This is a genomic window from Archangium sp., assembly GCF_045802675.1.
In the GTDB taxonomy this organism is placed as follows: Bacteria; Myxococcota; Myxococcia; order Myxococcales; family Myxococcaceae; genus Archangium.
In genome coordinates this window covers 1-56,090 of sequence record NZ_JBJMQO010000040.1, presented here as the reverse complement: position 1 = coordinate 56,090, position 56,090 = coordinate 1, and the positions used below count along the sequence as shown (strand labels likewise).

At 69.7% G+C, this 56,090-nt stretch carries 50 protein-coding genes and 2 pseudogenes (1 of these 52 running past the window's edge); 32 read left to right on the top strand and 20 right to left on the bottom strand.

What is annotated here, in order from left to right:
- Positions 1-644, top strand: partial view of a threonine aldolase family protein gene (locus tag ACJ8AN_RS11860; RefSeq protein WP_407755408.1) — the 3' portion only. Its footprint begins 391 nt before the window's first position; only the last 644 of its 1,035 coding nucleotides appear in the window; its start codon lies beyond the left edge, outside the window; it ends in the stop codon at positions 642-644.
- 70 nt (positions 645-714) lie between these two features.
- Here ACJ8AN_RS11860 and ACJ8AN_RS11855 read toward each other — a convergent pair whose 3' ends face one another.
- Positions 715-1,863: a class I SAM-dependent methyltransferase gene (locus ACJ8AN_RS11855; protein ID WP_407755407.1), complete on the bottom strand. Its 1,149-nt coding sequence runs from the start codon at positions 1,861-1,863 to the stop codon at positions 715-717.
- 265 nt (positions 1,864-2,128) lie between these two features.
- Between ACJ8AN_RS11855 and ACJ8AN_RS11850 the strand changes: the two genes are divergently transcribed.
- A complete protein-coding gene (locus tag ACJ8AN_RS11850) occupies positions 2,129-2,665 on the top strand; it encodes a hypothetical protein (protein WP_407755406.1) in 537 nt (178 codons plus the stop codon).
- Here ACJ8AN_RS11850 and ACJ8AN_RS11845 read toward each other — a convergent pair.
- The 5 genes from ACJ8AN_RS11845 to ACJ8AN_RS11825 all read right to left on the bottom strand — a co-directional run bounded on the left by ACJ8AN_RS11845 (position 2,652) and on the right by ACJ8AN_RS11825 (position 11,039).
- Entirely contained in the window at positions 2,652-3,431 is a 780-nt protein-coding gene (locus tag ACJ8AN_RS11845) for a lysophospholipid acyltransferase family protein (RefSeq protein ID WP_407755405.1), read from the bottom strand. The two genes, ACJ8AN_RS11850 and ACJ8AN_RS11845, sit on opposite strands and share 14 nt — an antisense overlap.
- Before the next feature lie 17 nt (positions 3,432-3,448).
- Entirely contained in the window at positions 3,449-4,237 is a 789-nt protein-coding gene (locus ACJ8AN_RS11840; protein WP_407755404.1) for an exodeoxyribonuclease III, read from the bottom strand.
- A 92-nt stretch (positions 4,238-4,329) separates the two neighbouring features.
- Positions 4,330-4,701: a DUSAM domain-containing protein gene (locus ACJ8AN_RS11835; RefSeq protein WP_407755403.1), complete on the bottom strand. Its 372-nt coding sequence runs from the start codon at positions 4,699-4,701 to the stop codon at positions 4,330-4,332.
- Between the two features lie 573 nt (positions 4,702-5,274).
- Entirely contained in the window at positions 5,275-9,846 is a 4,572-nt protein-coding gene (locus tag ACJ8AN_RS11830; protein ID WP_407755402.1) for a DUF4215 domain-containing protein, read from the bottom strand.
- A gap of 239 nt (positions 9,847-10,085) precedes the next feature.
- Entirely contained in the window at positions 10,086-11,039 is a 954-nt protein-coding gene (locus tag ACJ8AN_RS11825) for an alpha/beta fold hydrolase (protein WP_407755401.1), read from the bottom strand.
- 115 nt (positions 11,040-11,154) lie between these two features.
- Between ACJ8AN_RS11825 and ACJ8AN_RS11820 the strand changes: the two genes are divergently transcribed.
- A complete protein-coding gene (locus ACJ8AN_RS11820) occupies positions 11,155-12,153 on the top strand; it encodes an aldo/keto reductase (protein WP_407755400.1) in 999 nt (332 codons plus the stop codon).
- Between the two features lie 2 nt (positions 12,154-12,155).
- Positions 12,156-12,947 carry a phytanoyl-CoA dioxygenase family protein gene (locus tag ACJ8AN_RS11815; RefSeq protein ID WP_407755471.1) on the top strand — a complete coding sequence of 264 codons (792 nt, stop codon included), beginning with the start codon at positions 12,156-12,158 and terminating at the stop codon, positions 12,945-12,947.
- 6 nt (positions 12,948-12,953) lie between these two features.
- Here the strand turns inward: ACJ8AN_RS11815 and ACJ8AN_RS11810 are convergent, their stop codons facing one another.
- Positions 12,954-15,368, bottom strand: coding sequence for an ATP-binding protein (locus ACJ8AN_RS11810; protein WP_407755399.1), 2,415 nt, complete (start codon positions 15,366-15,368; stop codon positions 12,954-12,956).
- Positions 15,369-15,748: 380 nt separating this feature from the next.
- Between ACJ8AN_RS11810 and ACJ8AN_RS11805 the strand changes: the two genes are divergently transcribed.
- Complete coding sequence (locus ACJ8AN_RS11805) at positions 15,749-16,891, top strand: hypothetical protein (protein WP_407755398.1); 1,143 nt, start codon at positions 15,749-15,751, stop codon at positions 16,889-16,891.
- A 10-nt stretch (positions 16,892-16,901) separates the two neighbouring features.
- Here the strand turns inward: ACJ8AN_RS11805 and ACJ8AN_RS11800 are convergent, their stop codons facing one another.
- Complete coding sequence (locus tag ACJ8AN_RS11800) at positions 16,902-17,234, bottom strand: hypothetical protein (protein WP_407755397.1); 333 nt, start codon at positions 17,232-17,234, stop codon at positions 16,902-16,904.
- A gap of 66 nt (positions 17,235-17,300) precedes the next feature.
- On the opposite strand from ACJ8AN_RS11800, the gene ACJ8AN_RS11795 reads away from it, so the two are divergent.
- The 9 genes and pseudogenes from ACJ8AN_RS11795 to ACJ8AN_RS11755 all read left to right on the top strand — a co-directional run bounded on the left by ACJ8AN_RS11795 (position 17,301) and on the right by ACJ8AN_RS11755 (position 22,168).
- Entirely contained in the window at positions 17,301-18,083 is a 783-nt protein-coding gene (locus ACJ8AN_RS11795; protein ID WP_407755396.1) for a WbqC family protein, read from the top strand.
- Between the two features lie 68 nt (positions 18,084-18,151).
- Positions 18,152-19,009: a GvpL/GvpF family gas vesicle protein gene (locus tag ACJ8AN_RS11790; protein WP_407755395.1), complete on the top strand. Its 858-nt coding sequence runs from the start codon at positions 18,152-18,154 to the stop codon at positions 19,007-19,009.
- Positions 19,002-19,733, top strand: coding sequence for a GvpL/GvpF family gas vesicle protein (locus ACJ8AN_RS11785; protein WP_407755394.1), 732 nt, complete (start codon positions 19,002-19,004; stop codon positions 19,731-19,733). The genes ACJ8AN_RS11790 and ACJ8AN_RS11785 overlap by 8 nt, the downstream gene beginning before the upstream one ends.
- A gap of 157 nt (positions 19,734-19,890) precedes the next feature.
- Positions 19,891-20,097: pseudogene (gene gvpJ / locus ACJ8AN_RS11780) on the top strand (gas vesicle protein GvpJ); the annotation flags it as partial.
- 112 nt (positions 20,098-20,209) lie between these two features.
- Positions 20,210-20,977, top strand: a complete 768-nt coding sequence (locus tag ACJ8AN_RS11775) for a GvpL/GvpF family gas vesicle protein (protein WP_407755393.1) — start codon at positions 20,210-20,212, stop codon at positions 20,975-20,977.
- A gap of 2 nt (positions 20,978-20,979) precedes the next feature.
- Entirely contained in the window at positions 20,980-21,249 is a 270-nt protein-coding gene (locus ACJ8AN_RS11770) for a gas vesicle protein GvpG (protein ID WP_407755392.1), read from the top strand.
- Positions 21,246-21,479, top strand: coding sequence for a gas vesicle protein (locus ACJ8AN_RS11765; RefSeq protein ID WP_407755391.1), 234 nt, complete (start codon positions 21,246-21,248; stop codon positions 21,477-21,479). The genes ACJ8AN_RS11770 and ACJ8AN_RS11765 overlap by 4 nt, the downstream gene beginning before the upstream one ends.
- Positions 21,476-21,796: a gas vesicle protein K gene (locus tag ACJ8AN_RS11760; RefSeq protein ID WP_407755390.1), complete on the top strand. Its 321-nt coding sequence runs from the start codon at positions 21,476-21,478 to the stop codon at positions 21,794-21,796. Before ACJ8AN_RS11765 ends, ACJ8AN_RS11760 begins: the two co-directional genes overlap by 4 nt.
- Before the next feature lie 9 nt (positions 21,797-21,805).
- Entirely contained in the window at positions 21,806-22,168 is a 363-nt protein-coding gene (locus ACJ8AN_RS11755) for a gas vesicle protein (protein WP_407755389.1), read from the top strand.
- A 14-nt stretch (positions 22,169-22,182) separates the two neighbouring features.
- Here the strand turns inward: ACJ8AN_RS11755 and ACJ8AN_RS11750 are convergent.
- Both ACJ8AN_RS11750 and ACJ8AN_RS11745 read right to left on the bottom strand, forming a co-directional pair.
- Positions 22,183-22,761, bottom strand: a pseudogene (locus ACJ8AN_RS11750) (peptide-methionine (S)-S-oxide reductase); the annotation flags it as partial.
- Positions 22,762-22,994: 233 nt separating this feature from the next.
- A complete protein-coding gene (locus ACJ8AN_RS11745; RefSeq protein WP_407755388.1) occupies positions 22,995-24,926 on the bottom strand; it encodes an ATPase in 1,932 nt (643 codons plus the stop codon).
- 124 nt (positions 24,927-25,050) lie between these two features.
- On the opposite strand from ACJ8AN_RS11745, the gene ACJ8AN_RS11740 reads away from it, so the two are divergent.
- On the top strand, positions 25,051-26,712 hold the full coding sequence (locus ACJ8AN_RS11740) for an acyl-CoA dehydrogenase family protein (RefSeq protein ID WP_407755387.1): 1,662 nt from the start codon (positions 25,051-25,053) through the stop codon (positions 26,710-26,712).
- A gap of 8 nt (positions 26,713-26,720) precedes the next feature.
- On the opposite strand, the gene ACJ8AN_RS11735 is transcribed toward ACJ8AN_RS11740, so the two are convergent.
- From ACJ8AN_RS11735 to ACJ8AN_RS11720, 4 genes are all read right to left on the bottom strand, one after another.
- Positions 26,721-27,578, bottom strand: coding sequence for an alpha/beta hydrolase (locus ACJ8AN_RS11735; protein ID WP_407755386.1), 858 nt, complete (start codon positions 27,576-27,578; stop codon positions 26,721-26,723).
- Positions 27,579-27,604: 26 nt separating this feature from the next.
- Positions 27,605-27,730: a hypothetical protein gene (locus ACJ8AN_RS11730; protein WP_407755470.1), complete on the bottom strand. Its 126-nt coding sequence runs from the start codon at positions 27,728-27,730 to the stop codon at positions 27,605-27,607.
- Positions 27,731-27,794: 64 nt separating this feature from the next.
- Positions 27,795-28,166 carry a DUF2019 domain-containing protein gene (locus ACJ8AN_RS11725; protein WP_407755385.1) on the bottom strand — a complete coding sequence of 124 codons (372 nt, stop codon included), beginning with the start codon at positions 28,164-28,166 and terminating at the stop codon, positions 27,795-27,797.
- A gap of 25 nt (positions 28,167-28,191) precedes the next feature.
- Positions 28,192-30,381 (bottom strand): ATP-binding protein, encoded by a 2,190-nt coding sequence (locus tag ACJ8AN_RS11720; protein WP_407755384.1) that lies wholly within the window; start codon positions 30,379-30,381, stop codon positions 28,192-28,194.
- A gap of 314 nt (positions 30,382-30,695) precedes the next feature.
- On the opposite strand from ACJ8AN_RS11720, the gene ACJ8AN_RS11715 reads away from it, so the two are divergent.
- Both ACJ8AN_RS11715 and ACJ8AN_RS11710 read left to right on the top strand, forming a co-directional pair.
- Positions 30,696-31,673, top strand: a complete 978-nt coding sequence (locus ACJ8AN_RS11715; protein ID WP_407755383.1) for an SPFH domain-containing protein — start codon at positions 30,696-30,698, stop codon at positions 31,671-31,673.
- Positions 31,666-32,592 (top strand): NAD+ kinase, encoded by a 927-nt coding sequence (locus tag ACJ8AN_RS11710; protein ID WP_407755382.1) that lies wholly within the window; start codon positions 31,666-31,668, stop codon positions 32,590-32,592. Before ACJ8AN_RS11715 ends, ACJ8AN_RS11710 begins: the two co-directional genes overlap by 8 nt.
- A gap of 72 nt (positions 32,593-32,664) precedes the next feature.
- On the opposite strand, the gene ACJ8AN_RS11705 is transcribed toward ACJ8AN_RS11710, so the two are convergent.
- Positions 32,665-35,694 (bottom strand): error-prone DNA polymerase, encoded by a 3,030-nt coding sequence (locus ACJ8AN_RS11705; protein ID WP_407755381.1) that lies wholly within the window; start codon positions 35,692-35,694, stop codon positions 32,665-32,667.
- 199 nt (positions 35,695-35,893) lie between these two features.
- Between ACJ8AN_RS11705 and ACJ8AN_RS11700 the strand changes: the two genes are divergently transcribed.
- Genes ACJ8AN_RS11700 through ACJ8AN_RS11690 form a run of 3 tightly spaced genes read left to right on the top strand, consistent with a single transcriptional unit; the run spans position 35,894 to position 40,426 of the window.
- Positions 35,894-37,231: an SMP-30/gluconolactonase/LRE family protein gene (locus tag ACJ8AN_RS11700; RefSeq protein WP_407755380.1), complete on the top strand. Its 1,338-nt coding sequence runs from the start codon at positions 35,894-35,896 to the stop codon at positions 37,229-37,231.
- Positions 37,232-37,245: 14 nt separating this feature from the next.
- A complete protein-coding gene (locus tag ACJ8AN_RS11695) occupies positions 37,246-38,367 on the top strand; it encodes a DUF3142 domain-containing protein (RefSeq protein WP_407755379.1) in 1,122 nt (373 codons plus the stop codon).
- A complete protein-coding gene (locus ACJ8AN_RS11690; RefSeq protein WP_407755378.1) occupies positions 38,354-40,426 on the top strand; it encodes a hypothetical protein in 2,073 nt (690 codons plus the stop codon). The genes ACJ8AN_RS11695 and ACJ8AN_RS11690 overlap by 14 nt, the downstream gene beginning before the upstream one ends.
- Before the next feature lie 18 nt (positions 40,427-40,444).
- Here the strand turns inward: ACJ8AN_RS11690 and ACJ8AN_RS11685 are convergent, their stop codons facing one another.
- From ACJ8AN_RS11685 to ACJ8AN_RS11670, 4 genes are read right to left on the bottom strand one after another with little or no spacing between them, the layout of a single operon-like run.
- Positions 40,445-41,527: a phosphotransferase family protein gene (locus ACJ8AN_RS11685; protein WP_407755377.1), complete on the bottom strand. Its 1,083-nt coding sequence runs from the start codon at positions 41,525-41,527 to the stop codon at positions 40,445-40,447.
- A gap of 27 nt (positions 41,528-41,554) precedes the next feature.
- Positions 41,555-42,364, bottom strand: a complete 810-nt coding sequence (locus tag ACJ8AN_RS11680) for an alpha/beta fold hydrolase (RefSeq protein ID WP_407755376.1) — start codon at positions 42,362-42,364, stop codon at positions 41,555-41,557.
- Positions 42,365-42,389: 25 nt separating this feature from the next.
- On the bottom strand, positions 42,390-43,157 hold the full coding sequence (locus ACJ8AN_RS11675; protein WP_407755375.1) for a glucose 1-dehydrogenase: 768 nt from the start codon (positions 43,155-43,157) through the stop codon (positions 42,390-42,392).
- Positions 43,157-44,152 (bottom strand): zinc-dependent alcohol dehydrogenase family protein, encoded by a 996-nt coding sequence (locus ACJ8AN_RS11670; protein WP_407755374.1) that lies wholly within the window; start codon positions 44,150-44,152, stop codon positions 43,157-43,159. The genes ACJ8AN_RS11675 and ACJ8AN_RS11670 overlap by 1 nt, the downstream gene beginning before the upstream one ends.
- A gap of 147 nt (positions 44,153-44,299) precedes the next feature.
- On the opposite strand from ACJ8AN_RS11670, the gene ACJ8AN_RS11665 reads away from it, so the two are divergent.
- The 4 genes from ACJ8AN_RS11665 to ACJ8AN_RS11650 all read left to right on the top strand — a co-directional run bounded on the left by ACJ8AN_RS11665 (position 44,300) and on the right by ACJ8AN_RS11650 (position 48,065).
- Positions 44,300-44,776, top strand: coding sequence for an NfeD family protein (locus ACJ8AN_RS11665; protein WP_407755373.1), 477 nt, complete (start codon positions 44,300-44,302; stop codon positions 44,774-44,776).
- Complete coding sequence (locus ACJ8AN_RS11660; protein ID WP_407755372.1) at positions 44,777-45,859, top strand: SPFH domain-containing protein; 1,083 nt, start codon at positions 44,777-44,779, stop codon at positions 45,857-45,859.
- 142 nt (positions 45,860-46,001) lie between these two features.
- Entirely contained in the window at positions 46,002-46,373 is a 372-nt protein-coding gene (locus ACJ8AN_RS11655) for a hypothetical protein (RefSeq protein ID WP_407755371.1), read from the top strand.
- 189 nt (positions 46,374-46,562) lie between these two features.
- On the top strand, positions 46,563-48,065 hold the full coding sequence (locus tag ACJ8AN_RS11650; protein ID WP_407755370.1) for an ATP-binding cassette domain-containing protein: 1,503 nt from the start codon (positions 46,563-46,565) through the stop codon (positions 48,063-48,065).
- Positions 48,066-48,074: 9 nt separating this feature from the next.
- Here the strand turns inward: ACJ8AN_RS11650 and ACJ8AN_RS11645 are convergent, their stop codons facing one another.
- A complete protein-coding gene (locus tag ACJ8AN_RS11645; RefSeq protein WP_407755369.1) occupies positions 48,075-48,482 on the bottom strand; it encodes an OsmC family protein in 408 nt (135 codons plus the stop codon).
- Positions 48,483-48,578: 96 nt separating this feature from the next.
- Here ACJ8AN_RS11645 and ACJ8AN_RS11640 point away from each other — a divergent pair, with 96 nt between their 5' ends.
- From ACJ8AN_RS11640 to grxC, 8 genes are all read left to right on the top strand, one after another.
- Positions 48,579-49,466 (top strand): LysR family transcriptional regulator, encoded by an 888-nt coding sequence (locus ACJ8AN_RS11640; RefSeq protein WP_407755368.1) that lies wholly within the window; start codon positions 48,579-48,581, stop codon positions 49,464-49,466.
- Positions 49,467-49,568: 102 nt separating this feature from the next.
- The gene (locus tag ACJ8AN_RS11635) at positions 49,569-50,264 is read left to right on the top strand and encodes a pirin family protein (RefSeq protein ID WP_407755367.1); all 696 of its coding nucleotides are present in this window, start codon (positions 49,569-49,571) and stop codon (positions 50,262-50,264) included.
- Between the two features lie 36 nt (positions 50,265-50,300).
- Positions 50,301-51,230 (top strand): pirin family protein, encoded by a 930-nt coding sequence (locus tag ACJ8AN_RS11630; protein ID WP_407755366.1) that lies wholly within the window; start codon positions 50,301-50,303, stop codon positions 51,228-51,230.
- A gap of 93 nt (positions 51,231-51,323) precedes the next feature.
- A complete protein-coding gene (locus tag ACJ8AN_RS11625) occupies positions 51,324-52,559 on the top strand; it encodes an acyl-CoA dehydrogenase family protein (RefSeq protein WP_407755365.1) in 1,236 nt (411 codons plus the stop codon).
- A gap of 15 nt (positions 52,560-52,574) precedes the next feature.
- Entirely contained in the window at positions 52,575-53,648 is a 1,074-nt protein-coding gene (locus ACJ8AN_RS11620; protein ID WP_407755364.1) for a phosphotransferase family protein, read from the top strand.
- Complete coding sequence (locus ACJ8AN_RS11615; RefSeq protein WP_407755363.1) at positions 53,648-54,340, top strand: histidine phosphatase family protein; 693 nt, start codon at positions 53,648-53,650, stop codon at positions 54,338-54,340. Before ACJ8AN_RS11620 ends, ACJ8AN_RS11615 begins: the two co-directional genes overlap by 1 nt.
- A gap of 145 nt (positions 54,341-54,485) precedes the next feature.
- Positions 54,486-55,517, top strand: coding sequence for a DUF481 domain-containing protein (locus tag ACJ8AN_RS11610; RefSeq protein ID WP_407755362.1), 1,032 nt, complete (start codon positions 54,486-54,488; stop codon positions 55,515-55,517).
- A 109-nt stretch (positions 55,518-55,626) separates the two neighbouring features.
- The gene (gene grxC / locus ACJ8AN_RS11605; RefSeq protein ID WP_407755361.1) at positions 55,627-55,905 is read left to right on the top strand and encodes a glutaredoxin 3; all 279 of its coding nucleotides are present in this window, start codon (positions 55,627-55,629) and stop codon (positions 55,903-55,905) included.
- Positions 55,906-56,090 lie beyond the last annotated feature (185 nt).

The window sequence follows — 56,090 nt, the reverse complement described above, 5'->3', positions numbered from 1 at the left end:
ACCACGTCCAGCCCCGCGTCATCTCCATCTCCCAGTCCACCGAGCTGGGCACCGTCTACACGCCCGAGGAGGTGCGTGCGCTCGCGGACCTGGCGCACCGCCACGGCATGTACCTGCACATGGACGGTGCCCGCATCTCCAACGCCGCCGCCGCGCTCGGCGTCCCGCTGCGCGCCATCACCACCGACTGCGGCGTGGACGTGCTGTCCTTCGGCGGCACCAAGATTGGCCTCATGGTGGGCGAGGCCGTGGTCGTCTTCGAGCCGAAGCTCGCGCCCGACTTCCGCTTCATCCGCAAGCAGGGCATGCAGCTCGCCTCGAAGATGCGCTTCGTGGCCGCCCAGTTCGAGGCGCTGCTCACCGATGACCTCTGGCTGAAGAGCGCGCGCCACGCCAACGCCATGGCCGCGCTGCTCTCCAAGGAGGTCTCCTCCATCCCCAAGGTGCGCCTCACCCGGCCCACCCAGGCCAACGGCGTCTTCGCCGCGCTCCCAGCCGGCATCATCTCCCGGCTGCAGGAGCACACCTTCTTCTACGTCTGGGACGAGTCCACCTCGGAGGTGCGGTGGATGACGTCCTTCGACACCACCGAGGAAGACGTGCGCGGCTTCACCGCCCGGCTGCGTGAGCTCGTGGGCGGCTGAGCCGCGCCCGTCCTCCCGGCGGACCCGCTGGCGGACCTGCCAGCGGGCCTATCAACGAATCCCGGTCGGGCTAGAGATCGCGCTCGCCCAGGTTCTTGGCACCCACCCAGCGCATGCGGTTGAAGCCGTCCAGGTTCTTGTTGGCGACGATCTGGAAGCACGTGGAGGAGCCCTGCGCGGCGATCTCCACGGACCAGCCGAGGAACATCTGCCACACGCGGAACCACCACTCGCCATAGGTCTTCACGACCTCGGCGCGGTTGTTCATCCAGTTGTCGTACCAGCGCGAGATGGTCAGCGAGTAGTGGATGCCCACGTTCTCCACGCTGTGGATCTCGAAGCCCGCGCTCTCCATGTGGCGGACCACGAACGACAGCGGCATGGAGGCATCCGCGCCCGGGAAGATGTACTTGTTCATGAACAGGCCCCACACCAGATCCTCGAGGTGGAAGCCCAGCGTGCCCTTCTTGGCGCGCAGTCCGGCGATCTGCAGGTAGAACAGGCCGTCATCGGCCAGCATCCCGTAGATCTGCTCCATGAAGGACTGGAAGTTCTTCACGCCCACGTGCTCGGCCATCTCCAGGCAGGAGATCTTGTCGTACGGGCCCGGCGGGATGTCGCGGTAGTCCAGGGTGAGGATGCGCGCCCGGTCGCTCACGCCCATGCGGGCGATCTGCTCGGTGGCGTACGCGGAGCCCTTCTCCGCGATGGTGATACCCGTGGAGTCGACGCCGTAGTCCTTGGCGGCGGTGGCCACGAGCGTTCCCCAGCCACAACCGATGTCCAGGTAGCGCTCGCCCTTCTTGAGGTGCAGCTTCTCGCCGACCAGCCGCATCTTCTGGTCCTGCGCCTCCTCGAGCGTCTGGTTGGGCGAGGTGAAGAAGCCCGAGGTGTAGATCATCCGCGGCCCGAGGAACCAGCCGAAGAAGTCGTTGCCGCGATCATAGTGCTCGCGGGCGATGCGCACGTCCTGCTCCTGCGAGTGGATGACGACCTCGGGCAGGAAGCGGGTGAAGAGGAACTTGAAGTGCTCGGCGACGGGCTTGTAGTCGACGACCTTCTGCCGCTCGCGAATGAACGTGCGAAAGTCACCCTCGATGTCGAGCCGCTGGTGGATGTAGTCCTCAATGACGGTGGCCATCGGAACCGTCCCGGCGGCGTAGCGCGCGCTGATGGAAGGGTCCTTCGGGTTCAGACGGAACGACGTAGCTGCGTCCATGCATCCTCCTGGTGAGACTCGCGTGTGGCCACGGCCGACATGACGCGAGCGGCCAAATACTCTACGTACAGATGAGCAGGCTCGGGTATCTCCAAATACCGGAATTGAACGGGAACCGTCGCCCACAGGGTGATTGACTTCCCGCGTCCACTCGGGGTGCGTCCGGCCCCGGAGCCGCGCCCGGGCGCCCGGCAATCGTTCCCGGCGAGCGCCGTAGACCTGGACGCGCCGCCCCGAGCGGCCGCTCTCCCGGAGTCCCAGAACCATGTCCAGGTCCCTGCTGTCCGCCCTCGCCGTCGTGTCGCTGCTCGCCGTGTCCACCACCGCCCGCGCCGGAGACGAGGACTCGAAGGCCGACAAGGCCCACAAGGGCGGGAAGTGCACCATCAGCGTCAAGAAGGGGGACCTCGTCGCCCAGGGCAAGGACCTGGTCGTCGACGACAAGGGCTCGGCGGTCCGGGACGCGGTGGCCATCGACGGCAACGTGATCATCCGCGCGGGCACCACGGTGAACGACGTGACGGCCATCCGAGGCAAGGTGACGATCGAAGCGGGCGCCCGGGTGGTGGGCGACGTGTCCGCCCTCGGTGGGGACGTCCGCATCGAGAAGGGCGCCAGCGTCGCGGGCGACGTGAACGCCATCGGGGGCCGGCTTCAGGCCGACGAGGGCGCCACCATCGCCGGCGAGAAGAACCAGCTCTCCATCAACATCAATGGAGAGGAGCTCCTCCAGAAGCTCATCGGAGGAGTCCTCTCCGGCAGCGGCACCCGCAACTGCGAGCTGCGCTTCAGCGAGGACTGACCGCCTCCCCGCTCTCGGAGGGCGCCGCGGCCCCGGCGCTCGTGTGCGGCATCAACGAGGCCCGGAGCTCGAGGATCTGCGTCCGGGCCAGCTCCTTGAGCCGCTCCACGTCCGCGAGCGTCATGCCCTGGGTGGAGATGGGCTTGCCCACCGTCACCAGGGCGCGGGAGGTCGCGAAGCGCCACGAGTGCTTGGGCAGCGCCCGGCGCGTGCCGCTCACCGCCAGGGGCAGCACGTCCGCGCCCGTCTCGATGGCCAGGCGGAAGGCGCCGTCCTTGAAGGGCAGCAGCTCGTCCGTCTTCGAGCGCGTGCCCTCGGGGAAGATCATCACGGGCATGCCCTTGTCGAGCCAGCGGGCGCAGGTGGCCATGGCCTCCAGGGCCGAGTCCTTCTCGCCGCGGCGCACGGGGATGTCGCCGGCCAGCCACATGCTCCAGCCCACCACGGGAATCTTGAAGAGCGAGGCCTTGCCCAGCCACTTCATCTCCCAGGGAAGGAAGGAGATGAGGAAGGGGTCCGCGTTGGACTCGTGGTTGCTCACCACCACGGTGCGGCCCGAGGGGCGCGTGGGCGTCCCGTGCACGCCGAACTTCCAGAAGGGGTTGAGCCTGGCCGCCGTCACGCCGATGAGCCGGAAGGCGCGCCCCGTGAGGACCTTGCGCTTGTCGAAGGGCCAGGTGAGGGCCAGCGGGGCCTGCAGGCAGAAGCCCGTGAGGGCCACCAGGCCGGTTTCCAACCACGCATACATGGAGAGCAGTGCGTTCATGGGAGCCTTCCGCCCTATCAGCGGCGGACCTTGGGGTCCAGATCCACGCTCACCGGGCAGTGGTCCGAGCCCAGGATGAGGGGGTGGATGGCCGCTCGCTTCACATAGGGCATGGCCCCGGGCGAGGCCAGCACGTAGTCCAGGCGCCACCCCACGTTGCGCTCGCGCACCCCGAAGCGCTGGCTCCACCAGCTGTAGTGCCCCTCGCCCTTCTCGAAGTGGCGGAAGGTGTCCACCCAGCCGGCGCGGATCCACCGGTCGAACTCCTCGCGCTCCTCGGGGCGGAAGCCGCTCGTCTCCCGGTTGTCCCGGGGCCGCGCCAGGTCGATCTCCTGGTGCGCGGTGTTGAAGTCCCCCATCACGAGGATGCGCTCACCATCGCGAAAGCCCTTCTCCAGCCGCTTGAAGAGCCGACGGTAGAAGGCCAGCTTGAAGGGCACCCGGCTGTTGTCCCGCTCCTTCCCATTGCCGTTGGGGAAGTAGCAGTTGACCACCGTGAGACGGCCGAAGCGGGCCACCTGGAGGCGGCCCTCGCAGTCCATCTCCTTCACGCCCAGCAGCGACTCCACGTCGTCCGGCGCCTTGCGCGCGAAGAGGCCGACGCCGCTGTAGCCGGGACGCTCGGCCGCCACGAAATGCGTGGCACGCCAGCCCTCGGGGGTCCGCACTTCCTCGGGGAGCTGTTCCTCGCGGGCGCGCACCTCCTGCACACCCACGACGTCGGCCTTTTCGGCCGCCAGCCAGTCCAGGAAGCCCTTCTTGTGGGCCGACCTCAGCCCGTTCACGTTCCAGGAGACGATCCGCACACCGGCTCAATGCCCGAGCGGCGCGCACATTTCCAGTCCCCTCTGGGTAGGCCCCTCCCGCTTGCGACAGCTCCGTTGACACTGGCCGGGTTCTACTCCTCCAGGGCATTCAACTGCGTTTGAGCAATCTCGCGATACAGCGGCACGACCTCAACGGCCAGCACGTCCTCGAACAACTTCCGCGCCCCCTGAATGTCCCCGGTGTCTTGAAGACGGCTGGCATCCACAATGGCACGGGACAAGCGCCGAGAGCCTACGCGAATCCTTCGGGAAATCTTCGCCACGAGGAGTGCCGCGTCCGAGGGAGTGCGGAGGCCATGTACCGCATCATCATCGGACAGAGCCACTTGTCGGGCTGCACGCCGCAAGAGTTCGCATACGGACGCAGTGAGCTCCAGCGCATGGCCCCGCTCGAGCTGTTCCGCCAGTGCACGTACCTCTTCCCAATCTTTTTCTTCGCTCATGCGTCACATTCGCGGTTTGCACAGGTGAAACGGCCACTGGTGCTGCCCCTCGCACAACCGAAAGCAGGCATGGCAGTCGCCCTTCCAGCGCGGGTTCATCTGACTCCTGCACTGGACATAGGTGTCACGGCAATGCTCCCGCCATCCCTCATCGGGGTCATCAGCATCCTCCCCCTCGCCCTCACCCGCCCCCTCGTCCGTCCTGCGTTGTAGAGCGTCCTCGACCTTCACCCCTGCTTCTATCGCCTCCGCTATGTCCGCAGCAGTGGCACCACAAGCTCCCGCTGGGTCGTACGGGTGCTTTTGGATGCAACAGGTCATGGTGTTGTTCCCGCAGTCGCTCAGGCCAATAGCAGCAGTACCAGCCGAGCATCCCGATACGAGAACGCCCCACAACACAGCCACCCCGAAGGTCAGGGCGTCATTCCAATGTTTCATTCCCGCGAGGCTAGGGGTTGTCAAACAGGGCGCGCCAACGCGGGCCATGGGCTCGTCAGGTCGGTTGTTCATACCCTCATGCCCCGAGCGGCGCGCGCCGGTCCAGTCCCGACGCGCGCCGGCCACCCGGGTGCTTCACGGCTCGGACGGGCTGAGCTTGCTCTGCGGCCCTCGCGTGGAGCGCAGGACGAAGTCCGCGGCGTTGTTGTTCGAGTCGTAGCCGTTGCCCTGGGCGGCGTCCGCGCCCGTCTCCATCGAGGCGGCCGTGGAACTCGCACGGGCCTTGCGCTCGAAGCTGCCGCCCGAGGCCTGGGTCCCCGTCACGGGGCTCGTCTCGCCCGAGTCCGCGGTGGAGCCGTAGCCCACCGTGTCCACCGTCAGCGGATCCGTCTTCCCCGTGGTGATGCCCGGCTTGCCCAGGCGCACGTGACCCACCGTCCCCGAGTACCCCAGGGCGCTGGCCCAGTTCACGTCCCCCGCCACCGTTCCGGAGTAGCCCTTCCCCGTCACCAGGAAGTAGCTCCGCGGCGCGATCTTCGAGCCCGACGGCAGCGTGACGCTGCCCGTGTAGCTCACTCCGGCGGCGCTCTTGTACTGGATCTTCCAGCCGGACAGGTCCACCTCGGCGGCGGTCGGGTTGTAGAGCTCGACGAACTCGTCATCCGCTCCGCCGCTGCCCAACACGGCGAACTCGCTGATGACCACGTGATCCGTGGCGGGCAGGCCCTGCACCTCGATGGTGGCCGAGCGCGACTCGCCCCCGAGCGCCGCGGTGACGGTCGCCGTGCCGCTCTGGCTCGCGGAGGCCGTGAACGTGAACACGGCGCTCACCTGGTGCGCCGGGATGGTCACCGTGGCGGGCACCGTGCCAATCCCCGAGGGCGACACGGACAGCGACACCACCGTGTCCGTCGCGGGCGGCACATCCACCGCCACGGAGAACTGCGCCGTTCCGCCCGACGCCACCGTGGAGCTCGTGGAGCCCATCGCCGACAGGTGCGAAGGCTCGGCCATCGCCAGCACCTTCACCAGGGCGGAGCGCGAGATGCCATCGAGCGTCGCCGTCAGCAACGTGTCACCCGCGGTAGCGCCCGCGACCGACAGATTGACGTTCACCCACACCGTCGCGGTGCTCTGCCCGGCGGGAACGACCACGCCCGCCAGGGGGATGATCACGCCCGGATTCGTGGACGTCACCGAGACGAACGTGTCCACATCGGCCGCCCGGCTCAGCTTCAGGGTGATCTGCGTGGGGTACGTGGGGCCGGCGTCGCCATCCCGCACGAACGTCCCATCCGCGGGGCTCAGGTCCACGAGGCTCACCGTCGAGTCGACCACCACATCCGCACTGGAGCGCGGCTCCAGCTTGGAGTTGTTGTTGCGCCACTCGAGCACACCGGAGATGGACGCGTAGAGATCGCCCACCTTCGGCATCGTGTAGCGGTAGAAGAAGTCGTTGATGCGCAGCGACCCGTTCACCACGAACTCGTAGGTGGGGGCGGTGTCACCCGAGCCCACGGCCGGCTCGAGCTGCGTCACCTCGACGCCCCGGACGCGGACGAGCACGCCTTCCAGTTGCTGCGCGTACGCCCCACCGGTGGCCACGTCCGAGGGCCACATCTCGACGGGCGTGGGCAGCGGGTTGCCCGAGCTCCTGACGGTGAGGGTGGCCGGGCTGTTGAGCTGGAGCTGGCCGAAGTAGTCGGAGAGGGTCCCGTTGCCAATGTCCACGCGATCGCCCGCCTTGACGGTGTGGCCGGGCTTGTAGACGAAGAGGCCGGAGTACGAGGGGCCCGCGTAACCCGACTCCTCCGGCGACACCTGGACGAAGAAGCCCGAGGTGCCCGTGGCCGTCGCCAGCACGTTGTTGAGGGCGACGAGCTTGCCCACCCACGGCGAGGCGCCACCCACCGGCGTCTTGAGCGCGTAGATGCTCACCGGGCACGCCGAGCCCCCGGGGTTGGACACGGGGCACACGTCGCAGACATCGCCCATGCCATCCCCGTCCGAGTCCTCCTGACCCGGATTGGCGTCATTGGGGCAGTTGTCCACGGCGTTGAGCACGCCATCGCCATCCAGGTCATTCGGGTCGGGCGGAGCGCACTCGGTGGAGTACGCGGAGAGCGGGCACACGTCGCACATGTCCCCCGCTCCGTCCCCGTCCGTGTCCGCCTGCTTGCCGTTGTCCAGGGGCCGCACGGGGTTGAAGACGTTGGGGCAGTTGTCGGAGACGTCGGGGATGCCGTCGCCGTCGATGTCGTTACCGCTGGGGACTCCCGAGTACAGCGTCGAGCCGTTGACCGAGCCGGGGGCGCTCGAGCTCGTGGACGCGCGCTGCGGCGAGCACATGGGTTCGTCGGACGGATCCGCGCCGCAGAAGAAGAGCTTGTAGGCGCTCGAGTTCGCCGTCTGCAGCGTGGAGAACGACTCGCCGGTCTCCGACTGGAGGCACACCTTGCGCGAGGTTCCGCACACGTCGAGCGCGTCGCAGCCCGTGACGCCGAGCCCATCCAGCAGCGTCGCGTCACCGTAGAGCGGCTTGCCGCCGCGCAGGGTGAGGACCACGTCCTCGGGATTGGCGGCGATGACCGCTCGGTACGGCGAGTGCGCGAAGGCGTTGAGCCGGAAGATGGCGAGGTCCGCCACCTTGCCCGGCACGAGGTCGCCGATCTTCGACGAGGTGCGCGTGGCCTGGGCCGCGTTGTGGGTGACCATCGCCCACAGCTCGGAGTCCTTGAAGCTGGCGTTGTAGTAGATGCTGTTGAGGTAGTCCGCGCAGCGCAGCTCGCGCAGCAGGTTCATCGAGCCGGTGGGCAGCCAATCCGAGCCCAGCGCGATGTTGACGCCCAGCCGCTTGTAGACGGACACCTGGGCGGTGTCTCCGTAGAGCGACACGTTGGAGCGCGGCGACCAGACGAGGCTCGCGCCCTTGGTGGCCATCAGCCCGATGTCCGAGGCGCGCAGGCCGATGCCGTGGATGACCGCCGTCCGAGGACCGATGAGCTCCTGCCCGGCCGGGTTGAGCCCCGAGGTGCAGAGGAACTCGTTGCGGGCGGAGGTCTCGATGCCCTCGGCGATGTGCGGCAGGTAGGCCGCGTCGCTCGGGATGTCGCTCGGCGTGTCGATGCCCGGGTAGGAGCAGCCCGAGGTGAGCTCGGTGCCCGAGGTGTCACCCAGCGGGAAGGTCGCGTAGTTCGCTCCGGAGACGCCGATGCCGAGGCCCTCCTGGTTGCCGCCGCTCGTGGAGGTGCTCGCCTTGTCGAGGTTGCGCAGGAGCCCGTTCTGGCCGCCGGAGCCCGCGATGGAGGTGGTGCCCGCCATCACCTGCCGCAGCTCGGCCCAGCGGATGGCCGCGGAGGTGGCGGTGCTGCCGGACGGGATCCTCGTGTGCCCGTCGTGGCCCGTGCGCCAGTCGTGGCGGTGCTCGTAGCGCTCCGCGGTGTAGCCGGTATAGGGAGGGCTCTGGAAGGTGATGTGGTCGTGCGAGTTGATGAGACCCGGCGACACCACGCCGCGAGGGCACACCACCTGCGTGGCCGTGGCCGCACCGGCCGCACCCGAGCAATCGCAGCTCACGCACTGGATGACGCCGGCCGAATCGAAGAGGACCTGGCCGCCGTTGTAGACCTTGTCCGGCGCGAGGATGACGCCGGTGATGAGGCGGCTGGTGCTGCCCGGCGTCACCGTACACGTGCCCGACGTGGGCGGAGGCAGCGAAGCGGCGGGGCACTCGACGATCGTTCCGATCCCCGTGCCCGCGTCGGAGCCCGCATCCCAGCTCCCTCCATCCGAGCCCGCGTCCCAGGTGCCCGCATCAGAGCCCGCGTCCGTCGTGGTACCCGCGTCCGTCGTGGTGCCCGCGTCCACCGTGGTGCCCGCGTCCGTCGTAGTGCCTGCATCCGGCGCATTGCCTGCATCAAGCGTGGTACCCGCGTCCGTCGTGGTACCGGCGTCCTCGTACGTACCCGCGTCCGTCTCGGTGCCTGCATCCGGCGCAGTGCCTGCATCAAGCGTGGTGCCCGCGTCCTCGTACGTACCCGCGTCCGTCGTCGTACCCGCGTCCGTCGTCGTGCCTGCATCCGGCGCAGTGCCAGCATCCATTTCGATGCCCGCGTCTGTCGTAGTGCCCGCGTCGAGCTCGGTACCCGCGTCGGTCACCGTACCGGCATCCGCATGGGTTCCCGCGTCCGTCCCCGCGTCGTCGGTCACCGTACCGGCATCTGCCTGGGTTCCCGCGTCCGTCCCCGCGTCCACCGCGGGCAGGGTGCAGTTGTGCTCGCACCCGTCACCGCCCACCGTGTTGCCGTCATCGCACTGCTCGGGCGGCTCGAGGATCGAGTTGCCGCAGACGGGCCCCGACGAACCCGCGTCCGTCGTGGTGCCAGCATCCATCTCGGAGCCCGCGTCCGTCTGGGTCCCCGCGTCCGTCTGGGTCCCCGCGTCCGTCTGGGTCCCCGCGTCCGTCCCCGTGCCGGCATCCGTCCCCGTGCCCGCGTCGGCCCGCGTCCCCCCGTCCACCTCGGGCAGGGTGCAGTTGTGCTCGCACCCATCGCCGCCCACGGTGTTGCCGTCGTCGCACTGCTCGGGCGCTTCGAGGATCGCATTGCCGCAGACCGGCGGTGCCCCGGGAGTCGGAGTACAGGTGTTCTCGCACCCGTCTCCATTCACCGTGTTGCCATCGTCACACTGCTCGGCGCCGTTCCTCACGCCATCACCGCAACGCGCGGCGTCTTCCCCTCCACCGCACCCCGTCAACACGAGCAGCACCGCAGTGAAGGCAACGACTCCAAGTCGACGGATTGGCAGCATCGGGCACACCCGATCCGGTGCAACCGCATCCCCGCTGCAGGCGGGGTGTGACCGGATCAGCGTCCATCATGCCCGATTTTGATGTGCCAATTAAGTGACACTGATTTGATTTCACCTGCAACGGAACGTCCCAGCGCTCAGGTCGCCTGGGCCGGGTGCGCCGGGCCCACGCCGCGGGCCTGACGGAAGGCACGCACGGCCTCGGCGATCTCCGTGCCCGCCTCCACCAGCCCCGCGTGGCCCGCGTCCTCCACCAGCACCCACTCCGCGGCGGGTATCCGCTCGCGCATCCGCTCCATCTCGCGCAGCGGCACCAGCAGATCGTTCTTCGCGGCGATGAGCTGCGTGGGCACCCGGACGTGGGGCAGCACATCCCAGCTCGGAGGCGCGTCCACCAGGCCGCGCATCATCATCCAGAAGGCCTGTGGATCCATCCGGCGCAGGGCCAGCAGGAACTCGACGATGTCCGCGCGAGGGGCCCGGGCCCGCAGCAGCCCCGAGGCACGCCCGAACGGATACGCCAGCCGCGAGGCGAGGAGCTGATGGACGAGGGGCGCCGCCCGGGGCACCAGCGGTGTCAGGGTCCGCAGGCCGCGCGCCAGGGTGCCCTGTCCGCCGGGCAGCGGGAGGAGCCAGGCCGTCGGGTCCGGCGTGGAGGGGCTGCCGGCGATGAGCGTCATGGCGGGCACCAACGCGGGCCGGCGCCGGTACAGCTCGAGCACCACCCGGACGCCCATGGAGAAGCCCACCTGGTGGGGCGGGCGGCCGTCACCACGGGCCATCACCTGCTCGGTGATGCGCTCGAGGTCGTCCACGTGGGCGCGCAGCGCGTAGTCACCGATGGTGGACAGCTCGCTGCGGCCGTGGCCCCGGTAGTCCCAGTGCACCACGCGGTGGTCCTGCTCCAGGTCCGCGACGATGTAGCGCCAGAAGTTCTCCGAGGTGCCGATGCCGTTGGTGAGCAGCACCGCCTGGCGGGTGGCGAACTCCGGTTCCGCCTCGTCCTCGGGGGCATTGCCCACATGCGTGTGGTACGCGATGCGGGTGCCATCGGGAGCGGTGACGAAACGGGTGAGGCGGCGGTAGGGCATGCCCTCGCACCATTCGTCCGCCCCCCCCAGGGCGCAAGGGCTCGCGTTCACTATCCGGTGTCACGAATGTTCCCGCCGGGCCTCGTGTTTCCCAGCGTTCTCCCCTCTGCTTCCCATGACCTTCTCCGACTCCTCCCCTCTTGTGCGCTGGCTCGAGCCCCGTCCCCCGGGCCCGGAAGCGCCTCCCGCCGTCGTGGCCGTGGGCACGATGAACTTCGGTGCCCGCACGCCCGCCCCCGAGGCGCAGCGGCTCGTGGCTCGCGCCCTGGAGCGCGGCGTGCCCTTCTTCGACACGGCCAACTCGTACGGCAACGGTGAGGCCGAGCGGCTCCTCGGCCAGGCGCTGCGCGGCCGGCGCTCCGAGGTGGGCATCGCCACGAAGGTGGGCCTGGCGCGCGTCCGGGGCAGACCCGAGGGCCTCTCCGGAGCGCAGGTGACACGTGCGGTGGAGGACAGCCTGAAGCGGCTCGGGACGGACTACGTGGACGTGCTCTACCTGCACGCCCCGGACGCGGCCACGCCGGTGGAGGAGACGCTGGAGGCCGTGCACGGGCTGCTGCGCGCGGGCAAGGCGCGGCACTGGGGCGTGTCCAACCACGCGGCCTGGCAACTGCTGGAGCTGCGCGGCCCGTGCGACGCGCGCGGCCTGCCGCACCCCAAGCTGTCCCAGGTGCTCTACAACCCGCTGGTGCGCCAGCTCGAGGTGGAGTACCTGCCCTTCACGAGGCGCTACCCCATCCACACCACCGTCTACAACCCGCTGGCCGGAGGGCTGCTCTCCGGGCGCCATGTGCCGGGCGGCCCCATCCCCCCGGGCTCGCGCTTCGACGGCAACCGCCTCTACCAGCGCCGCTACTGGTCCCCCCGCCTCTTCGAGCTGGCCGGGCGCCTGCGCGAGGTGGCCGAGGCCGCGGGCCTCTCGCTGGTGGAGCTCGCCTACGCGTGGCTGGCGGGCCGGCCCGGGGTGGACTCGGTGCTGGCGGGCCCGGGCACGGTGGAGCACCTGGACGCCGCGCTGGACGCGTGCGCGAAGCCGCTGCCCGCGGAGGTGGCCTCGCGCGTGGACGAGGTGTACCGGGAGTGGCTCGGCACGGACGCCACGTACGCGAGGTGAGCATGCTGGCGGTGGACGCGGAGACTTTCGACATCGCCGGGCCGCTCGCGCACTACGCCGAGCATGGCTACGCGCGCCTGGGCCCGCTGCTGAGCCCCGAGGGCCTGGAGGCCCTGCGCGAGCGCGCGGACGACTTGATGCTGGGCCGGGTGAGCTACCCCGGCTTCTTCTGGCAGATGGACGCGCCCACGGGCCGCTACGAGGACGCGCCGTTGGGGCTCGGCTGGCAGGGGCCGTCGCTGGACTACCGCAAGCTGGAGAAGCTGGAGAAGGATCCGCGCTTCCTCGAGTGGATGGAGAATCCCCTCTTCGAGCGCCTCGCCCGCGCGCGCCTCCCCGGGGACATCTGCCTCTACCGGGCCATCCTCTTCCACAAGGGCCAGCGCGGCGGCAGCGAGCTGCCCTGGCACCAGGACGGGGGCCGGCTGTGGGGCCTCACCAAGGATCCCGAGCTACAGCTGTGGACGGCGTTGGATGACGCGCCGCTGGACGGAGGCTGCGTGGAGGTGGTGCCGGGGAGCCACCGCTGGGGGCTGGCGACGGCGCTCGGGGGCGTGGTGCCGCCGGACCAGGTGGCGGCGCGCGAGGCGGACACGCTCGCGGTCCCCCTGCCGGTGAAGGCGGGCGAGGTGCTGCTGCTGCACAACTACGTGTGGCACCGCTCGGCGCCGAGCCGCACGGGCCAGCGGAGGCGGGGCTTCTCAGCCTGTTACATGAGCGCGGACACGCGCTGCGTGCGCAAGAAGAAGGCCCCTCGGGACTTCTTCCCGCTCTTCCGCCGCGCCTCGCGCTGAGCCGCGCTACGCGCCCAGCTTCATCCGGTTCTTGCGGATGGAGGGCAGGCTGATGCGGAAGGTGCTGCCCTTGCCCTGCTCGCTGCTGGCGGTGATCTCCCCGCCGAAGCCGGTGATGATGCCGTGGCAGATGGACAGGCCGAGCCCCGTGCCCACGCCCACCGGCTTGGTGGTGAAGAAGGGATCGAAGATGCGGCCGAGCACCTCGGGGGCCATGCCGCACCCGGTGTCCCTCACCTCGATGATGGCGTGGTCGCTCTCGGCGCGCAGGCAGACGCGGATCTCGTTCTTGTCCGGCTGGCCGGCGCTGATGGCGTGCGCGGCGTTGATGAGCAGGTTGAGCACCACCTGGCCGAAGCGCGCCTCGCTGCCCTCCACGAGCGGCACCTCGGCCACCTCCTTCACCACGGTGGCGCGGTGGCGCAGCTCGCCGCGGGCCAGCGCCAGCGCCGAGTCGATGACGCGCCGCAGGTCCACCGCCGTGGGCTGCTCCTCGTCGCCTCGCGAGAACGTCTTGAGATCCTGGACGATGAGGCGCACGCGGTTGACGCCCTCGTTCGTCTCCTGGAGCACCTCGTTGATCTCGCTCAGGCGCCCCTCGGGCAGCTGCTCGGCGATGGCCTGCAGCTCCTCGGTGAGGAAGGACAGGTTGGAGATGACGAAGGCGAGCGGGTTGTTGATTTCGTGCGCCACGCCCGCGGCGAGCGTACCCACCGAGGCCAGCCGGTCCGCGACGACGAGCCGCGCCTGAATCTGCCTGCGCTCGGTGAGATCCCGCGCGCTCACCAGCGTGGCGGGCTGGCCGGCGAAGACGAGCCGCAGGCTGCTGATCTCCGCCGTGAGCACGCCCCCGTCCGGAGGCTGGAAGCGGATCTCGCGCACGCGGTGGCCCCCGGGCATCAGGCCGCGGCCGGGGAGGCCCTCGAGCATGCTCGCGGCCTCGGCGCGGTCCTCCGGGAGGACGAAGTCCAGCAGCGAGCGGCCCACCAGCTCGTTGCCCTTGAGGTGCAGGAAGGAGCAGGCCGACGGGTTGACGTAGAGCAGCGGCCCGCCGCGGTGCACGAAGATGGCCTCGGGCGAGCCCTCGATGAGGGCGCGGAAGCTCTCCTCGGAGCGGCGCAGCGCCTCCTCGGCGGCCTTGCGCTCGGTGATGTCGAAGGACACGCCTCCGAGGAAGCGCCGGCCCGAGCTGTCGCGGGCGATGAAGCGGTAGGTGAGGAACTGGCGCGGCTCGCCGTCCGGCGTGGGGATGGTGCTCTCGGTGACCGAGGGCTGGCCCGTCTTGAAGGCCTGCTCATCCTGCTCGTGCAGGTGGGCGACGGTCTCCGGCGGCATGAGCTGCTCGTCGGGGATGGTGCTCACGTCCACGCCGGGCGACAGCCCGAAGAAGCGCCGGAAGGGCTCGTTGGCGAAGATGCGCCGGCCCGCGTCGTCCTTCATGTACGCCAGGGCCGGGTTGTTGTTGAGGAACGAATCGAAGAGGTGCTGCGTCTCCTGCAGCGCGGTGACGATGGAGGCCACCTCCGTCATCAGCGCCTGCTTCGCCGCGTGCTCGGCGGCGTTGCCCATGGCGGCCCCGAGCAGGCCCGCCATCAGCTCCAGGGTGCGCTCGTCCGAGTCCACGAAAGCGAACGGCACCTGCGAGACGATGCTCAACACGCCCACCGTCTGGTTGTCGCGCTTGAGGGGCACGTTGAGCATGGAGCGGACCTTCAGCCGCCGCGCCGCATCCACGTTGGCGCGAGGGTCGCGCTCGGTGTCGTCGGTGCGCATCACCTCACCGCGCAGCACGCTGGTGCCCGCCATGGTGCTGGCGATGGCCAGGCGCGCGCCCTCGAATTGCTTCGAGTAGCCCGTGCACACGCGGTAGTACATCTCCTCGCCCTCGATGATGCCCACCGCCGCGCCGCCCGCGCCGCAGAGGATCATCGCCCGCTCGGCGATGAGCCGCATCACCACGTCCAGGTCCAGGCCCGCCAGCGCGATGTCGTTCTGCGTCTGGATGATGGCCGCCAGCCGCTCGATTTCGCCGCGCGCCGACTCCTCGTGCGACTGCCGGCGCATGAAGGCGTAGCAGCGGCGCTCGAAGAGGGCGATGCGGGCGCGCACGTCCGCCGGGTGGTAGGGCGACACCAGGTAGTCGTCCACGCCGATCTCCATCAGCGGGGCGAGCTCCTCCTCGGCCAGGCTCTCCGCCATGCCGAGCACGGACACCTCGGCGGCGCGGATCTGCGCGCGCAACCGGTTGAACCACTCGGACTTCTCGCGGACCTGCGCGGCCCCGACCACCAGCACATCCACCAGCGAGACGGTAGCGGCCGTGACCTCGGGTCCCGAGGCGACCACGACCTCGTGGCCCATCCGGGAGAGCTCCGCCCCGATGGGGTGGTCACCGTCGCGACTGAGGAGGAGAAAGCGCATGGAGGCAGGAGCGGATTCTGGGGAAACGAAAGATTGCTAGATCGAGGCCCTCTCGGTCCACACAGGAGCGCCCGGTTCCAGGAGGACCGCTCTCTCCTGTTGGGCGGAAGCGTACTCTCGTTGACTGCTCCTCGGGGAGAGGTGGGGGGGGACGGACGGGGGCATCCCGGCTGGCCGGAGGGTCAGCGAGCGCCAGCATTATTGCCACGTGTCCAACCTTTGTGCGACCTCGACGTGCTCAATGGTGATCGCCAGGAAGAGGAGGAATGCGTGGCCCCCTGGCATCCGAGCGGGGGAGCCCTATCTCCCACCGGTTGTCCGCCGCGGGTGGGTGGACAGGGGTAGCTCGGGGCGGGGCCGGTCCGGGGGGTAGGTCACTGATGAAGCGGGCGATCGCGGTGGGGTTGTGGATGGTGGCGCTGGGCGCCTGCCAGGTGGCGGCGTTGCCCCAGGTGATGGAGGAGCGGCGGGAGGAGGTCTCGACTTCGGAGCTCTTCGACCGGGGCGCACTCACGGTGATGACGCGCGACCTGAGCCCGGAGACGGGCCTGGAGCGGTTGCTGCGGACGCCCGGGGAGGAGCTGCCGGCGCGGGCCACGGCGGTGCTCGGCGCCCTGCACTCCGAGGACGTCTCCACGCGGGCGCGGGCCCTGGCGGACGAGATTCAATACGCGAGGCCGCACCTGATTGGCCTGCAGCGGGTGGCGCAGGTGCGGCGGCAGAGCCCGGGGGACTCCCTCTTCGGCGGAACCCGTGCGGCGGAGGCGGTGACGCTGGACGTCCTGCCCGAGCTGATGGACGAGCTGGAGGTGCGCGGGCTGCACTACCGGGAGGTGGCGCGGGTGCGCAACGCGGACGTGGAGGTGCCCGTGTTCACCGGCGCCGGGCCCACGTTCGACGATGTGCGTCTGACGGACTTCGACGTCATCCTCGCGCGGGCGGATGTACCGGTGGACGGAGTCCGGACGGACAATTACGCGGCGCGGCGAGAAGTGCCGGGCGCGGGGCTCGGGCCGGTGGCGCTGCCGAGGGGCTGGGCCTCGGTGGCGGCGACGGTGGAGGGCCGGAAGTACCGCTTCGTCAGCACGCACCTGGAGCCGGCGCCGGACGAGGAGGGCCTGCGGGTGCAGCTGGCGCAGGCGGAGGAGCTGATCGGCTCGCTGCGGGGCGAGCGGCTGCCGGTGGTGCTGGTGGGGAGCTTCAACACGCCGGCCAACCTGGGGCTGGTGGGGGCGCCCACGTACCGGGAGCTGCTGCTGGCCGGCTACGTGGACGTGTGGACGCGCCGCCTGGGGAGCGCGCTGACGGACGGAGGAGACGTACCGGCCGGGCTGCCCGCGTTGGCGGAGCGCGGCAACCTGGTGCTGGTGCGCAACCCCGTGATGGCGAGCGTGCGCCGCCTGGGCCCGGTGCTGGCGTACGGGGTGGGAAGCACACGCGAGGCGCCGCGGTTCGAGCCCGGAAGCTCGAGCCTGGCCGGGGTGGTGGCGCGCCTGCGGATGCCCGCGTCCGCGAGGAACTGAGCGGAGCGGCTCAGCTGGCGGCGCCCTGGCCGGGTGTGCCCGGGGTGTACCAGTCCTCGTGGGGGCTCCACTGCATGCAGCGGAAGCACTGGGTGTTCTTCCAGTGGATGCCGCACCGGGGGCATTTGCCGCCCGTGTCGAAGGTGTTCCACGCGCAGCCGCAGCGGCAGCCCCAGAGGTCGCTCTTGCGCGGCCGCCAGCCACACTTCGGGCAGCGGATGCGCCCCCCGCCCACGGTGTCCTCCAGGCGCTCCTCCTGCTTCACGCCGCCGTGCCGCTCGGGGTCCTGGGCGCCGTGCTTCGCTTCCTGCCGGAGAGGGGCTTCGCGGTGCGGGGGGAACACCCCTCGAATCTGCACCCTCCGCGGAGCTTGCGCACGCTTCCCTCGTGCCCCGAGGATGAGCGCACCGTGAGCGCACCATCAGGAGTCCTGGTCGCCGAGCAACCCCACTACCTGCCGTGGTTGGACTTCTACGAGCAGGTGGCGAGGGCGGACACGCTGCTGGTGCTGGACAACGTGCAGTGGCTGAGGAGGGGCTGGCAGCGGAGGGCGCGGGTGGCGCTGCCGCCGGGCACTCCCCTTCCCCCTCCGGCCGAGCCCGCCTTCCAGTGGCTGACGATTCCGCTGGAGGGCGCGCACCGGGACACGCGCATCTCCGAGCTGGCGGTGGACCCGGGGCAGCCGTGGACGCGCAAGCACCTGGCCACGCTGACGACGCTGTACGGCCGCAGGCCCTACTTCCGCGCCCAGGTGTTGCCAGGACTGGAGCGCTTCTACGCCGAGGCGGAGAAGGAGCGCGGCCCGGGCTCGCTGCTGCGCACGCTGCTGGCGAGCATGGCGCTCTTCTACGAACCGCTGGGGTTGAAGCCGCGCGTGGTGCTGGCGTCGACGCTGGACCGCTCGCACCCGGACAAGACGGGGCGGCTGGCGTCGTACTGCACGCAGTTGGGGATGGACACGTACTACTCGGCGGTGGGCTCGCTGTACTTGAAGCCGGGGCCGTTCCGGGACGCGGGCGTGCGGCTGCTGTGGCAGAAGTACCGCTATCCCGCGTACGACCAGGGCCGCAAGGGTGAGCGCTTCGTCGTGGGCCTCTCCATCGTGGACGTGCTGTCGAATGTTCCGCTGGAGGAAGCCCGCAAGTGGTTGGAACCGAACCCCTGGGGACCGTTCGCGAAGCAGACTCCCTGAAGGCGCTGGAGCAGGCGCCAGGGCACGGCGCCGGGCGTGTCGGGGGCGCGTGAAACACTCCCGGCACCATGAGCACAAGAGCTGCGGCCCCTTCCGAGGGGCACGAGGGCGTGGGCCTCTACGTCTTCTGTTTCATGCGTGCGGGCGCGGCCGGTGCGGCGACGGGCCCGGGGTTCTCGGAGAACGCGCCACTCGGTGCGCGGGTGCACGAGGGGCTCGCGGCCATCTGCTGCGAGGTGCCCCTTCACGAATGGACGGGCGAGACGGGCGAGGCCCATTTGAAGGACGTGGGCTGGCTCGGACCGCGCGCCCTGTTCCACGAGGAGGTGCTCGAGCAGATGATGCGCGCCTCGCCGGTGCTGCCGCTGCGCTTCGGCTGCCTTTTTTCATCGGCCGGGCGGCTGGAGGAGCTGCTGCGGCGCGAGCGGGTGCGAATCACGGCCTTCCTCGAGCGGGCGGAGCACGAGGAGGAGTGGTCGCTCCAAGGCCTGCTCGACCCGAGGGCCTGCGAAGAGGCGGTGTTCGCCGCCGACCCGCGCGTGGCGAAACTGCCAGCGTCCGCGGGGGCGCGCTACCTGATGGAGCAGAAGCTGCGGAAGGACGCGGCACGCGGCGCACGGGTGTGGGTCGAAGAGGCCCAGGCTCAGCTGGTGAAGGCGCTCGGAGGACTGGTGCTCGAGCGGCGCACGTTGCGGCCCCCGCCGCGAAGTGAAGGAGAACCCGCGCGGGAGGGCGCTTTGCACTGGGCGCTCCTCCTTCCGCGCGGGGCGCGGGCGGAACTGGCCAGGCGCCTCGAGCCGCTGGCGGAGTCCCTGTCCGCGCGAGGCCTGTACCTGTCGGCGCGCGGGCCCTGGCCGGCCTACAACTTCGCGCCCCGCCTCGGAGACACACCGGGCGAAGAGACCCAGGAGCGGACGCTTGGCTGACCCCACCCCGTCACGTCCCGGAGACACCGGGCTGTTGCTCTACTGCATCTCCGACGCGTCCTCGCCCTGGCCCGGCGAAGGGCTCGGGTTGCGAGGCGCCAGACTCCAGCGCATCACGCACGGCGGGCTCGCGGCCGTGGTCTCCCCCGTGTCGGAGCTCTCGCGGGAGGCGGCACCGACGGCGGAGCTGCTCGAGTTCGAGCGCGTCATCCGCACCCAGCACGCCGTGGCCGATGTGCTGCCGATGCGATTCGGTGGCGTGCTCTCCGGCGAGGCGGCGGTGCGCGCGCACGTCGACGAGCACCGGGACGCCTATCTGCGTTCGCTCGCGCGGGTCTCCGGCTGCGTGGAGATGGGCGTGCGGGCGCTGGTGTCCCCTCCCCCACCGCCCGTGGCGCGAGAGGATGTCGCGAAGCCGGGGCTCCGCTCGGGAGCCGCCTATCTCGAGGCCCGGCGCCACCGCTATTCGGCGGAGAACCGGCTGCGCGACCAGTGCACGGCGCTGGAGCAAGCCCTGCTGTCGAAGGCAGCGCCGCTGTGCAGGGAGCACCGTACGGAGCTCTCGCCCCCGCGTCCGGGCGAGCCCGCCCTCTGCTCGCTGTATTTCCTGGTGCCGCGCGGCGAGGTGTCCGCGTTCCGGGCCGCGCTCTCGTCCGTCCCGGGCGACGCTCCCGCGAGCCTCACGCTGAGCGGACCGTGGCCTCCGTTCAACTTCGTGGACTGAACACTTGCAGGTGAAGCCCGTTTCACCAGACGTGCGAGTCTTTGCTGTTCAATGACAAACATGTCGGACGCCCTTGTTATTCGTGAGAGCAATCATGGCGCCGCTGGGGGAAGCCAGGAGAGCACCTCAACCCGAGGTAGAACAACAGGAGGCAGCAATGGCAGCCATTCAGAAGTCGACCGACTCGTCCAGCCTGGCGCAGGTGATCAGCATCATCCTCGACAAGGGAATCGTGATTGACGCGTGGGCCACGGTCTCGCTGGTGGGCATCCAGCTGCTGGCGATCGAGGCGCGTGTGGTGATCGCCTCGGTGGAGACGTACCTGAAGTACGCGGCGGCGATCGGCCTGACGGACGCCTCGGCGGGGCTGAAGAACGCGGCCCTGCCGATGGCGACCACGGTGAACGTGGCGGCTCCCGCGCCGGCCGCGGTGGGCGCGTAGCTGAACGGACCACGGTAGGAAGGGAGACGGGGAGATGACGAGCGCTCAGGTCGGAGGCACGTATGTCTATGCGATTCTCACCAGCCCGGAAGCTGTCGGCGAGCCGGGTTCGATAGGCATCGAAGGTGGTGAGGTCTACTGCGTCAGCGCGGGGGACCTCGCGGCAGCGGTGAGCCGTGTGCGCCATGCGCGCCTCCGGCCCGAGCGCAAGCATCTCCTCGCGCATCAAGCCGTCCTGCGGCACTTGATGGAGCGAAGCACGGTGTTGCCGGCGGCGTTCGGGCTCATCGCCGGGAGTGACGAGGCCGTGCGGGAGCGGCTGCTCGAGAACCAGGACGCGTTCCGCGAGCAGCTCGCGCTGGTCGCTGGCAAGTGGGAGATGGGGCTGCGGTTGAGCTGGAACGCCCCGAACCTCTTCGACTACTTCGTTGAAATCCACCCGGAGCTCGGCGCCATCCGCGAGCGCCTGAGGGGCCGCCACGATGTGAGCCGCGAGGAATTGCTCGAGGTGGGCAAGCTGTACGAGAGCCTCCGGGAAGGCGATCGGGAGGCGCACGCCGGGCGCGTGGTGGCGGCGCTCCAGGAGCACGGCATCGAGCTGAAGTGGGGCTCGCCGCGCGACGAGCGCGAGGTGATGAGCGTGTCGTGTCTCGTGACGCGCGAGGGCCGGGAAGCCTTCGAGAAGGTGCTCGAAACCATCGCCGCGAGCTTCGATGACCACTTCACCTTCGAGCTCAACGGCCCCTGGGCCCCGCACAGCTTCACGGAATTGAAGTCCACCCCCCGGACCGCGCAGGAGTGACGATGCTGCTCATTGATGATCTCCTGCTCGCGCCGCTCCATGGCCTGCTCTGGGTCGCCAGGCAGCTCGACGACGCCGCGAGCCAGGAACAGGAGAAGGAAAAGGAGGAGCTCGAGGCGCGGCTGCGCGAGCTCTATCTGCGGCTCGAGGGCGGGCAGCTCGACGAGCGGGAATTCGAGACGCGGGAGGCGGAGCTGCTGGATCGGCTCGATGCCATCGCCGCGAGCCGGGAAGCGGAGGACCTCGCGGTCCAGCAGGGAGCGGAGCCATGACGGGAGCACCGGCTGAATCCGAGTCCATTTCCCTCTGTGAGGCGCTCGACCGGGTGCTCCACAAGGGCGTGGCGCTGCGCGGGGACATCGTGTTGTCGGTGGCGGATGTGGACCTTGTCTACCTCGGCCTGCAGCTCATCCTGTGCTCGGCGGACACGGCGCGGCGCGTGGGCATTGTCCCGCCCCCGCCGCTGCGCCCCGCCTCCCGCCCAGGTGGAGACGTGGAATGAGCGGCACGGATGGGGCGATGGAGGCGGCGCTGAAAAGACAACTCACCCCACCCTCGCGGCGGCTCGCGCTCGACGAGGGCACGCTGAAGAACGGGCTCGGTCAATTGGTGCTCACGCTCGTCAAACTGTTGCATGAGCTGCTCGAGAAACAGGCGATCCGCCGCATGGAGGGCGGTTCCCTGCGCGATGAGGAAATCGAACGCCTGGGAACGGCGCTGATGCTTCAGGCCGGGGAGATCGAACGGCTCCGGGTGGAGTTCGGGCTCACCGAGCAGGACCTGAACCTCGACCTGGGCCCACTCGGCAAACTGCTGTGAGGAGCTGACATGACGGCATCGAACATCGTCCAGAGCACCCGGAGCGCGACGCTCGCGGACGTGCTGGAGCGCGTCCTCGACAAGGGCCTGGTGGTCGCGGGCGACATCAAGATCAAGCTCCTGGACATCGAGCTGCTCACCATCCAGGTGCGGCTGGTGGTGTGCTCGGTGGACAAGGCCGCCGAGATGGGCATGGACTTCTGGAGGAGCGATCCCAGCCTGTCCTCGCTCGCGCGGCGCGAGCCCTCGCGAGCCCTTCCCGCCCCCGGCTCACCGGGCCATGACGCTCGGACCGGGACGGGCCAGCCCGAGGAGCTCGCGCGCCGGGTGGCGGAGCTGGAGGCGGTGGTGGCGAAGCTGGAAGGCAGGTAGCCCCTTCCAGCCGTTCACCGGCGGCGGTGCGCCAGGGCCGCCCGGACGAGCTTCAACACCCGTTGGCGCTCAGCCTCCGAGAGCCCGAAGTGCTCGAGCTCCGCCGTCAGGGCGTCCAGCTTCCACTGGCCGTCGACGCAGGCGTTGAGCCACATGGCGACGGTGGAGTCCTCGAATTCACGCTCGCTGTAGGCGCTGAGCTCGCGCATCAGGTCCGTATACCGGCGGAGGTAATACTTCTGGTGGTAGTCCTCGGCCCGGTAGAACGTGGCCAGGGGCAGGATGGGCAGGAGCATGGGCCCGCTCCGCCCCGCCATCGCCCGCTGCGCCGCCGCGAGCGCCAGGCGCCTCTGCGCCTCGTCCGCGTAGAACACAGCGGCCATGTACTGGCGACTGTAGGGACGCTCGGTGGGATCGGCGCCCTGCCAGAAGTACCCCAGCAGCGTCTCATAGGAGAGCCGCGCCGGGTCGTAGTCGATTTGGAAGGACTCCGTGTGGTCCCCGAGGTGGTGATAGGTCGGGTCCGGCTGGCTGCCGCCGGTGTAGCCCACGCGCGTCCGGAGAACACCTGGGAGACACCCGAACCGGGCGTCAGGACCCCAGAATCAACCCAACGAGAAGGTGGCCGTCTCCACGCGCCCGGGAGCCCTCGCGTCCACGGGCAGCAACCGGGTGGGGGCAGCTTCGGCGTTCAGGGTGGGCTCCATGGCGTTTCCTCCACCTGTTCTACGAATGAACCCGGCCCGCGGTTACAACACTTCCCGGCATGGCGTCGGACGGACCCCCGCCCGCCGAGGGAATGAGCTCGGCGGACGTGGGGCTTCGCTCAGCGCTTGTCCTTGTCGAACCGGACGAAGTAGCTGCGCACCGACGCGTCGATGAGATCCGTGTCCAGCTGCGGCGGCATGCCCCGGTAGTGCGCCATGTCGATCATCTGATCGAGCAGGTCGCGCGGCTGGCACGCGGCGAAGCGGCGGCCCACGGGCTTGTAGTGCGTGTCGATGAGGTACTGCACCATCTCCGCGTCATAGGGCACGCCGCGCTTGCGGCACATGACTTCGAAGATCTGGTGGAACAGCTCCTCGTCCGGGGGCTGCACCTCGAGCTTGTAGCGCACGCGGCGCAGGAAGGCGTCGTCGACGAGGTCGCTCGGATCCAGGTTGGTGGAGAAGGCGGCGAAGACGTCGAAGGGCACCTGCACCTTCTTGCCCGTGTGGAGCGTGAGCATGTCCACGTCGCTCTCGAGCGGGACGATCCACCGGTTGAGCAAGTCCTTCGGGGAGACCTTCTGCCGCCCGAAGTCGTCGATCAGCAGCATCCCGTTGGTGGCCTTCATCTGGAAGGGAGCCTCGTAGTACTTGACCTCGGGCGAGTACACGAGATCGAGCATCTCGAGGGTGAGCTCACCGCCCACGACGACGAGCGGCCGGCGGATGCGCACCCAGCGCCGGTCATACGAGCTGGAATCGTCCTCGACGGGCTTGTGCAGGATGCTGTCGTAGATGCGGACGATGAAGTCGTCGATGAGGATGGCGTGGGGGATGAAGATGTCCCCATCGAGGCAGTTGATCATGCCCTGGCAGATGGCCGTCTTGCCGTTGCCGGGGGGCCCGTAGAAGAAGATGGCGCGGCCCGAGTTCATCGCGGGGCCGATGCCGTCGAAGATGTAGTCGCGGATGATGAGGTCGCCGAACTTGTCCTCCATCCGCTGGCGGGTGATGCGGTTGCCGCGCACGGTCTGCTTCTTGACCGAGTCGATCCACTCCTGGAGCGTGACGGGAGCCGGACCGTTGTAGCGGTTGCGATCGAGGATCTGCCGCAGCACGTCCGTGGCGAACGTGGTGAGCTGGTAGATCATCGTGGACTTGCCCACGCCCGAGCCGCCACCGCCGCGGATGTCGATGTACTTCTGGCGGCGCAGGCCCTCGAGGATGTCATCCACCACGGTGGTGGGCAGCTTGAGGCGGTTGGCGATGTCCATGCCCCGCATCTCGCCGGCGAAGAAGATGGCCTTGAGGACGAGCTCCTCCACCATGGTGCCAGTGAGGCCCGACTCGGCGAGCGTGCGAGGCTGGGCGGGCCAGAAGCCGGCGGAGTTGGCCGAGGCGCCCCCACCACTCGCCTCGGGGGCGACGGCGCGGCGCATGCCGGTCGCGCCGCGGCGCTCGGGGCCTCCGACGGCCGGGGTACCGGTGGCGGTGGCCCGGCGCGGCGGCTCGGAGGGGACGGGAGGCAGCTCGGACGTCGGCACCGGCGGGCCCGCGCGGCGCGGCGGATCGACGATGACCGAGGGCAGATCCATGGAGGGCACCTGCGGGGCCGAGCGGGATCGCAGCTCCGAGGGAAGCGGCGTCAGCTCCATGCTCGGCACCGGGGGCGCCGAGCGCTTCTCCATGGGCACCGAGGCCAGGTCCATGCTGGGAGGGGACGCCGGGCGGCGCATCTCCGCGGGCACGGAGGAAAGCTGCTCGGTGGGGAGGTTGGAGATGACGCGGCGGGCCTCGGGACTGGGAGGGCTCGAGGGGCGGCGCTCGAGGAAGGGACTGGGGCCGACGGGCCTGCGCTCGGGGCCGCCCTGGGCGGGGGGACGCGCCGGAGCACCCGGAGCCGCGGGGCCCTGCCCGGGGGGCACGCGGGGCCGAGGCGGCGCGGAGAGCCCGTTCCCCTCTCGAGGGGTGACGGTGCGGCTCGTGTCGGTTTCGAACTCAGGGGACTCGAATGGCGGGGGATTGCCCCCCGGCCTCCGCTGCTCGGCCATGCTTGCTCCGGGTTGAGGCCGCCGAGTGTAGCAGGAACTGGCCAGGGTACCTGGAGCCCGGACGCGAAAACCCGGGCGCGCAAGCGGACTGCCCCCGTCCCGACCCGGTGCTAGCTTGCCCGGTATGAGCTTCTTCCAGGAACCCCCGAGGCTTGGAAACCAGTACGAGGACGACGCCCTGCTGCGCAGCTACCTGGACCGGGTGCTCCCGAGGGACTTGCGGGCCGGACTGGAGGGCGAGCTCCGGGAGCTGGGCGAGCTGGGAGGCAGGTACTTCTACGAGCTCCAGCTCAGGGACCGGCTGAACGAGCCCGAGCTGACGCAGTGGGACGCGTGGGGCCACCGGGTGGACCACATCGAGGTGTCGCCGCTGTGGAAGGAAGCGGAGGCGCTGGCGGCGAGGCGGGGGCTGGTGGCCACGGCGTACGAGCAGAGGAACGGAGAGCTCTCGCGGGTGCACCAGTTCGTCCTGAACTACCTGGTGCAGCCGTCGCTGGACGTCTACTCGTGCCCGCTGGCGATGACGGACGGGGCGGCGAGGACGCTGCTGTCGTTGGGGAACAAGGAATTGGTGGAGCGCGCCCTGCCCCACCTGACCTCGAGGGATCCGGCGGCGTTCTGGACGTCGGGACAGTGGATGACGGAGCGGACGGGCGGCTCGGACGTGGGGCTGACGCAGACGGTGGCGAGGCCATCGCCCGAGGGGTGGAGGCTGTACGGGACGAAGTGGTTCACCTCGGCGACGACGGCGCAGATGGCACTGACGCTGGGGAGGCCGGAGGGGAACGGGCCGGGGGGCAAGGGGCTGGCGATCTTCTACGTGGAGACGCGGGGGACGGACGGGAGGCTGAACGGGATTGAGATCAACCGGCTGAAGGACAAGCTGGGGACGAGGAAGGTGCCGACGGCGGAGCTGACGCTGGAGGGGACGCTGGCGGTGCCGGTGGCGGGGCTGACGGACGGCATCCGGAACATGGCGTGGATGCTGAACGTGACGCGGACGTGGAACGCGATGGGCGCCGCGTGGAGCATGAGGCGGGCGCTGGCGCTGGCGAGGGACTACGCGAAGCGGCGGGTGCAGTTCGGGGCGGCGCTGTCGGAGAAGCCGCTGCACGTGGACACGCTGGCGGGGCTGGAGGCCGAGTTCCACGGAGGCTTCCTGCTGGCGTTCCGGGCGGTGGAGCTGCTGGGGAAGCTGGAGGCGAGGACGGCGACGGAGGAGGAGCTGTTGCTGCAGCGGCTGGTGACGCCGTTGGCGAAGCTGACGACGGGGCGGCAGGTGGTGCACGTGACGTCCGAGGCAGTGGAGAGCTTCGGAGGAGCGGGCTACGTGGAGGACACGGGACTGCCGAGGCTGCTGGCGGACTCGCAGGTGCTGTCCATCTGGGAGGGGACGACGAACGTGCTCTCGCTGGACACGCTGAGGGCGATGGCGAAGGGCGGAGCGCTGGAGGCGCTGTACGCGGACGCGGAGCGGCGGCTGGGGGCGGCGAAGGACGCGGGGTTGAGGCCGTGCGTGGAGGCGGCGCAGGAGTCGCTGGAGAAGGCGCGGGCGTGGGTGATGAAGGCGATGGAGAACCCGGCGGGGGTGGAGGCCGGGGCAAGACGGTTCTCGCTGACGCTGGGCCGCACCTACGAGCTGGCGCTGCTGGTGGAGCACGCGCAGTGGTGCCTGGACCATGGGCACGGCCCGAGGACCATGGCGGCGGCGAGGAGGCTCATGCGCAACGGCGTGGACCTGATCGCGGACATGGACCTGGACGACGCGCGGCTGCTGGTTTCGTGAGCCGTGGCTCAGGGGCCGGACGGGAGCGTTCCGGCCTGCTGCGAGCCTTCGCTCGCGAACCGCATCAACTCCTGGAGGGTGGTGGGCTTGTCGAGCACGTCATTGTGGTGCTTGCCCTCCAGGATGCGCACGGTGGCATTCGGGAACAGCGTTCCCAGTGTCCGCCCCATGTCCACGGGGATGACCTCGTCCCGAGTCCCGTGGACGATGAGCACCGGCAACTCGAGTCCGGGGGCCTTGGCCGCGCTGTCGAACGGATCCCTCACGAGCAGGCGCGCGGGCAGCCACGGGAAGATCCTCGCGCCCACCTCCACGAGCGAGGTGTAGGGAGTGAGGAGCACCAACCGCACGCCGTGACCTCGCTTCGCCATCTCCACCGCCACTCCTGAACCGAGCGACTGTCCCTGCAGCACCGTGCGCTCCCGAGGCACGCCCAGAGGGCCGTGCAGGTGCTCCAGCGCGGCCGCCGCCGCCGCGTAGATGCCCTTCTCGGAAGGCCCCTGCCCCACCGCCGCGAGCCCGTATCCCGGGTACTCAACCGCGAAGAAGCCGAGCCCCGCCTCCTGGTAGCGCTGCGCCAGCCACTGCCCGTCCGCGAGCTGCTCGCCGTTGCCGTGGAAGTGCACCACGGTCGGCGCTCCGTCTGGCGCGGGCACATGCAGAGCGAACACCGTCGAGCCCTCCGGCCCGGGGATGCGCAGGAGCGTGGCTCCGGGCAGCGAGGGCTCGTGAGCCCCCGGGGGTACCGGGAACACGAGCTGCCTCTGGTTGAGGAACACCAGCACGCAGAGGCCCACATACGCGATGACCAGCGTGGCCAGCACCAGGAGCAGCATCCGCCTCGCCCTTTGGAGAAGACGTCCCATGGAGCAGAACCTTAACCGTCATCGCGTCAGTCGAGGAAGCGCCTCCACCAGCGCCTTGCCTGCTCCTCGGTGAAGCGTAATGCCGTGTGGCGCGGTGGCTCGCCGGAGGACGTGACTTGCGACAGGTGGAGAGGCTCGAGCCAGGGCTCCAGTACCCGGGCGAGCTCGCGGTACGCGGGAAGAATCTGCCCCGCGGACAGGTCTCCCGCCTTCCAATCACAGCGGCTTCAAGGTTCCTGCCTTCCACTCCTCCAGCGCCCACTCCGCCGAAAAGCCAACCAGACCGCCCGCGTTTCTCGCGAGGTCGGCGAGCACCCTTTCCCCCTCATCTGGCGCGAACTCCATGACTGCTGTCGCAGCCCAACAACGAGTTCCCAGGTCTGGATCGTCAAGCAACGATAAGAGCTGTCGCTGCGCCTCGATACCTCTTGCTCGCAGCTCCCGGTGAATCGCAACGAGAAGATCGAACATGCGATTTCCGTCCTTTGGCTTGCCCGCATAGATGGCGCGCATCCTCTCCGCGGATAGCGTTCTGGTCTTTTCGATCAGGTGTTCCGTTGGGAGTTTGTCCACCTCCATCTTCTTCATGGAATGACTCCAAACTGCCTCAATCTCACGCCGCTTCCTGTGCCGGGACATAGGGGAGCTCCAGCATGAAGGTGGCTCCGCGCCCCGGCCCCTCGCTATGGGCCGTCAGCGAGCCGCCCAGTTCCTGGGCCGCCAGCGCACTGGAGTGCAGGCCGAAGCCATGCCCCTCCTGGCGGGTGGTGAAGCCAAACTGGAAGATGCGCGTGAGCATTTCCGGTGCGATGCCCATTCCATTGTCCCGCAGCCCGATGCGGATGCGGTGGTCCCCGGTGTGCTCCAGCGTCACCGTCACGAGCCGCTCGCCCGGGGGCACTCCATCCAGGGCGTATTGGGCGTTGCTGATCAGGTTGACGAGGATCATCAGGGCCTTGTGCTTGTCGGTGAGCACGGGAGGCAGCGGGGCCAGGTCGCGCACCACCTTCACCTGGTGGCGGTTGAGGCCGGTCGCGTTGATGCGCAGCGCGTCGTCCACCACCTCCGCCAGTTGCACGGGCTCGTGCAGGCGGGGCGTGCGCGCGTGGTTCTGCTGCAGCTTGACGATGTCGCCCACGTGCTCGGTGTAGCGGCCCACGTCCTCGATCAGGGTCACGATCTCCTGGCGCTCGTCGACCAGATGCTGTCCCAGTTTGTCCAGGAAGGGCATGACATTGCGCCCGCGCTCGTCCTGGGTGAGGAAGGTGCCGATTTCGGCCTGGCGCTCCTGCATCATGGACGCCACGCGGCCCACCTGCTCCAGGCGCATCTCCGACAGGCGCTCCCGGGCCAGCTGCGCCGAGGTGTACACGCTGTTGAGCACGTTGCCCACGTTGTGCAGCACGTTGGTGGCGATCTCCGCCATGCCCGCCCGCCGGGCCGTCTGCACCAGCTGCTTGTGGACGTCCTTGAGCTCGCGGGTGCGCTCCTCGACGCGCTGCTCCAGGCTTTCGTTGGCGTGGCGCAGCTCCTCCTCGCGGTGCTGAACCTTGTCGGCCATCATGTGGAAGGAGCGGGCCAGCTGGCCCAGCTCGTCCTGGCGCCCGGTGTCCAGCTTGACGTGGAAGTCGCCCGAGGCCACCCCACGAGAGGCACGGGTGAAGGCCAGCAGGGGCACGGCGATCTTCTGCTCGAGCACCCAGTACATCATGACCAGCTCGAGCAGGAGGGAGACGATGCCGAGCAGCAGGACGTAGCGGGTGGCCTGGATGGCCGGAGCCGTCACCCTGTGCTCGGGGAGCACGGTGACGAAGTTCCAGCCGGGACCCTGGATACGGCCGATGGCGAGGTACTCACGGTACTCGGGGAGCTCCAACACGGACTCACCCGCCGGACGGTTGCGCACCCGTTCGAAGATGTCATGCAGGTGGGCGCGCAGTTCGGCGGGGGCGGGCTGCGAGGGGGCGCCCTCGGGCGGCTTCGAGGCATCCACGATGTTGTAGTTGCCGTTGGTCTGCTTCGGCGTCAGCTCCGGATGGGTGATGAGCTGCCCATCGTCGCGGATGAGCATGTTGTACGCGCCGGGCCCGTTGTCCTGATGGACGCGGGCCAGCATCCCCTCGAGCAACACATCCTGGGAGATCGTCGCGACATGGCGGTGCTCCAGGTCCAACGGCGTGGAGACCGAGACCATGGGCAGCTGGGAGGATTTGTCGAAGTAGGCCTGGGTCCACACGGCCTTGCGCGCCGGATTGTGCTCGGGGCGGCTGAGGCGGAAGATGTGGGACTGGGTGGCGAAGAAGCCCGGCCTGGCTTGCTGGCTGAAGTTGGGGTGCTCGGGCCAATAGAGGATGAGCGGCCCCTCCGGCAGCATGACGTAGGTGTTCGTGAAGCGTGTGTGGAAGGCGGGCCCGTACTGGGCGAGCACGTCATACGAGGCGAGGATCCTCCGGCGCAGGCTGGCGTCGACCGTCACGCCCCGGGGAACGATGACGCCCGGCTCGCGCGTGCCATCCAGGAGCTCCGCACGGCTGCGGACCGTGCCGTCGGGCAGTGCGCCGAACAGGCGCTCGAAGCGGGCGCTCACCTCCTCCTCGGAGAGGGTACGGATCCTCTCCTCCAGGGCCTTGTGGAGGACGGCATGGTTGTCCTCGGCCAGCAGGAAGATGCCTTGCTCCCGCTGGCTGTACTCCGACGCGTAGCCCCCCAGCCGTTCCAGCGCCTCCTCCCGCTGGGTGTGGAACATGTGGAGGTAGCTGAGGAGGGTCGTCAGCGCGACGATGGTGCCGATACGCACACCCATGTGGATGAGCGTCGAGCGAGCCAGGGGAGCACGAAGTGGGCTGGACGGCATGGCGACCGGGCGGGTTTTGTTGCGTTGTAAATCCTACATTCTAGCCCGGCGAGCCCCGCTCGCGAAGGAAGCGGGAAGCCTCGGCCGCACGCCCGGTGACAGCGCGGACGCGCCGCGCGTCAGAGGACCCCCTGCCGGGTAGGCCCCCCTCCCCTGTTGCCTCCCCGTGGAGAAGGAGCTCCGGGGCGCCACTCCGGATTGCATTCGTGTCCACGAGACACTATGTTGGTGTGCACCGAACACGAAGATGGGAGGGCTGGAGCATGAGCATCCGGTACATGAAGGCGCCGCCGACGACGTACGTCATGCAGTTCAAGGATGGGCGGGTGAAGCGCGAGGGACCGGGCCTCTCCTTCTTCTACTGGGCGCCCACCACCACCGTGGTCGCCGTGCCCCTGGCCAGCGCGGACGTGCCCTTCGCCTTCAACGAGGTGACGCAGGACTTCCAGGCCGTCACCCTCCAGGGGCAGCTCACCTACCGGGTGGCGGACCCCAAGCTGCTCGCCGGGCTGCTGGACTACTCGGTGAAGCCCTCGGGCGAGTACGCCTCGGAGGATCCGTCGAAGCTGGAGGAGCGGCTCGTGCAGCTCGCCCAGGTGCGCGCCCGCATGGTGGTGCAGTCCATGCCGCTGCGCGAGGTGCTCGTGCAGGCGGCCACCATCGAGGGCAAGGTGCTCGCGGCGCTGCGCGAGACGGAAGCGGTGCGGATGCTGGGAGTGGAGGTGCAGGGCTTCGCGCTGCTGTCGGCGCGCCCCACCCCGGAGATGGCGCGGGCGCTCGAGGCCGAGGCGCGCGAGGCGCTCCAGCGGCGCGCGGACGAGGCCATCTACGCCCGCCGCAACGCCGCCGTGGAGCAGGAGCGGCGCATCAAGGAGAGCGAGCTCGCCACCGAGCTGTCGGTGGAGGCGGGCAAGCGGCGGATCCGCGAGGCGCAGATCGCCGCGGACATCGCGGTGGAGGAGCAGCGCGCCGCCTTCATGGAGCGCTGGAGCGAGAACGAGCGCAAGGCGGCCGAGGCCAAGGCGTACGCGCTGGAGAAGACGCTCGCGCCGGTGCGGGACATGGACTGGAAGGTGCTGATGGCGGCGTCCGGCGGAGGGAACGATCCCAAGCTGAACATCGCGCTCGCCTTCCGGGAGATGGCGGAGAACGCGGGGAAGATTGGCGAGCTGAACGTGTCGCCGGACCTGCTGCGCACGCTGCTGTCGGCCCCGTCGGGAAACCAGGCGCGCCATGGCTGAGTACGAGAAGCTCGTCCTCGTCACGCGCAAGACGCGGCTCGCCGAGCTGGTGGAGCGCTTCAACACGCGCTCGCAGGCGCGCTTCTACCTGGAGCACGCCGGCCAGGACTTCGAGGACTACGCGCGGGAGGACGACACCTACCGCCGCGCGTTGGACGCGCTGCACAAGCTGCTGGATCTCGGCCTGCCGGTGCAGCAGGTGGACCGCTCGCTGGTGCCCACCTTCCTCTTCACCGGTAGGGAGCTGGTGGTGACGGTGGGCCAGGACGGCCTGGTGGCCAACGTGGCCAAGTACGTGGGGGCGCAGCCGATTGTCGGCGTCAACCCAGACCCCGAGCGTTTCGACGGCGTGCTGCTGCCCTTCGGCGTCGACAAGGCGCGGGTGGCGGTGAGACAGGTGCTGGAGGAGAAGGCGCGCTTCCGCGAGGTGACGCTCGCCGAGGTGGTGCTGAGTGATGGCCAGCGGCTGCTCGGATTCAATGACCTGTTCCTCGGGGCGCGCACGCACGTCTCCGCCCGCTACACCCTGCACTACGAAAGCCGCGCCGAGTCCCAGTCCTCCAGCGGCATCATCGTCTCCACGGGAGCGGGCTCGAGCGGCTGGCTGTCCTCGGTGTTCACGCTGGCGAGGGGACTCACGGAGGCGACGGGAGGACAGCCGGGCCAGGCGTGGAGGCTCACCTGGGAGGACCCGCGGCTGGCCTTCGTGGTGCGCGAGCCCTTCATCAGCCGGCACTCGGCGGCGAGCGTGGTGGCCGGGTTCGTCAGCGAGCGGCAGGAGCTGGAGGTGGAGTCGCGGATGCCCTCGGGGGGCGTCATCTTCAGCGACGGCGTGGAGGAGGACTTCCTCGCCTTCAACGCGGGCACCACGGCCCGCGTGCGCCCGGCGGCCCAGCGGGCCCGGCTCGTCGTGCACTGAGAGCTGGTTTCGGTAGGGTCCTCAACGCTCTCCTGCGTTTCGAGATTGTTCCAGAAGAGCTGTCGACTGGAGCTAACCCGGCAGCGCGGAAGCGAGCGGCTCGAGTTGCTGCACCTTCACGTTCGTCACCTTGCCCGTCTTCTCCAGCGTCCCCTGCCCCACCAGGAACAGCGCGCCGTGGATGTCCTTGCGGAACCGCGCGTACGCGTCTGGTGGCACCACCAGGTTCGCGATCCCCGTCTCGTCCTCGAGTGACAGGAAGCAGAACCCCTTCGCCGTCGGCGGCATCTGCCGGCAGATGAGCATCCCGCCCACCGCCACACGGGCTCCCGCTCGCACCCGCTCCAGGCCCGCCGCTGTCACCGCGCCCCGCTTGCGCAGAATGGGCCGCAGCAGCTCCAGCGGGTGCTTCTCCAGCGACACGCCCACCGTCTCGAAGTCCTTGCTCACCCGCTCGGCCACGTTCATCTGCGGCAATTCCACCGGCGTCCCGTCCATCGCCATCCCGAAGAACAGGTCCGTCTCCTCCAGCGGGCCCAACGCCTGGATCTCCCAGAGCGCGTCCCGCCGCGAGCCACTGAGGCTCCCCAGAGCCCCCGCCAGCGCCAGCCGCGCCAGCTCGTGCCGGGGCGCCCGCGTCCGCCGCGCCAGCTCTCCGATGCTCGTGTAGCGCGGCCCCTGCCGCGCTGTTTCCACCCGCCGCCCCGCCGCCTCCTGGAGCCCTCGCACCATCCGCAGCCCCAGCCGCAGCGCTCCGCCCTCCTCCATCGTGCAGTCCCACCCCGAGTGGTTCACGTCCACGCCCAGCACCTTCACGCCGTGCCGCTGCGCGTCCGCCACCAGCGTGTGCGGTGCATAGAAACCCATCGGCTGCGAGTTCAGCAGCGCCGTGGTGAAGGCCGCCGGGTAGTGGCACTTGAGCCACGACGACGCGTACGCCAGCAGCGCGAAGCTCGCCGAGTGGCTCTCCGGGAAGCCGTAGTGCGCGAACCCGCGGAACTGGCGGAACAGCGTGTCCACGTACTCGGGCGTGTACCCGCGCGCCACTCCGCCCTCCACGAAGCGCTGGTGGAAGGGCCCCAGCCGCTCCTCCGCGCGCTTGTGCGACAGCGCCCGCCGCAGCCCATCCGCCTCCGCCGGAGTGAAGCCCGCCACCGCCATCGCCAGCTTCATCGCCTGCTCCTGGAAGAGCGGCACCCCGAGCGTCTTCTGCAAAATCTTCCGCACGTCCTCCGACGGGTACTCCACCGGCTCGCGCCCGTCCCGCCTCCGCAGGTACGGGTGCACCATGTCCCCGACGATCGGCCCCGGACGGATGAGGGCGATCTCCACCACCAGGTCGTAGAAGCACCGCGGCTTGAGCCTCGGCAGCATGTTCATCTGCGCGCGGCTCTCGATCTGGAACACGCCAATCGAGTCCGCGTTGCACAGCATCTCGTAGACCTGGGGGTCCTCCGCCGGAATCGTGGCCAGGGACAGATCGCGCCCGTGGTGCTGCTTGATCAACGCCAGGCACTTCGCCAGCGCCGTCAGCATCCCGAGCCCCAGCAGATCCACCTTCAGGACGCCCACCGCCTCCAGGTCGTCCTTCTCCCACTGCACCACCGTGCGGCCCTTCATCGCCGCGTTCTCCACCGGGATCATCTCCACCAGCGGCTCGCGGGTAATCACGAACCCGCCCACGTGGATGGAGAGGTGCCTCGGGAAGCTTTCAATCTCCGTCGCCAGCGCGAGCGTCTGCCGCACCCGCCGGTCCTCCTCCGACAGCCCCACTTCCTTCAGCAGCTCCGGGGACATCTCGCCGCCGTGCGAGCCCGCCACCTTCGCCAACCGGTCCACCTGGTCCAACGACAGCCCGAGCGCCTTGCCCACCTCGCGCAGCGCCAGCCGTCCCCGGTAGCAGATGACCTCGCACACCATGCCCGCGCGGTGCCGGCCGTGCTTCTCGTAGACGTACTGGAGCACCTCCTCGCGCCGCTCGTGCTCGAAGTCCACGTCGATGTCCGGCGGCTCCTTGCGCTCCATGCTCAGGAAGCGCTCGAAGAGCAGCCCCATCCGCACCGGATCAATCGCCGTCACGCCCAGCGCGTAGCAGACCGCCGAGTTCGCCGCGCTCCCCCGCCCCTGGCACAGAATCCCTCGCGAGCGCGCGAACCGGACGATGTCCCAGATGGCCAGGAAGTACCCCGCGAAATCCAGGGCCGCGATCAGCTTCAGCTCGTGCTCGATCTGCTTCACCACCTCGGGCGGGACGCCACTCGGGTAGCGCACCTGGAGCCCCTGGTACGTCAGCTCGCGCAGCCAGCTCGACGTCGAGTACCCAGGTGGCAGGTCCTGCTCCGAGAAGTGGTAGCGCAGTCCATCCAGCGTCGCGTGGCAGCGGCCCGCCAGCTCCACCGTGCGCTCGAGCGCCTCCGGACAGTCCGCGAAGAGACGCGCCATCTCCTCGGGCCCCTTGAGCGTCCGCTCCGCGTTGGGCAGCCGCCGCGTCCCGAGCTGCGCGAGCGTCGTCTTGTACCGGATGGCGGTGAGCACGTCCTGCAGCGGCTGGCGGCTGCGCTGGTGCGTGTGCACGTCGTTGTGCGCGCACAGCGGCACCCCGAGCTCCTTCGCCAGAGCCTTCGAGCGGGCCACCCGCGCCTCGTCTCCCGAGGACAGTGAGCGCGAGACGCCCACGTAGAAGCGCTCCGGGAAGGCCTCCGCCAGGGGGGCCACCTGGTCCAGGGGCGCCGCGAACGGGAGCAGGGCCAGGAGGCCCTCGTTGCCCTCGGCGAGCTCGCGCCAGGGCAGGCCCGCCTCGCCCTTGGGGTGCAGCATCCGGCTCTTGGAGATGAGCCGGCTCAGGTTCGCGTAGCCCCTCGCGTCCTGCGCGTACACCACCACCGGCGGGCCACCCATCAGGGTCAGCTCGCTGGCGATCAGGTACTTGATGCCCGCGTCCTTGGCCGCGAGGTGCGCCTTCACCGCCCCGTACAGCCCGTCCGCGTCCGCCAGCGCCACGGCGGTCAGTCCCCGCTCCGCAGCGGCCTGGATCAGTTCCTCGGGGTGCGAAGCCCCGCGCAGAAACGAGAAGTTCGACCGGCAGACCAACTCAGCGTACACGCTCGCCAACCTACTGAGCAGCCGTTCAGGCGGAAGGTCCGCCCCAGTAGGTATGTTGAGTCTACCAGCCGTGTCACGTCACTTCATAAGTGAGATCGATCCGCATGACCTTCTTCTGGAGTGCGTGCACGCGGGAAGACTCGAAACGTCCGATCGAGGGTGCTCGCCACTCTCCGCGCATTCGTGCGATGGAGCGCCCATGAAGGTTCGCTCGTTGCTGCTGCTCGTCGCTCTGGCCTCCCCCGCTTGTGCCGTGCGGCCCGCGGCCCAGGCCCCGGCTCCCGTCACGGGCGACAGCCTCTCGCGCTCCGAGATGGAGGCCCTGTCCGCCGTCTATCTCCAGGCCGGCGAGGCCCTCGGCAAGGGAGACCTCTCCGCCGCCGCCAGCAGTCTCACCCGCGCGCTCGAGCTGAACCCGGGAGACGAGTCGCTCGTCTACGACATCGCCGCGACGCTCGCCCAGGCCGGCCGCGCCGAGGAGTCCCTCTCCTGGCTGGAAAAGCTCGTCGCGATGCACAGCAACCTCGTCCCGCAGGCGCGCGACTTCCCCGGCCTCCAGGGCGAGCGCTACCAGCGCATCGTCGAGTCCCTTCAGCGCAACACGCCCGCCCCTCGCGGCACCGAGGCCTTCACCCTCTCCGAGCGCGACCTCATCCCCGAGGGCATCGCGCATGATCCGCTGACGCGCACCTTCTTCGTCAGCAGCATCCACAAGCGGAAGATCGTCGCGGTCCGTCCGGATGGCTCCCCCTCCGACTTCGCCACCTCGGAGGCGCAGCTCGACAGCGTGCTCGGCATGCGCGTGGACCCGGCCCGCCGCATCCTCTGGGCCAACAGCTACGCCTCCCCCTCCATGCAGGGCTTCAATGAATCGCTGCGTGGCCGCTCCACCCTCCACGCGTTCGACCTCGCCACGGGCAGGCAGGTGGCCCGGTTCGTCCGAGGCCCCGGCGGCCGGCACCTGCTCAATGACCTCGCCATCCGCCCGGACGGTGACGTGTTCCTCACCGACAGCGAGACCGGCGAGGTGCTGAAGCTGTGCATCCATACTCTTCTCACGGAACCCTCCTTCGAGGTGCTCGTCCCGCCGGGACAGCTCTTCCATCCCAACGGCATCACCCTCTCCGACGACGGCAAGACCCTCTTCGTCGCGGACTTCGTCAACGGAATCACGGTCCTCCGGCTCGACTCGGATGAGCGCTTCACCCTGCCGCACCCGCGCGGCGTCTCCACCCACGGCCTGGATGGCCTGTACTTCCACCAGGGCGGCCTCGTGGGCGTCCACAACGGCAACGGACCCGGGCGCATCGTCCGCTATGTGCTCTCGGACTCGCTCGACCGCATCGTCCGCATGGAGGTCCTCGAGTCCAACCACCCGAGCTTCGATATCCCCACGACCGGAGTGCTCGTGGGCGATGCGCTCTACGTCATCGCCAACAGCCAGCTGCGCGGCCTCGGCGCGGATGGGAAGTACCTGCCAGCCGAGCAGCTGAAGCCGGTGTCCATCCTGCGTCTCTCCGTGGCCCGCGGGAACTGAGCTAGGATCCGGCCGTGTCCTCGATACAGCCACGCGCCGGGGGGTGGTTGGGCGTGCTGCTCCTCGTGCTCGGCCTCGCCTGCACACGGAAGGACTCGCCGCCCCCGCGAGCCCTCGTCCACGAGACCTACGTCTGGCAGCGCGACTGGAGCCCGGCGCTGGGCCAGGCCGTCGCGGAGGCGCCCTCGGAGCTGGGAGCCTTCCGCGTCCTGGCGCGTGAGCGTTCGGGGCCCCAGCGCACGCCGGTGGACGTGGCGGTGGACGTGGAGGCGCTGGCTCGCAGCGGCCGCGAGGTGGTGGCCGTGATGCGGGTGGATGGCACGGCGCCGCTCGAGGGCATCTCCCTCCAGGAGGTGGCCACCCATGCGCGGGCCTGGCGGGCCCGGGGCGTGCGCGTCCGGGGCATCGAGCTCGACCATGACTGTGCCACTGGAGCGCTGGCCGGTTACGCGGACTGGCTGGCGCGCGAGCGGGCGGCACTCGGGGATCTGGCGCTGTCCATCACGGCGCTGCCCACGTGGAGCGCCTCGCCCGAGCTCTCCCGGCTCGTCTCCATTCCCGAAGGCATCGTCCTCCAGGTGCATGCCGTGCGCGCCCCCACGCTCTTCACCCCCGAGGAGGCCCGGGGCTTCGTCGAGTCCTGGTCCCGCGCCACCGGCCGTCCCTTCCTCGTGGCGCTCCCCACCTACCGCGTGCGGCTGCGCGATGGGACGCGCCTGTACGCGGAGCCTCGCGAAGTGGCCCGCTTCCTCGCGGGACTGCGCGAGCACCCGGTGGAGGGCGTGACGGGCATCCTCTGGTTCCGGCTCGGCCACGGGGGCGATCCGGACGCCTGGAGCCTCTCCACGCTCACGGCGGTGGTGCGCGGTGAGCCGCTCGCGCCGCGCTTCGTACCCCGCCTCGTGGACGCGGGGGGCGGCACACTGGACATCGTCCTCGAGAACACCGGCCGCGTGGACGCCGAGGCCCCCGCGAGCCTCTCCCTTTCCGGCAACCTCGAGGTCCTCGACGGCGTGGGTGGCTACGCCCCGCGAGGGACCTCGCTCGTGGCGCGCACGCCTCCCCGCCTGCGCGTGGGCGAGCGCCGCGTCATCGGCTTCGTGCGGGGAACCGAGGTGACCCTTGCGGCTCCGTAGTGTGTCGACGTGTCTGGCCGTCCTGCTGGTGGGGCTCGCCCCCGTGCGCCGCGCTCGTGCCTGCGGCCCCGACTTCCCTCCCGAGCTCTTGAGCCATCGCGCCCGGACGTTGGCGGAGCTGCCGGACGGTGCCTTCCTCCACGAGGCGGCACGGTTGGTGCCGAAGCCAGCGGATGTCTTTCCGGTGGTCGAGAGCTACGAGGAGCCGGAAGGAGCCCGCACGGGAGGCGGCGCCCGCGAGACGGAGCTCTATACCTCCGGTGCGAAGGCTTTCCATGAGGGCCGCTCGGACGAGGCCCGGACACGGTTCCTGGAAGTGCTCGCGCTGCCCGCCGAGGAGCGCCGTCACTTCTCCACCTTCTCGGCCTTCATGTTGGGGCGCACGGCGGAGTCGACGCAGGAGGCACGGGAGCGCTTCGCCGAGGTGCGTGAATGGGTCCGCCAGGGATTCGAGGATCCCCTGGGTCTGGCCGTGGCGAGCCTGGGCGAGGAGGCGCGGCTGCATCTCCGGGAAGGCGATGACGTGGGCGCGCTCCAGCTCTACGCGGAGCAGGCGGCCCATGGGAGCGGGAGCGCGACCACCTCCTTGCTCTTCATGGCGAGGGCCATCGCCCGCGACGAGGCGCGCCTGCAGCGGGCGCTGAAGGATTCCCTGGGGCAGCGCCTGCTCGCGACGTATGCGTGGACGCGCGGGCAGGAGGCGCTCTGGACGGAGGAGGATCCAGAGCCCCACCCGACCCCACTGCCGCGTCTGCTGGAGGCGCTCGCGTCCGTGCCCGCGCTGTCCGGCGCGGACCGGTTGGCGGCGGGTGCATGGCGCGCGGGCCGCTTCGACCTGGCCGAGCGGTTCGCCGACAAGGAGCGGACGCCGCTCGCCACCTGGGTGAAGGCGAAGCTGGCGCTGCGCCGGGGAGACCGGACGGCGGCGGAGCGATACCTCGCGGAGGCCACGGAGGGCTTCCCCGAGACGGAGAATTGGGCGGGCGTCTCCTGGCAGCCCCAACTGAAGCCGAGGGAGCGCGTGGAGGGAGAGCGGGCCCTGCTCGCCCTGCTGCGCGGCGATTTCCCCGAGGCGGCGGAGCTCGCGCTGAAGTCGTGCGCCTGGCAGGACATCGCCTACGTGGCGGAGCGCGTGCTGACGGTGGAGGAGCTGCAACGGTTCGTCGCGGCCCATGCCTCCGGCTCGGAGCGCCTGTGCCGCCCCGAGTCTCCCAGCGCCGGGGCTCCCAGCGAAGAAACGTCGGCCATCACGGTCCAGGGCTCCGGCGAAGTGGAGGAGCCGCAGGACGAGGACATGGGCACACAGCTCCGCTTGCTGCTCGGCCGGCGCCTGTTGCGGAGCGGGCGTGGGCAGGAGTCCCTCGAATACTTCCGAGGCACGAAGTGGGAGGAGCCCGCGCGCAAGTACGTGGAGGCGCTCGAGCGGGCGCGCTCGGTGTGGAACGACGTGGATGAAGCGGAGGCGCTCTATTCGGCGGCTCGGCTCGCGCGCACCCTGGGCATGGAGTTGATGGGCACCGAGGTGGCTCCGGATTGGGCCTTGGTGGACGGACAGTTCGACCTGAGCGGGTGGTACCAGGAGATGCAGCAGGCCACCGCGGAGGGTTCCCCGGAGCGAGCCGCGCAGGAGGAGCTCGCGCTCACCTCGGACGCCGAGCGCGCGCGGCTGACGGCGAATGCACCGCCGCATGCGCAGCGCTTCCACTACCGCTCCACGGCGGCGGACCTGGCCGAGAAGGCCGCGGAGCGGGTGCCCCCTCGCAGTCAGGCGTACGCGGCGCTCATGTGCCACGCGGCGCGTTTCGTCTCTCACGCGGATCCGGAGCGGTTCCAGCGGATCTGGCGGACCTATGTGAAGCAGGGCGCGTACGTGCCCGAGGTGTCGGTGTTCTTCGGCGAGCGCTGCCCGGAGCCGGACTTCGAGCGGCTGCGCAATCAGAAGCTCGCCATGCCCTGGCGGGGCTGGCGGCTGCGCACGCTGGCAACGGTGGGCGGCGGAATGTTGCTGCTGCCCGTGGTGGGTGCCGTCTTCTTCGTGCGCCGCAAACGCAAGCAGTAGACCTCCACCCCCAACGGCTCAGGGGCGGATGCTTTCAGTCTCGATGGCCCGGGCCGCGGTGCGACTGAGGACCCGCACCGCGACGATCATCCCCGCGAAGCGCTCGTCCTTCGTCAGGCCCTGCTTGAACCGGGAGTAGATCTGCTGCGCAATCACAGACACCTTGAAGAGTGACAGCACGTAATGGAACGCGATTCCGCTCGTGTCCCTGCCGCTCTTCTCCGCGTACCGCGCCACCAGTTCCTCGCGCGTCAGGTTCCCCGGCAGCATCGACAGACCGAACGGGAGCGCCAACCGTTCCTCTGGATCGCCGTGCTGTGACCAGTACGCCAATGCCATTCCCAGGTCCGACAGCGGATCGCCGATCGTCGCCATCTCCCAGTCCAGCACCGCCCGGATGTTCGGCAGGTGCTCGGGGTCCAGCACCAGGTTGTCGTACTTGTAGTCGTTGTGGATGAGCGTCGGCGCCTGCTCCGCCGGAATGTGCCCGGCCAGCCACTTCGCCACCTGCTCCATCTCGGGCAGGTCGTCCGTCTTCGCCTTGCCGTAGCGCTCCGTCCACCCCGCCACCTGCCGGCCCAGGTACCCCTCGGGCTTGCCAATGTCCAACCCCGCTGCGCGCCAGTCCACCGCGTGCAGCTCGACGAGATTGTCCACGAAGTTCTCCGACAGCTTCCGCATCAGCTCCGGCGTCAGCTCGAGTCCCTTCGGAGGCTTCGCGCGGATGATGAGTCCGCGCACCCGCTCCATCACGTAGAAGGGCACGCCCATGGGTGACTCGTTCTCGCCGCGGAACACCAGCGGCCGAGGCACCTTCGGGTACACCGGCAGAAGCCCACTGAGGATCCGGTACTCGCGCCCCATGTCGTGCCCGGCCTTGATGGCCTTGGCCCCAAACGGAGGCCGGCGCAGCACCAGCTCCTTGTCGCCCATGCGCAGCAGGTACGTCAGGTTCGAGTGCCCGCCCGGGAACTGCTCCACCACCAGCGGCCCCGAGAGCCCTGGCACCTGCTCGGTCAGGAACGTCTCCAACCACGCGACGTCGAGCTCCTCGCCCGGGCGCACCGCCCTCGTCCGATCCATCCAGTCCGGCGTGCTCATGTGTCCCTCCGTTCGAACGGCTCGTCTTCAGGCCCGGCTCACCCCGCCCAGGAATTCCACCAGCGCGGCGTTCAGCAACTCCGGCTCCTCCACCGACGAGGTGTGTCCACCGCGCGGCAGCGTCACCAGCTTCGAGCCCGCGATGGCTCCGTGGAGGCGCTCGGCCTTGGCCGGCACCGTGGCCACGTCCTCCGCCCCAACCAGCACCAGCGTGGGCGTCTTGATGCGCGACAGCTCCTCGTACACCCCGCGCCGCCGGATGACGCCGTTCACCGCGCGCCAGATGTCGCGCCGGTTCTCCTTCAGCCGGCGCCTCCACTCGGCCCGCTCCGCCGAGCGTGCGGCGTCTTCCAGGAACGTGCGGCCGAACATGATGGGCATCACCCGGTCCGCGACCAGCCCCAGGCCAATCCACCGCGCCACGAAGGTGAGCAGCTTGTAGCGCGGGACATTCTTCTCGGGCTCCGGGTCCGCCGAGGTCTCCAGCAGCGCCAGCGAGCGCAGCAGCTCCGGCCGCCGCGCCGCCAGCCGCATGCCCATGAAGCCGCCCATGGACAGGCCCACGAAGTGGCACGGCCCCACGCCCAGCTTCTCGATGAGGCCCACCGCGTCCGCGTACACCGTCTCCATGTCCACGGCGTCCACCTTCCACACGTCGCTCTGGCCCTGGCCACGGTGGTCGTAGGTGATGCAGCGGTAGCGGTCCTTCAGCGCCGCCACCTGCTTGTCGAACATGCGGCCGCTCCACAGCAGGCCGTGGCTGAACACGATGGGCTCTCCCGAGCCACCCGTGTCCTCGTAATAGAGGCGGGTACCATTGACGTCCAGGAAGGGCATGGTGCGCTCCGGAGTGGAGGGGTGCTCACATCGCCGTGGTGCCGCCGTCCACGACGAGCTCCGAGCCCGTCATCAGCTTGGACTCGTCCGAGGCCAGGTACAGCACCGCGTACGCGATGTCGTCCGGCTCGCCGATGTGGCCGAGCGGAATCATGCGCGCGAGCTTCGCCTTGCCCGCGGCCATGTCGCCCATCGCGCTCGCCAGCCCATCCACCATGGGCGTGTCGATGAACGTGGGGTGCACCGAGTTGCACCGGATGCCGTAGCCCTTGCGCGCGCAGTGCAGCGCCACGGACTTCGTCAGCAGCCGCACGCCGCCCTTGCTCGAGTTGTACGCCGGGAGGTTGTCCACCCCCACCAGTCCCGCCACCGAGCTGATGTTGATGATGGAGCCCTTCGCGCCGCACTGGCGCATGCCCCGGATGGCGTGCTTGCAGCCCAGGAACACCCCGTCCAGGTTCACCGCGTGCACCAGCCGCCACTCCTCCAGCGACAGCGTCTCGATGTCCTTCACCACCCCCATGCCCGCGTTGTTCACCACCACGTCCAGCCGGCCGAACGTACTCAGCGTCTCATCCACCACCCGCTGCCAGTCCGCCTCCTGCGTGACGTCCAGCTTCCAGGCGCGCGCGGCCTCGCCCAGCGCTCCCGCCACCGCCTTCGCTCCGGGCTCGTTGCGATCCGTGACCGCCACCCGGGCGCCCTCGCGCACCAGCATCGCCGCCATGGCCTTGCCCAGCCCCGACGCCGCCCCCGTCACCAGCGCGACCTTGCCCTCGACTCGACCCGCCATCACTTGCCTCCTACCGGACCCGCCGGTGTCAACAGAACCTTGCCCTGACGCCCGCCCTCCATCGCCCGCGTCAGCGCCTCCCGGATGTTCTCGAGCGGGAACGTGGCGTCCACCGGCGTCCGCAGCACGCCCTCGGCCAGCCACTGCGCCAGCCGCTGCATCAGCGCCATCTGCTCCGCGCGCGGCGTCTTGTTCATCCAGCTCACCAGCCAGAAGCCCCGCAGCGTCACGTCCTTGAAGATGGTCGCCGCGGCCGACAGGCTCGGCCCCTTGCCACTCATGGCGCCGTAATTCACCACCACGCCGCCCGGGGCCACCGCATCCCCCAGCCGCGCCGTCGCCGAGCCGCCCACCGCATCGATGCCCAGCGCAATGGCCGCGCCTCCGGTGGCCTCGCGGAGGTGCGCCGCCAGCTCGGGCCCGTCCACCACCACCGCGTCGGCGCCCAGGGCGCGCAGCTCCTCGCCCAGCTCCGCGCGCCGCACCACGTTGACCGTCCGGTAGCCCTCGCGCCGGGCGAGCGTGATGAGGTAGCGTCCCACCGCCGAGTTCGCCGCGTTCTGCGCTACCCAGTCGCCGGGCTTCAGCTTCACGAACTCGCGCAGCAGCAGCTCCGCCGTGGGGGGATTGATGGACAGCATCGCCATCTGCAACGGGTCCGCGCCTTCTGGCACGGGCAGCAAGCGCTCGGCCTTCGCCTTCAGGTGCGTGCGCCAGGTGCCCGCCCCCATGGGGAGGAAGACGAGCTGTCCGGGCCGCACCGCCGCGTTGCCCGACACGTCCACCACCCGCCCCACGCCCTCGTTGCCCGGCACCGCCGGCAGCTTCGGCAGCAGGCCGTACTGGCCACTGAGCGTCATGACGTCCGAGGGATTGATGGGCGTGGCCACCACCTCCACCAGGGCCTCACCCGGGGCGAGTGGCGCCACCTGTTCGTCCACCACCTCCACCACATCCAACGGCGGCCCGAAGGCCGAGAAGCGCACCGCTTTCATGGGACGACTCCGCTCGTCTGGGGGTTCGACGGCGGCGGAGCCTACTCCGCCCCCTGCTCGGACGGGCGAGGAATGTCGGCCGGCCCATCCCCGTGGTGGCGCCCCCCGTCGGCGCGGTGGCAAGCTCTGAGCCAGACAGGAGCACGCATGGACATCCAGGCCTGGCAATTGTGGATCCTCGCCGCGATCATCGCGGGCGCGCTGGAGATCGCCCTCCCCGGTTTCGTGATGCTCTGGTTCTCCGTGGGAGCGCTGGCCGCGGCCCTCGCGTCGGCGGTGGGGCTGGGCATCAACTTCCAGCTCGCGCTCTTCACGCTCGTCTCGGTGGCCCTCTTCGCCGGCTCGCGCACGATCTTCAAGAAGGTCCTCATGCGCAACGCCGACAACATCAAGACGGGCGTGGCGGCGATGCTGGGCCAGGAGGCCGTGGTCACCGAGGCACTCACCGAGGGGCATGGCGGCACGGTGCGCATCAACGGAGAGCTCTGGTCGGCGCGTCCGCTGGGCGGCCCGGTGGCCGAGGGCGAGCGCGTCATCGTCGAGCAGGTAGAAGGTTTGAAGTTGTGGGTGCGGCGTCCCGCCGTGTCCCTGGAAGTTCCCCTGAAGAAGAAGGAAGGTCGTTAGATGGGTACTGCAATCTTCGTCATTCTCGCGGCGGCGGTGGGCTTCGCCCTCGTCAAGGGCCTGCGCATCGTTCCCCAGGCGAAGGTGATGGTGGTGGAGCGGCTGGGCAAGTTCGACCACGTGGCCAGCAGCGGGTTGAACGTCCTCATTCCGTTCCTGGACTCGCCCCGCGTCATGGAGATGCGCTCGAGCATCGATATGCGGAGCAACCGCTTCTCCCGCACCTACCTGGTGGACCTGCGCGAGCAGGTCATGGGCTTCGAGACCGTGCAGGTCATCACCCATGACAACGTCACCATGGAGGTGGGCTCGGTCATCTACTACCAGATCGTCGACCCGGCCAAGGCGCTCTACCAGGTGGAGAACCTGGCGCTCGCCATCGAGCAGCTCACGATGACGAACCTGCGCAACATCATGGGCGGGCTGACGCTGGATCAGACGCTCACCAGCCGCGAGACGGTCAACAACAAGCTGCGCGCGGTGCTGGACGAGGCCACCGAGAAGTGGGGCGTGAAGGTGACGCGCGTGGAGCTGCGCGAGATCGAGCCGCCCAAGCCCATCAAGGACGCCATGGCCAAGCAGATGACGGCCGAGCGCGAGCGCCGCGCCGAGGTGACCAAGGCCGAGGGTGACAAGTCCGCCGCCATCCTCCAGGCCGAGGGCGAGAAGATCTCCCGGATCCTCCGCGCCGAGGCCGAGCGCGACGCCGAGGTGGCCCGCGCCGAGGGCCGCAAGCGCGCCACGCTGCTGGACGCCGAGGCGAAGGCCGAGGCCACGCGGCTCGTCTTCGATGCCGTCAACTCCGGAGGCGGCGCGACGCCCGAGGTGCTGGCGCTGCGCTACATGGAGACGCTGCAGGAGCTGGGCAAGGGCGACAACAAGATGTTCGTCCCCTACGAGGCCACGACGGCGCTGGGCAGCATCGCGATGCTCAAGGAGGTGTTCGCCAAGGAGGGCACCACCCAGACGTCGACCGCCCCGAGCGCCGCGGCCCGGAGCGCGCAGGCCCTGTCCCGCACGGTGACGACGCAGCCGCCCGCGGTGCCGGTGCGCGCCCGCCCCTCGCTGCCGACCGAGGAGTAGTCCCAGCGCAAACGAACACCCTCACCGCGCTTCCCTCCCCTCGCCCCCGGGAGAGGGACGGGGTGAGGGTATTTCGAGTCCCGGGTTGGAACCTTTCCCGGGGTGCGGTGTCCGAGGGGGCACACACTTCACGGAGGACAACATGAGGGACGCTTTCATCGCGGGTGGTTGGGGGATGTATCCGACGCTCATCGCCGGTCTGGCGCTGCTGGCCACGTGCCTGCGGTACGCGAGCCGTCCCGAGTCTCGCTATGTCCCGCTGATGATCACGCTGGGGCTCTTCACGCTCTTCGCGGGCACCCTCGGCTTCATCACCGGTGTCATGAGCTGCCTGCGCGGCTTCGATGTCCCGATGCCCAGCGAGGGGCCGAACGTCCTGTACCTGGGCATCCAGGAGTCCCTGCACAACGTCGCCCTGGCGCTCCTGATGACCACGGCCTCGGCGCTCGCCGCGTCCATTGGCGCGTGGCGGCTCTCCCGGCAGGCGCAGGCCGCCACCGTGCCGGTCCGGTAGTCCGAATCCCGTCAGGGATTGCGCGGGGGCCCGTCGGTGGTTGATAGTCCCGGGCTCCCGCGGTCGTCCGGGCGCACTCGTACACGAGGCTTCGTACTCCATTGAAGATCCACTCCTGAATCGTCGGCGCTGTCTCTCAGCCACCCACCGGGCCCCTCGTGCGTGCCCGGTACGATTCCGGAGTTCCTCGTGTCACTCGTTCGCGCCCACCGCGTTTCCTTCGCGTTTTCCGACGCCATTCCCCTCTTCTCCGATGCCGAGTTCCACCTGCCTTCAGGCTGGACGGGCCTCGTCGGCTCCAATGGCGCCGGTAAATCCACGCTCCTGCGGCTGATCTCCGGCGAGCTGCAACCCTCGGACGGGCACCTCCGCTTCGAGCCGCCCTCGGCGCTCGTGCACCTGTGCCCGCAGCGTGTCGAGGCGCTCACCCCCGACATCACCGCGCTCGCCGAGGCCTATGACTCGCGCTCGCGGCGGCTGCTGGGCCAGCTCGGGTTGGATCCGACGGCCCTCGAGCGGTGGAGCACGCTCTCGCCGGGCGAGCGCAAGCGCTGGCAGATCGGCGCCGCGCTGGCCCGCGAGCCGGACGTGCTGCTGCTCGACGAGCCCACCAACCACCTCGACGCCGAGGCCCGGGAGTGGCTCGTCTCCGCCCTGCGCCGCTTCCGTGGAGTGGGCGTGCTCGTCTCGCACGACCGCGAGCTGCTCGAGGCCCTCACCTCCTCCACGCTGCGCGTGCACGGGGGTACGGTGCGCCTGTGGCCCGGGGCCTACTCGGCCGCGCGCGAGGCCTGGGAGGGAGAAATGGAGGCGCGCCAGGCCTCCCGGCAGCAGGCCCAGGACGAGCACCGCCGGCTCCAGCAGCGGCTCGCGCAGACGAAACGGGAGCAGGAGGCCACCTCCGCGGCGCGCAACGCTGGCGCCCGCATGAGGAACAAGTACGACAGCGACGCGCGCACCCTGGGCGCCAAGAACCTCGTGAACTGGGCGGATGAGAAGCTCGGGCGCTCCGTGAGCAAGACCCGCCGCGAGGTCGAGCGCGCCGCCTCCGCCGTCGAATCCATCGAGATGGAGAAGTCGCTCGGCCGCTCCATCTTCGTCGACTACGTGCGGCCGCCCAATCCGCTGCTGTTCAGCCTCGACGTGCCCGGCCTGCACGCGGGAGAGGTGGAGCTGTTCGGCCCGCTGCGGCTCGACGTGCACCGGGACGCCCGCATCCGGCTCGAGGGCCCCAATGGCGCCGGGAAGAGCACCCTGCTACGGGCGCTGCTCGGCCAGGCGCGCGTGCCGCTGGAGCGCGTGCTGTACCTCCCCCAGGACGTGAGCGCGGAGGAGGCCAGCGAGGTGCTCGAGTCGGTGCGCGAGCTGCCTCCCGAAGAGAAGGGCCGCGTGCTGTCCCTGGTGGCGGCGCTCGGAGTGGATCCGGATCGCCTGCTCGCCTCGGAGCAACCCTCACCCGGCGAGGCGCGCAAGCTGCTCATGGCGCGAGGGCTCGGGCAGCATGCGTGGGCGCTCGTGCTCGACGAGCCCACCAATCACCTGGACCTGCCCTCCATCGAGCACCTGGAGGAGGCCCTGCGCGAGTACCCCGGAGCCCTGCTGCTGGTGACGCACGACGCGCACTTCGCGCGGCGATGCACCACCGAGCGCTGGCAGGTGCGGGAGCGAAGCGTGGATGTCTCTTCGGACTGACGCGCGGCTTCAGACCGCCGCGAGGGGCTCGGTGACGATCTCCACGTCCGTCGTGGTCATCAGCTTGTGGACGGGGCACTGGGCGACCGCGGCGTGGAGCCGCTGCTTCTCCTCCGGGGACAGCGCGCCGTGGAACGCGAGCTTCACCCGGAGCACGTAGGTGCCCTGCCGCTCGCGCGAGTCGTCGCGCTCGACGTGGGCCTCGACGCGCTCCAGGGCCATGCCGTGCTTCTTCGCGTACCACGTGGCCGTGAGCGTCTTGCACGCCGCCAGCGCGGCATCGAAGTACTCGTGGGGCCCCGGAGCGGAGTCCTGGCCGCCCAGCGCGGGCGTGACGTCGGCGTTGAAGGTGTGGGCGCCGGCGTGGATGACCTGCCGGAACGCGCCGCTCTGCTCGGTCTGTGAGTGGATGGACATGAGGTGGAAGGTAGCGGTGAACGGTGGCCCTGATTAGATGGGGCGGTCTGGAAGCACTGTTCCACTCCTGGAACAACTTCGGAACCGGGAACCGACATGGACCTCAACGAGCTCCTCGTTTTCGCCAAGGTGGTGCAGGCCGGCGGCTTCACGGCGGCGGCGCGCGGGCTCCGGATGCCCAAGTCCACCGTCAGCCGGAAGGTGTCCGAGCTCGAGGAGCGGGTCGGCGCGCAGCTGCTGCAACGCACGACGCGCAAGCTGCACCTCACCGAGGTGGGCCGGGCCTACTACGAGCACTGCGCCCGCATCGTCGCCGAGGCCGAGGCCGCCGAGCTGGCCGTCACGCGTCTTCAGGCCGCGCCTCACGGGCTGCTCCGCGTCACGGCTCCCCTCTCCATCAACCTCCTGGGGCCGATCGTCGCCGAGTTCATGAAGAGCTACCCCGAGGTGCAGCTCGAGCTGGTGTGCACGGACCGCGCGGTCGACCTGGTGGAGGAGGGCTTCGACGTGGCCATCCGCGCCGGAAAGCTCGCTGACTCCTCGCTCATCGCCCGGCGGCTGGGAATCATCGAGCGCCTCGTCGTGGCGGCTCCGAGCTACATCAAGACGCGGGGGGCGCCCAAATCCCCGAAGGAGCTGGAGAAGCATGACTGCCTCCTCTTTGGCGCGGGGCGGGATGGCAACACCTGGAGCCTGCATGCCGGGAACCGCTCGGTCGAGGTCGCCATCCACTCCCGGCTCGTCGTGAACGAGCCCGACATGCTCCGCGCGGTGACGCTGGCCGGGGGCGGAGTCGCGCTCCTGCCCAACATCCTCTGCACCACCGACCTCTCCACCGGACGCCTGCAACGCATCCTGCCGGACTGGGCCTCGCCCGGAGCCCCGGTGCATGCCGTCTACCCGAGCACCCGGCACCACTCTCCCAAGGTGACGGCCTTCGTGGACTTCCTGCGCGAGCGCTGGCCTGCCCCTTCACACGAATGAAGCGCGCGTTGTTCCAGCCATGGAACGGTCCTTCCTGTCAGCCACCTCTAGTGGGGAGCGGGTCTGGCTCACATATTGGGTGAGCAACAAGGAGCACCTCACATGATGATCGTTCGACCTTCTGAAGCGCGCGGCCATGCGAACCACGGCTGGCTGGATTCCCACCACACCTTCTCGTTCGCGGACTATTTCGACCCCAGCAACATGGGCTTCCGCGCCCTGCGCGTGATCAACGAGGACCGCGTGGCGCCCCGTAGCGGCTTCGGCACGCACCCGCACCGGGACATGGAAATCATCACCTATGTGCTCTCGGGGCAGATTGAACACCGGGACAGCATGGGCACCCTGGGCATCCTGCGCGCGGGAGAGGTGCAGCGGATGACGGCGGGCTCGGGCGTGCTGCACAGCGAGATGAACCGCAGCGGCGAGGAGCTGCACTTCCTGCAGATCTGGATCCTCCCCGAGCGCAAGGGCCTGACGCCGAGCTACGAGCAGAAGGCCTTCACGGAGCAGGAGCGCCAGGGGCGCTTCCGGCTGGTGGTGTCGCCCGAGGGGCAGGACGGAGCGCTGAAGGTGCACCAGGACATCCGGCTGTACAGCACGCTGCTGGGCAAGGGCGAGCAGACCGAGTACACGCTGGCCCCGGGCCGGCACGCGTGGTTGCAGGTGGCGCGTGGCGCGGGAACCCTCAATGGCACGGCGCTGAAGGCCGGTGACGGCGTGGCCGTGTCCGAGGAGTCCCGGCTGGTACTCTCCGCCTCCGAGCCGCTCGAGGCCCTGTTGTTCGACCTGGCCTGAAGCCCGGGCCCGACCCCCTGACGCAAGGAGCACCCCATGAGCTGGGATGGACCGGACGAGACGAGGCAGATGCACCCCGCGCTGGAGACCCTCATCGTCAGCCCGACGAAGGACCTCGGTGATGGTTTCCAGGTGCGGCGGGCGCTGCCCTCGGCACGGCGCAGGATGGTCGGGCCCTTCATCTTCCTCGACCAGATGGGGCCCGCGGACTTCCGCTCGGGCCACGGGCTCGATGTGCGGCCACATCCGCACATCGGCCTGGCCACCGTCACCTATCTCTTCAATGGCGACGTGCTCCACCGCGACAGCCTCGGCACGGTGCAGCACATCAAGCCCGGCGAGGTGAACTGGATGACCGCGGGGCGTGGCATCGCCCACTCCGAGCGCACGGGCCCCGAGGCCCGGGCAGCGGGCGGGCGGCTCTACGGCATCCAGGCCTGGGTGGCGCTCCCCAAGCAGCACGAGGAGACCGCGCCCGCCTTCGTCCACCATGCCTCCGACACCCTCCCCTTCCTCGAGGGCGAGGGCGTGCGGATGCACCTCATCGCGGGAGCGCTCCACGGGAAGCGCTCGCCCGTGAAGACGCTCTCGGACATGTTCTACGCGGACGCGGCGCTGGAGGCGGGCGCGGGCCTCGTGCTCCGCGCCGAGTACGAGGAGCGCGCGCTCTACCTCGTCGAGGGCACGGTGGAGATCGACGGCATCGAGTTCAACGCGGGCGAGCTGCTCGTCTTCCGCCCGGGGAGTGAAATCGCGCTCCAGGCTTCGGAGGCGTCGCGGATGATGCTCCTCGGCGGCGAGCCGATGGACGGGCCACGCCACATCTTCTGGAACTTCGTCTCGAGCTCGAGAGATCGGCTGGAAGAGGCGAAGGCGGACTGGAAGAACGGCCGCTTCACCGCGGTACCGCAGGAGACGGAGTTCATCCCGCTCCCCGACGAGCCCGCCCCGGTGCGCTACCCGTAGGCCCGTGCCCTCTTTGAGGGCACATGACCAACATTCATTGGATTCATCAAGGTCCTCGGCCGAGGATGGGGAGCCATACCGACGAGGCCCCTCATGAACTTCGAGCCGAGTGAGCGTTCCAAGAACTACCGCGAGCGCGTGCAGCGCTTCATCCGCGAGCACATCCAGCCGGTGGAGGCGCAGTACCACGCACAGGTCCGCGCGGCGCTGCATGACGGTGACTGGCGGCGCTGGGTCGTCCCGCCCGTCATGGAGGAGCTCAAGGCACGCGCCCGGGCCGAGGGCCTGTGGAACCTGTTCCTCCCCGACGAGAAGCTCGCCCCCGGCCTGAGCACCCTGGAGTACGCGCCCATCGCCGAGGAGATGGGCCGCAGCTTCATGGCCCCCGAGGTCTTCAACTGCAATGCCCCGGACACCGGCAACATGGAGGTGCTCTGGAAGTACGGCACAGAGGAGCAGAAGGCGCGCTGGCTCACGCCGCTGCTCGCCGGGGAGATCCGCTCCGTGTTCTGCATGACCGAGCCCGACGTGGCCTCCTCGGACGCCACCAACATGCAGGCCACCGCCGTCGTCGAGGGCGATGAGGTGGTGCTCAACGGCAAGAAGTGGTGGACGACCGGCCTCGGCAACCCGAAGGCGAAGATCGCCATCTTCATGGCCCGCACGGCCGACGCGGCGGGAGATCGCCACCACCAGCACTCGATGGTGCTCGTGCCGCTGGACACGAAGGGCGTGGAGATCCAGCGCATGCTCCAGGTGTACGGCGACTACGACGCGCCCTCCGGCCACGGCGAGGTGCACTTCACCAATGTGCGCGTGCCGGTCTCCCACATCATCGCGGGACCGGGACGGGGCTTCGAGATCGCCCAGGGACGCCTCGGCCCCGGCCGCATCCACCACTGCATGCGCTGCCTCGGCGCGGCCGAGCAGGCGCTCGAGCTGATGATCGACCGTGGCATGAAGCGCACCGCCTTCGGCAAGCCCCTGCTCAACCTCGGTGGCAACCGCGAGCGCGTCGCCGAGGCGCGCATCGCCATCGACCAGGCCCGCCTGCTCACGCTCTACGCCGCCTGGAAGCTCGATGAGCTGGGCGCGCTCGGCGCGATGAGTGAGATCTCCGCCATCAAGGTCGCCGCGCCCAACGTGCTCCAGAAGGTCGTGGATGATGCCATTCAAATCCACGGTGGCGCCGGGCTGTCCCAGGACACGCCGCTCTCGGCCTTCTTCGCCCAGGCACGCACCCTGCGGCTCGCGGACGGCCCGGATGAGGTCCACAAGGGCGTCATCGCCCGCATCGAACTCGCCAAGCGCGGGTACTCCCGGCACTGAGGACCTCGAGCCTCCATGTCCTCCACTCCCCCTCTCGATGAGGCCAGGGCCGTGCGCGCGGGCGAGGAGCTCGACGCCGCGGCCGTGGATGCCTGGCTCAAGGCCCTGGTGCCCACCCTGGAAGGCACGCCCCAGGTCACCCAGTACGCGGGCGGCGCCTCCAACTGGACCTACCGACTCAAGTACACCCACCGCGACCTCATCCTGCGCCGGCCTCCCGCGGGCACCAAGGCCCGCTCGGCGCACGACATGGCGCGCGAGTACACGGTGCAGAAGGCCCTCAAGCCCGTCTACCCCGCCGTGCCCACCATGGTCGGGCTCTGCCAGGACCCGGGCGTCATCGGCGCCGAGTTCTACGTGATGGAGCGCATCCCCGGCCTCATCCCGCGCTCGCGCATGCCTTCGGGGCTGAACCTGGACGCGGCGCAAACCCGCCAGCTGTGCCTCAACGTCATCGACAAGCTCATCGAGCTGCACCGGGTGGACTACCGGGCCGTGGGCCTCGAGTCGCTCGGCAAAGGCTCCGGTTACCCCCGGCGGCAGGTCGAGGGCTGGTCGGAGCGCTACGAGAAGGCACGCACCTGGAACGTCCCCAGCTTCCGGTTCGTGCGCGACTGGCTCGAGGCGAATACCCCCGACGACGTCGCCACCTGCGTCATCCACAACGACTGGCGCTTCGACAACGTGGTGCTCGATCCGCAACGCCCCACCGAGGTCATCGGCGTGCTCGACTGGGAGATGGCCACCCTGGGCGATCCGTTGATGGACCTCGGCAACACGCTCGCCTACTGGGTGCACGCCGATGATCCCTGGCTGATGCGCATCACCCGCCGCCAGCCCACGCACCTGCCCGGCATGCTCCGGCGCGAGGAGGTCGTCGCGTACTACCTCGAGCGCACCGGACTGAAGCCCACCCATTGGGCCTTCTACGAGGTCTACGGCCTGTTCCGCCTCGCCGTCATCGCCCAGCAGATCTACTACCGCTACCACCACAAGCAGACCCGCAACCCGGCGTTCAAGAACTTCTGGGTGCTCGTCAATTACTTCGACTGGCGCTGCCGGCGCATCATCAAGAAGGGAGCTCGCTGATGGGTGCCGTGTACCTCGTCCGCCACGGGCAGGCCTCGTTCGGCGCGGCGGATTACGACGCCCTCTCCGAGGTCGGACTCGAACAGGCACGGGTGCTCGGCGAGGCCCTGCGCTCGCGCATCCCCCAGGTGGACGCGGTCTTCTCCGGTACCCTCAAGCGGCATGCGCAGACGGCGGAGGGATGCCTCGCCTCGATGGGGCTCTCCCTCGCGCCCCAGCGCATGGCCGGGCTCGATGAGTTCGACCACGAGGAGCTCATCGCCCGCTTCGAGCCCCGGTTCGCGGACCATGCCCAGATGGTGGAGATGCTCGCCGCCGCGCCGGATCCCCGCCGCGCCTTCCAGGAGATGTTCACGCAGGCCGTGGCGCGCTGGACCGCCGGAGGACATGACGGCGAGTACACGGAGCCCTGGTCCGCCTTCCAGGCCCGCTGCCTCCGGGCGCTCGAGGAGCTCGTCCAGCGGCTCGGGCCGGGGAAGACAGCGCTCGTCTTCACCTCCGGCGGGCCCATCACCGCCATCTCCCGCGAGCTGCTACAGATCCCCGTGGCTCACGCGTTCCGGCTCAACTGGACGCTCGCCAACTGCGGCATCACCAAGGTCATCTACAGCGAGCGCGGCCGCTACCTCTCCTCGCTCAACGAGCACGGCCACTTCGAGGGCTCGTGGCGCGCGCTCATCACGTACCGCTAGGTTCTGGGCCCCCGGCTCGCGGGACGGCGCTGGCCCCGCTCGTGCAACTCAGTGGCATCCGTGATGAAAACAGGGCTTTACGCTCGGAGTGCCCCTGGTAGAAGGCGCCGCTGCCGAAGTCCCTCATCCCCTCCGCGAGTCCGCCGTGCTTCCTGCTCACGCCCTCCTGTCCGCCTTCCTGACGTTCCAGACTCCCGCTCCCGCCGCGAAGCCTCCGGCCCAGGCGGAAGCCACCACGCCCGACTCGTCCGCCGCCGCCGCCGAGCGTGCCGCCTCCTCCGCCGAGCGCGCCGCCGCCGCCGCCGAGCGCGCCGCCGAGGCCAACGCCCGCATGGCCGAGGCCATCGAGCAGCTCGCCAAGGGTATCGCCCGCACGGCGAATCCCGCCGAGCCGCCGCCCGAGGCCCCCGAGACTCCCGCCGAGAAGAAGGCCGAGGCGAAGGCCGAGGCGAAGAAGGACGTCTGGGACGTCACCGTGGGCATGGGCCTCATCTTCATCACCGGCAATGCCTCCACCGTCACCTTCAACGGTCTGGCCACCGCCGAGCGCAAGACGGAGCACTGGATCTACTCCGTCAAGGCGACGGGCGTTTACGGTGAGAGCCGTCCCCCCGGCGTGGCCGGAGAGGTGGATCAGCCCGTGTCGTCGGTGACGGCGCTCGGTGCGGCCATGCAGCTGCGAGGCGACCGCCGCTTCACCGACAAGGTCAGCGGCTACCTGCTGGGCAGCGGGGACACGGACCATGTGAAGAGCATCGAGTTCCGCGGTGCCGGCGAGGCCGGTATCGGCGTCATCTGGTGGGACGAGAAGCGCAAGGACGGCGGCGAGGCCTTCCTGCGCACGGACGTCGCCTTCCGCTACGCCCGGGAACTGCGCTTCCAGTACTACCCCACGCGCACGGACGTGCCCGACGTGTCGCTCGGCGGCCCGCGCTTCGGCGTGGCCTTCCGCTACGGCCTCAACAAGGACGTCGCCTTCCTCGAGGAGTTCAGCGTGCTGCCCAGCCTCATCGAGGGCTCGCGCCTGCTGGCCAACAGCCAGACGCAGCTCAACGTGAAGCTCACCCAGACGCTGGCCGTCTCCACCACCTTCCTCCTCCAGTACGACAGCGAGCCGGCCCCGGGGAAGGTGCCCACCGACACCTCGCTCGCGGTGAGCGTCGCGGTGACCTTCTAGCGCGGCGGCATGTCCGCATGCCCAGGGGGCAGGCGAGAGACGATGCGCCCTGCGTTCCCCTGGCGTGCGTGGATAGCTTGGGCGGAGGTGCGAGGAGGCACCCCACCCCATGGCTCCCGTGACGCTCTATACGAAGACGTACTGTGGTTTCTCCAAGCAGGCCAAGGCCCTTCTGTCCGAGAAGGGCGTGGACTACGACGACATCGATGTGACGGAAGACGAGGCGCGCTTCGCCGAGATGCAGGAGCGCGCGGGCGGCGCGGCGACGGTGCCGCAGATCTTCATCCGCGGGCGGCACATCGGCGGCTTCAGTGAATTGGCCGAGCTCGACGAACGCGGCGAGTTGGAGTCGCTCCAGGACGGCGAGAGTCCCGCCGCGAGCCCGTAATCAGCCCTCGCGGCCGGCGGTACCACGCCACCAGCCGGGCCAGCCCCTGTTCCAGGGGCACCGCGGGACGGAAGCCCGTCTCGCGCTCCAGCGCCGTCACGTCCGCGCACGTCACGTCCAGCTCGCCCGGCTGCGCGGGCCGCAGCTCCACCCAGGCCTTCGTGCCCAGCTGTTCCTCCAGCAGG

Excerpts from the sequence above, each read along its gene's own strand:
- ACJ8AN_RS11855 (WP_407755407.1), bottom strand. The coding sequence starts at position 1,863 with ATGGACGCAGCTACGTCGTTCCGTCTGAACCCGAAGGACCCTTCCATC.
- ACJ8AN_RS11850 (WP_407755406.1), top strand. The coding sequence starts at position 2,129 with ATGTCCAGGTCCCTGCTGTCCGCCCTCGCCGTCGTGTCGCTGCTCGCC.
- ACJ8AN_RS11845 (WP_407755405.1), bottom strand. The coding sequence starts at position 3,431 with ATGAACGCACTGCTCTCCATGTATGCGTGGTTGGAAACCGGCCTGGTG.
- ACJ8AN_RS11835 (WP_407755403.1), bottom strand. The coding sequence starts at position 4,701 with ATGAGCGAAGAAAAAGATTGGGAAGAGGTACGTGCACTGGCGGAACAG.
- ACJ8AN_RS11825 (WP_407755401.1), bottom strand. The coding sequence starts at position 11,039 with ATGCCCTACCGCCGCCTCACCCGTTTCGTCACCGCTCCCGATGGCACC.
- ACJ8AN_RS11820 (WP_407755400.1), top strand. The coding sequence starts at position 11,155 with ATGACCTTCTCCGACTCCTCCCCTCTTGTGCGCTGGCTCGAGCCCCGT.
- ACJ8AN_RS11815 (WP_407755471.1), top strand. The coding sequence starts at position 12,156 with ATGCTGGCGGTGGACGCGGAGACTTTCGACATCGCCGGGCCGCTCGCG.
- ACJ8AN_RS11810 (WP_407755399.1), bottom strand. The coding sequence starts at position 15,368 with ATGCGCTTTCTCCTCCTCAGTCGCGACGGTGACCACCCCATCGGGGCG.
- ACJ8AN_RS11805 (WP_407755398.1), top strand. The coding sequence starts at position 15,749 with ATGAAGCGGGCGATCGCGGTGGGGTTGTGGATGGTGGCGCTGGGCGCC.
- ACJ8AN_RS11790 (WP_407755395.1), top strand. The coding sequence starts at position 18,152 with ATGAGCACAAGAGCTGCGGCCCCTTCCGAGGGGCACGAGGGCGTGGGC.
- ACJ8AN_RS11775 (WP_407755393.1), top strand. The coding sequence starts at position 20,210 with ATGACGAGCGCTCAGGTCGGAGGCACGTATGTCTATGCGATTCTCACC.
- ACJ8AN_RS11770 (WP_407755392.1), top strand. The coding sequence starts at position 20,980 with ATGCTGCTCATTGATGATCTCCTGCTCGCGCCGCTCCATGGCCTGCTC.
- ACJ8AN_RS11765 (WP_407755391.1), top strand. The coding sequence starts at position 21,246 with ATGACGGGAGCACCGGCTGAATCCGAGTCCATTTCCCTCTGTGAGGCG.
- ACJ8AN_RS11760 (WP_407755390.1), top strand. The coding sequence starts at position 21,476 with ATGAGCGGCACGGATGGGGCGATGGAGGCGGCGCTGAAAAGACAACTC.
- ACJ8AN_RS11755 (WP_407755389.1), top strand. The coding sequence starts at position 21,806 with ATGACGGCATCGAACATCGTCCAGAGCACCCGGAGCGCGACGCTCGCG.
- ACJ8AN_RS11745 (WP_407755388.1), bottom strand. The coding sequence starts at position 24,926 with ATGGCCGAGCAGCGGAGGCCGGGGGGCAATCCCCCGCCATTCGAGTCC.
- ACJ8AN_RS11740 (WP_407755387.1), top strand. The coding sequence starts at position 25,051 with ATGAGCTTCTTCCAGGAACCCCCGAGGCTTGGAAACCAGTACGAGGAC.
- ACJ8AN_RS11735 (WP_407755386.1), bottom strand. The coding sequence starts at position 27,578 with ATGGGACGTCTTCTCCAAAGGGCGAGGCGGATGCTGCTCCTGGTGCTG.
- ACJ8AN_RS11725 (WP_407755385.1), bottom strand. The coding sequence starts at position 28,166 with ATGAAGAAGATGGAGGTGGACAAACTCCCAACGGAACACCTGATCGAA.
- ACJ8AN_RS11720 (WP_407755384.1), bottom strand. The coding sequence starts at position 30,381 with ATGGGTGTGCGTATCGGCACCATCGTCGCGCTGACGACCCTCCTCAGC.
- ACJ8AN_RS11715 (WP_407755383.1), top strand. The coding sequence starts at position 30,696 with ATGAGCATCCGGTACATGAAGGCGCCGCCGACGACGTACGTCATGCAG.
- ACJ8AN_RS11710 (WP_407755382.1), top strand. The coding sequence starts at position 31,666 with ATGGCTGAGTACGAGAAGCTCGTCCTCGTCACGCGCAAGACGCGGCTC.
- ACJ8AN_RS11700 (WP_407755380.1), top strand. The coding sequence starts at position 35,894 with ATGAAGGTTCGCTCGTTGCTGCTGCTCGTCGCTCTGGCCTCCCCCGCT.
- ACJ8AN_RS11685 (WP_407755377.1), bottom strand. The coding sequence starts at position 41,527 with ATGAGCACGCCGGACTGGATGGATCGGACGAGGGCGGTGCGCCCGGGC.
- ACJ8AN_RS11680 (WP_407755376.1), bottom strand. The coding sequence starts at position 42,364 with ATGCCCTTCCTGGACGTCAATGGTACCCGCCTCTATTACGAGGACACG.
- ACJ8AN_RS11675 (WP_407755375.1), bottom strand. The coding sequence starts at position 43,157 with ATGGCGGGTCGAGTCGAGGGCAAGGTCGCGCTGGTGACGGGGGCGGCG.
- ACJ8AN_RS11670 (WP_407755374.1), bottom strand. The coding sequence starts at position 44,152 with ATGAAAGCGGTGCGCTTCTCGGCCTTCGGGCCGCCGTTGGATGTGGTG.
- ACJ8AN_RS11665 (WP_407755373.1), top strand. The coding sequence starts at position 44,300 with ATGGACATCCAGGCCTGGCAATTGTGGATCCTCGCCGCGATCATCGCG.
- ACJ8AN_RS11660 (WP_407755372.1), top strand. The coding sequence starts at position 44,777 with ATGGGTACTGCAATCTTCGTCATTCTCGCGGCGGCGGTGGGCTTCGCC.
- ACJ8AN_RS11655 (WP_407755371.1), top strand. The coding sequence starts at position 46,002 with ATGAGGGACGCTTTCATCGCGGGTGGTTGGGGGATGTATCCGACGCTC.
- ACJ8AN_RS11645 (WP_407755369.1), bottom strand. The coding sequence starts at position 48,482 with ATGTCCATCCACTCACAGACCGAGCAGAGCGGCGCGTTCCGGCAGGTC.
- ACJ8AN_RS11640 (WP_407755368.1), top strand. The coding sequence starts at position 48,579 with ATGGACCTCAACGAGCTCCTCGTTTTCGCCAAGGTGGTGCAGGCCGGC.
- ACJ8AN_RS11635 (WP_407755367.1), top strand. The coding sequence starts at position 49,569 with ATGATGATCGTTCGACCTTCTGAAGCGCGCGGCCATGCGAACCACGGC.
- ACJ8AN_RS11630 (WP_407755366.1), top strand. The coding sequence starts at position 50,301 with ATGAGCTGGGATGGACCGGACGAGACGAGGCAGATGCACCCCGCGCTG.
- ACJ8AN_RS11625 (WP_407755365.1), top strand. The coding sequence starts at position 51,324 with ATGAACTTCGAGCCGAGTGAGCGTTCCAAGAACTACCGCGAGCGCGTG.
- ACJ8AN_RS11620 (WP_407755364.1), top strand. The coding sequence starts at position 52,575 with ATGTCCTCCACTCCCCCTCTCGATGAGGCCAGGGCCGTGCGCGCGGGC.
- ACJ8AN_RS11615 (WP_407755363.1), top strand. The coding sequence starts at position 53,648 with ATGGGTGCCGTGTACCTCGTCCGCCACGGGCAGGCCTCGTTCGGCGCG.
- grxC (WP_407755361.1), top strand. The coding sequence starts at position 55,627 with ATGGCTCCCGTGACGCTCTATACGAAGACGTACTGTGGTTTCTCCAAG.